Here is a 57,671-nt window from a genome sequence, read left to right on the forward strand (position 1 = left end):
AAAGATCATTAAGAGATTATGAAGAACAACTTGTGTGGATTTTTACTGATTGATCGATCGAAAATATTTCATTGATTGATGGTAGAAATTACTCGAAGTTTATTTGAGCGAATTTTTAGTCAGAAAATTGATGAGCCAGAATTGTGACCTTAAGTCACTAAATGATTTTAACTGAAGAGTTTGATCATGGCTCAGATTGAACGCTGGCGGCAGGCTTAACACATGCAAGTCGAGCGGGGGGAGGTAGCTTGCTACCTAACCTAGCGGCGGACGGGTGAGTAATGCTTAGGAATCTGCCTATTAGTGGGGGACAACATTTCGAAAGGGATGCTAATACCGCATACGCCCTAAGGGGGAAAGCAGGGGATCTTCGGACCTTGCGCTAATAGATGAGCCTAAGTCGGATTAGCTAGTTGGTGGGGTAAAGGCCTACCAAGGCGACGATCTGTAGCGGGTCTGAGAGGATGATCCGCCACACTGGGACTGAGACACGGCCCAGACTCCTACGGGAGGCAGCAGTGGGGAATATTGGACAATGGGGGGAACCCTGATCCAGCCATGCCGCGTGTGTGAAGAAGGCCTTTTGGTTGTAAAGCACTTTAAGCGAGGAGGAGGCTACCGAGATTAATACTCTTGGATAGTGGACGTTACTCGCAGAATAAGCACCGGCTAACTCTGTGCCAGCAGCCGCGGTAATACAGAGGGTGCGAGCGTTAATCGGATTTACTGGGCGTAAAGCGTGCGTAGGCGGCTTTTTAAGTCGGATGTGAAATCCCCGAGCTTAACTTGGGAATTGCATTCGATACTGGGAAGCTAGAGTATGGGAGAGGATGGTAGAATTCCAGGTGTAGCGGTGAAATGCGTAGAGATCTGGAGGAATACCGATGGCGAAGGCAGCCATCTGGCCTAATACTGACGCTGAGGTACGAAAGCATGGGGAGCAAACAGGATTAGATACCCTGGTAGTCCATGCCGTAAACGATGTCTACTAGCCGTTGGGGCCTTTGAGGCTTTAGTGGCGCAGCTAACGCGATAAGTAGACCGCCTGGGGAGTACGGTCGCAAGACTAAAACTCAAATGAATTGACGGGGGCCCGCACAAGCGGTGGAGCATGTGGTTTAATTCGATGCAACGCGAAGAACCTTACCTGGTCTTGACATAGTAAGAACTTTCCAGAGATGGATTGGTGCCTTCGGGAACTTACATACAGGTGCTGCATGGCTGTCGTCAGCTCGTGTCGTGAGATGTTGGGTTAAGTCCCGCAACGAGCGCAACCCTTTTCCTTATTTGCCAGCACTTCGGGTGGGAACTTTAAGGATACTGCCAGTGACAAACTGGAGGAAGGCGGGGACGACGTCAAGTCATCATGGCCCTTACGACCAGGGCTACACACGTGCTACAATGGTCGGTACAAAGGGTTGCTACCTAGCGATAGGATGCTAATCTCAAAAAGCCGATCGTAGTCCGGATTGGAGTCTGCAACTCGACTCCATGAAGTCGGAATCGCTAGTAATCGCGGATCAGAATGCCGCGGTGAATACGTTCCCGGGCCTTGTACACACCGCCCGTCACACCATGGGAGTTTGTTGCACCAGAAGTAGGTAGTCTAACCGCAAGGAGGACGCTTACCACGGTGTGGCCGATGACTGGGGTGAAGTCGTAACAAGGTAGCCGTAGGGGAACCTGCGGCTGGATCACCTCCTTAACGAAAGATTGACGATTGGTAAGAATCCACAACAAGTTGTTCTTCATGACGATGTATCTGAGGGTCTGTAGCTCAGTTGGTTAGAGCACACGCTTGATAAGCGTGGGGTCACAAGTTCAAGTCTTGTCAGACCCACCAAATCTGACTAACAAGCATTGTTAAATGCTGAATACAGAAAAACAGAGACATTGACTTATTGATAAGCTGGGGACTTAGCTTAGTTGGTAGAGCGCCTGCTTTGCACGCAGGAGGTCAGGAGTTCGACTCTCCTAGTCTCCACCATAGATTATAGAAATTAGTAAGTTAAAGCTTATTAACTTCTGTGATTTATCGCAGTTTCCTGACCTGACGAAGGCTGGAAAAATCATTAACAGAATATATTTGAGTTGAAATAATTTGTTCATACTCGTTTTTAAGATCGACATTAACAGTGATTTATTACTGGATGGTGAAGATTGAAGAAATGAGTTACTAGCGAAATTAACTGAATCAAGCGTTTTGGTATGTGAATTGAATTGAAGCTGTACGTAGTTAAATCTACAAGGCTCCAACTGTAGCGATTAAGTTCGCGACGCAATATCCTACTTGTAGGGATTAGCGACTGTTTGGGGTTGTATAGTCAAGTAATTAAGTGCATGTGGTGGATGCCTTGGCAGTCAGAGGCGAAGAAAGACGTAATAGCCTGCGATAAGCTCCGGGGAGGCGGCAAATATCCTGTGATCCGGAGATTTCTGAATGGGGAAACCCACCTGTCATAAGGCAGGTATCGTATGATGAATACATAGTCATACGAGGCGAACGAGGGGAAGTGAAACATCTCAGTACCCTTAGGAAAAGAAATCAATTGAGATTCCCTCAGTAGCGGCGAGCGAACGGGGAAAAGCCCATTAAGTCATATAAGTTTTAGTGGAATGCTCTGGGAAGTGCAACCATAGTGGGTGATAGTCCTGTACACGAAAGGGCTTATATGATGATGTCGAGTAGGGCGGGGCACGTGAAACCTTGTCTGAATATGGGGGGACCATCCTCCAAGGCTAAATACTCCTGACTGACCGATAGTGAACCAGTACCGTGAGGGAAAGGCGAAAAGAACCCCTGTGAGGGGAGTGAAATAGATCCTGAAACCGCATGCATACAAGCAGTGGGAGCCGACATGTTCGGTGACTGCGTACCTTTTGTATAATGGGTCAGCGACTTACATTCAGTAGCGAGGTTAACCGCATAGGGGAGCCGTAGAGAAATCGAGTCTTAATAGGGCGTTTAGTTGCTGGGTGTAGACCCGAAACCGGGTGATCTATCCATGAGCAGGTTGAAGGTTGGGTAACACTAACTGGAGGACCGAACCCACTGTCGTTGAAAAGCCAGGGGATGACTTGTGGATAGGGGTGAAAGGCTAATCAAACTCGGTGATAGCTGGTTCTCCCCGAAAGCTATTTAGGTAGCGCCTCGGACGAATACCATTGGGGGTAGAGCACTGTTTCGGCTAGGGGGTCATCCCGACTTACCAAACCGATGCAAACTCCGAATACCAATGAGTACTATCCGGGAGACAGACTGCGGGTGCTAACGTCCGTAGTCAAGAGGAAAACAATCCAGACCGCCAGCTAAGGCCCCAAAATTATAGTTAAGTGGGAAACGATGTGGGAAGGCATAGACAGCTAGGAGGTTGGCTTAGAAGCAGCCACCCTTTAAAGAAAGCGTAATAGCTCACTAGTCGAGTCGGCCTGCGCGGAAGATGTAACGGGGCTAAAACTATATGCCGAAGCTGCGGATTTGCAATTTATTGCAAGTGGTAGGGGAGCGTTCTGTAAGCCGATGAAGGTGTATTGAGAAGTATGCTGGAGGTATCAGAAGTGCGAATGCTGACGTGAGTAACGACAAAACGGGTGAAAAACCCGTTCGCTGAAAGACCAAGGGTTCCAGTCCAACGTTAATCGGGGCTGGGTGAGTCGACCCCTAAGGCGAGGCCGAGAGGCGTAGTCGATGGGAAATTGGTTAATATTCCAATACTTCTATGTAATGCGATGAGAGGACGGAGAAGGTTAAGTCAGCCTGGCGTTGGTTGTCCAGGTGGAAGGTTGTAGGCATGTATCTTAGGCAAATCCGGGGTACTCTATGCTGAGAACTGATAGCAAGCTGTACTTGTACAGTGAAGTGGCTGATACCATGCTTCCAGGAAAAGTCTCTAAGCTTCAGTTACATAGGAATCGTACCCGAAACCGACACAGGTGGTCAGGTCGAGTAGACCAAAGCGCTTGAGAGAACTCTGCTGAAGGAACTAGGCAAAATGGTACCGTAACTTCGGGAGAAGGTACGCTGCCGACGGTGATAGGATTTACTCCTTGAGCTATTGGCAGCCACAGAAACCAGGCCCCTGCAACTGTTTATTAAAAACATAGCACTCTGCAAACACGAAAGTGGACGTATAGGGTGTGATGCCTGCCCGGTGCTGGAAGGTTAATTGATGGGGTTAGCGTAAGCGAAGCTCTTGATCGAAGCCCCAGTAAACGGCGGCCGTAACTATAACGGTCCTAAGGTAGCGAAATTCCTTGTCGGGTAAGTTCCGACCTGCACGAATGGCATAATGATGGGGGCGCTGTCTCCAGCAGAGGCTCAGTGAAATCGAATTCGCCGTGAAGATGCGGTGTACCCGCGGCTAGACGGAAAGACCCCGTGAACCTTTACTGCAGCTTGACATTGAACTTTGATCTTACTTGTGTAGGATAGGTGGGAGGCTTTGAAACCGAGACGCTAGTTTCGGTGGAGCCAATCTTGAAATACCACCCTGGTAATATTGAGGTTCTAACTCTGTCCCGTAATCCGGGACGAGGACCATGTCTGGTGGGTAGTTTGACTGGGGCGGTCTCCTCCTAAAGAGTAACGGAGGAGTACGAAGGTGCGCTCAGCGTGGTCGGAAATCACGCGTAGAGTATAAAGGCAAAAGCGCGCTTAACTGCGAGACCCACAAGTCGAGCAGGTACGAAAGTAGGTCTTAGTGATCCGGTGGTTCTGTATGGAAGGGCCATCGCTCAACGGATAAAAGGTACTCTGGGGATAACAGGCTGATACCGCCCAAGAGTTCATATCGACGGCGGTGTTTGGCACCTCGATGTCGGCTCATCTCATCCTGGGGCTGAAGCAGGTCCCAAGGGTATGGCTGTTCGCCATTTAAAGAGGTACGCGAGCTGGGTTTAGAACGTCGTGAGACAGTTCGGTCCCTATCTACCGTGGGCGTTGGAAATTTGAGAGGATCTGCTCCTAGTACGAGAGGACCAGAGTGGACGAACCTCTGGTGTACCGGTTGTGACGCCAGTCGCATCGCCGGGTAGCTATGTTCGGAAGGGATAACCGCTGAAAGCATCTAAGCGGGAAGCCTACCTCAAGATAAGATTTCCCTAGGACTTTATGTCCTCTAAAGAGCCGTTGAAGACTACGACGTTGATAGGTTGGATGTGGAAGCATAGTGATATGTGAAGCTGACCAATACTAATTGCTCGTGAGGCTTGACTATACAACACCCAAACAGTTGGTGTTGTGGTTCAAATCACTGCAAATACCTTGATTTAGTTATAAAGCTAAGTACAATGTGCAAATTAAATTAACTCAGATGTTCTGTTAATAACTCATTTGATGAAAGTTAGGCATACACAATGTGTAAATAAGACCAAACGAATAGTCATAAACAGTTGTGCTGGCGACAATAGCAAGAGTGAACCACCTGATCCCTTCCCGAACTCAGAAGTGAAACCTCTTAGCGCTGATGGTAGTGTGGCGTTTGCCATGTGAGAGTAAGTCATCGCCAGCTCATTATTCAAAAGCCCCCTAACTTAATTGTTAGGGGGCTTTTTTTATTATGCGGTTAGCGAAATATAGAGGAAAGAAGAGAATGAGAGCGGAGAATATGCGCTAAATTATACAAAAATACATTTATATAAATTAAAATTATGTGAAATATCTACCATTTATCAAAGAATTTGAAAAAGTGCAAATCGTTTTACCGCATTTTTATACAACTTTAGTCTAGTTTTTCCAAAAAGTGCAGTTTTGATTGCTTTATTTATAGACAAAAAATGAATAATGATTCATTTTATATAAAAGTGAACAATGATTCACTTTTTATAATAAAGCTCACAATTGGAGGTGAGGAAAAAATGACAGCGACAACAATGAATGTAAATGCTGTAATCGATCAGGCGAAGTTTAAACCCTTTCATCTAACGGTTGTTTTATGGTGTTTATTTGTCGTCTTATTTGACGGTTATGATTTAGCCATTAATGGCGTTGCTTTACCGCTCTTAATGAAAGAGTGGGGAATGACGGCAGTACAGGCTGGTATGCTGGCCAGTACTGCTTTAGCAGGTATGATGTTTGGCGCAATGCTATTTGGGATGTTGGCGGATAAAATTGGCCGAAAAAAAGTTATTATTATCTGTGTCACCTTGTTTAGCGGTTTCACGTTTGCAGGTGGTTTTGCATCAACACCTACTGAGTTTGGTATTTTACGTTTTATTGCTGGTCTTGGGATTGGCGGGGTTTTACCTAATTTGGTTGCGCTGACTTCGGAATATGCTCCACAAAAATTTCGCAGCACTTTGGTGACAGCCATGTTTAGTGGTTATGCCATGGGTGGCATTATGGCGGCATTGTTAGGTGCAGCATTCACCCCGACGTTTGGCTGGAAAATTATGTTCTTCATTGCAGGTATTCCATTACTTTTTATCCCAATTTTATGGAAATTCTTACCTGAATCAGTCACTTTTTTGGTGAAAGCTCAACAAACTGAAAAAGCACGTAATATTATTCAACGTTTGGTTCCTGACGAGACGGTGTCGCCAAATACTGTTTTAATCTTGAATGAAGCAAAAGTGCCAGATGCGTCTGTCGCTGCCTTGTTTAAGAATGGCCGTGCTAGAGGCACTATCTTATTTTGGTGCTGCTTTTTCATGTGCTTATTGATGGTGTATGCCTTAGGCAGTTGGTTACCAAAACTAATGATGGCTGCGGGTTATTCGATGGGGAGTAGTTTGATGTTTTTACTTTCTTTGAATATTGGTGCGGTGATTGGAACAGCAGGAGGGGGTATTCTTGCAGACCGTTTCCACTTGAAACCTGTCATTATCAGTATGTTGATTGTTGGCGCAGTCGCGCTTGTTGGTTTAGGTTTTAATTCACCCCAGCCTGTGATTTATCTATTGGTTGCTCTTGCAGGAGCTGCGTCGATAGGCTGTAGTATTTTATTATACAGTTATGTAGCGCAGTATTATCCGCTGGCTGTTCGTTCAACAGGTTTAGGTTGGGCATCTGGCATTGGGCGTGTTGGTGCGATTGTCGGACCAATTGTCATTGGGGTGCTGCTGGGAATGGAGCTACCGCATAAAATGAACTTTATTGCAGTTGCTATTCCAGCAATTATTGCTGCAATTGCCGTCTCTTTCATTCGTCTGAATAACGCTGAAGAAACTGTAACGTCTCAAGTGAAAGTTTCAAGCTCAGTCAAGGCACCGTCTTGATGATATGAATGAAATAAAAGGCTCTCAAACAGAGGGCCTTTTATTTTTGAACAACAACGTAATGCGAGTGATGTGCTCAATTTGCATGGCCAATGTTATGCTCATAGATGCTTAAAATAAGCAGGATAAGAAGAATGACTAAAGTGCATCAGCAACTCGACCCTCAACAAGCCAATAATCTATTCAAAATTTTGAAACAACGCTTTCAGACACATATGGAACGTCATGAGCATATCCGCTGGGCAGATATCCATGAACAACTTTTAGGGCAGCCAGATAAGTTATGGTCATTACATCACATGGAGCTTAGTGGTGGTGAGCCAGATGTGGCTGTATTGCCGAATACTCAAGCATTGTATTTCTTTGACTGTGCACTTGAATCGCCAAAAGGGCGGCGGAGTATGTGCTATGACCAGGAGGCTTTACTCACGCGTAAAGATCATCCTCCTGAAAATACGGTGATGGATTGGGTTAAAGAACATGCTGTGATGCTTATGACTGAATCTCAGTATTATGCTTTACAGCAATTGTTCAGTTTTGATTTGAAAACATCCAGTTGGGTCGAAACACCAAATGAACTACGCCAACAGGGTGGAGCGATTTTCTGTGATCGACGTTATGGGCGGACATTTAGCTATCACAATGGTGCTGCCTCATACTATGCAAGCCGAGGCTTTCGAACCTATATTAAACTTTAATAGATCTCTTGCGAAAGTAAGAAGTGGTTTATACTGAACAGATGAGATATGAAAATTTAACACGATTTAATGATAAGGAATTCAAACGATTAGTTGGAGTTCCACGTCCTTTATTTGTCCAAATGGTTACTATTCTGCAAGAAGCAGAAAGAGCAAAGAAAAAATCTGGTCGTCCACACACATTAACGATTGAAGACCAATTATTATTAACTTTTAATCACTTACGCTCATATAGCACTCAAATTGAGTTAGCAGCAGCTTATGATATTGCAGAAAGTAATGTAAACCGAACGATTCATAAAGTCGAAACGGCACTCATGCGATCACGTCAATTTTCACTACCTAAAAGAGATCCCAAAATAAAAGAGCTTGATTTCGTGATTGTAGATGTGACTGAATCACAGATAGAGCGTCCTAAAAAAACAAGTAAATTACTATAGCGGTAAAAAGAAAAAACATACGCTTAAAACACAAGTTATTTTTAGTCCAAACCTGAATCAAATCATCAGTATTCAAGTTGCTACTGGACGCAGACATGATTTAACGATAGCAAGAAAATATGCTAAAGAGTTTGTAAATTTTAAGTGTATTATGGCTGATTTAGCCTATAAGGGCTTTAAAGAAATAAAGAGTAAGCTGCTAATAGCCATAAAGAAACCTAAAAATATGGAGTTATCGAAAGAAGCGAAAAGCATCAATAGAGAGATCAATCGTCGTAGAATAACAATTGAGCATATCAATTCAAAACTTAAAGTTTTCCGTATTCTTAGTGAACGTTATCGAAATCGAAGGAAACGATTTGGTTTAAGGATGAATTTAATTGCTGGACTGATCAACTGGATGATTCAAAATTAACTTTCGCAAGAGACATAATATATATAGGTAAATAAAAAGAAACCCCGACATCCTGTCGAGGTTTCTTTGTATTTCAGTGCTTAGATACAACTCCTGTCATATCTCACATCCTGATGCTCAAACTGATTATTGTTGTTTTTCGTTTGGGAAACGTCCTGTCTCCTGATGTTTTAAATATACGTGATGAGCGATGTGTGTCATAGCGGGTTTAACGACGATGCATGTAAGCCTAAACTGACAAAAATGATTTTTTCATAAAATAGGAATATTCTTCATGTAAATAAATAGGCTTTTGGAGCGATTTAACTTGGGATCATAGAAGATCTACTGATGTTGGAGAGCTTCTATTTTAAGCAATTTTAATTTTATTCAGAATGAAATGGACTGCTCAATATCTGTTCGATACTAAAGAAATGAGGATATGGATAATGTAGGTGAGATAAGGGGAGGACAATGGTTTATAGTTTTAACACATAGGTCACATGATCATGGGTTTATCTTCTTCTCTGATAATATTTGAATAAAAACGTGAAAAATATATTTTTCAAATATGGCGTAATAGAGATAATTAGAATATATGAGATGTGCTCATTGCTACTTTGGCTTTTGTGATTCCTCTAAATAGTTTAGCTAATAAATAACGGAAACAAATCATTCTAAAAAGTTTGTTAATTCATAACCAAAACAGTACAATAAATAAGCTGATAAATTGAACGGTTGAATCAGTACATATTATAAAAATGGAATATTTGAAGCAGAAATTACAGAATATTTTTATAAAAGTGAGTATTGTTGAACCATATAAAAGGGAAGTTTAATCGACACACTTTAACCAAGGTCTTGTGAAAACTTCTCTGTTTGTCATTTAGAACCGGGTACCCAAAAGGTCGAAGCTAAATCAAACACTCAAGATTAATATTGTATGGCACTTTTTACTTGCGAGATAAGCAAATAAAAAGCAGTTAAAAAGTGTCTAGGTTTAGGTGTTTTATGTCAGGAACTCGTGAAAACTGGACATCACGATCTGGTTTTATTATTGCAGCTGTAGGTTCGGCTGTAGGCTTAGGTAATATTTGGCGTTTCCCTTATGTTGCTTATGAAAATGGCGGTGGTGCCTTTCTTATCCCCTATTTATTGGCGTTGATTACGGCAGGTTTACCCCTGTTATTTTTAGACTATGCAACAGGGCATCGCAGTACAGGTTCTCCCCCTAAAGCCTATCGGGCTTTGTTTAAAGGCGGTGAAACATTAGGTTGGTGGCAAGTCTGTGTGTGTATCATCATTGGTTTGTACTATGCCAGCGTACTGACGTGGGCGGGAAGCTATGTTTACTTCTCGATTGGTCAGGCTTGGGGCAGCGACCCTGAAAGTTTCTTCTTTAATACCTACTTACAAACGTCGAAAGCAACGGGTTTCGATTTACAGTTTGTGAGTCATTTATTTTGGCCAATCGTGGGAATTTGGGCACTGACCTTAATTATTTTGTTTGGTGGGGTGAAAAAAGGTGTGGAATTATCGAATAAGATTTTCATGCCTCTGTTATTTGTTTTATTCACCATTTTAGTGGTGCAATCGCTTCGTTTACCAGGTGCAGCAGAAGGCTTAAATGCATTCTTTACACCGAACTGGTCGGCGATGATGGACTATAAAGTGTGGTTGGCGGCTTATGGTCATACTTTCTTCTCGCTTTCCGTTGGCTTCGGGATCATGGTGACATATTCCTCTTACTTAAAGCCGAAAACTAACTTAACGGGTTCGGGTCTGATCGTTGGTTTTGCCAATGCTTCAACTGAAATCTTGGCGGGTATTGGTATTTTTGCAGCATTGGGCTTTATGGCACATGCGGCGGGTAAAGAAGTACAAGATGTCGTCAGTGGTGGTATTGGTCTGGCATTTATTGCGTTTCCAAAAATCATTTCAAGCTTGGGTGCAGGTGCTGATTTATTCGGTCTGTTGTTCTTCTCGTCATTGTTTGTCGCAGGTATTTCTTCCATGGTAAGTATCTTGGAAGTACCAATTGCTGCGATGCAGGACAAGCTAAAATGGAGCCGTAAAAAAGCAGTGACCATTATTGGTGGTGGTAGTGCACTGGTATCGGTGATCTTATTCTCAAGTGTGAATGCGATTAAATTGGTAGATATCGTGGATCACTTTATCAATAATATTGGGATTATCGGTGGTGCATTGTTGTCGATTATCAGTGTGGCTTGGTTTAAGCGCTCTGCTTTACGTGAGCTTCGTGATCACGTAAACCGTATTTCGACCATTCAATTGGGTAAAGGCTGGGATTTCACTTTAACAGTTATTACTTCGCTGATCTTATTAATCACGTTGAGCATGACTGTATTTAACTTGGTGAAAAATGGTTACGATACTTATAGCATGAGTCTACAAGGCGTCTTTGGGTGGGGCAGTGTGATTTTCTGTGCTGTCGTTGCAGTCATACTCAGTAAAATGAAAGATCGCTAGGAGAGCATATATGAATACTTCAGCAATCGTGATGATGATTATTTCAATGGTATTTTTATGGGGTGGACTGATTTTGTCTATTCTACATTTAATGAAAAATCCAGAAGAGCTCGATGATGTTCTTGAAGATGTCAAGGATCAACATACGTTGTAAGCTTATTCGCTAGAAGGCTTAGTTTCGAATTAGATTGAGTCTTGTTCCACATCAACGCCCAATGAATTTCATTGGGCGTTGTTTTTTGCGCAAGGCAGAGGATGAGAATCAGGGTTTGCTTTTATGTGCCTTCTGCTTTGGAGGTTGTAAGCGGCTGAAGGGGGGATGTTGAGTTGGATATATCGGTCATTTATATCTGTAGTTCGACCAGCTTTGAATGATGGATAAATTATGAAATGGCGCTGTACAAAATTTATCTCATAAATGTGTAAACACAATAACAACTATGATACAAAATAGTATAGAATTGTGACATAGTTTGTACTTTTGCTGGCTAATTCATATGAAAATTAACAAAAAGAAATTTTCTGCTCTGACGTTTATATTTTTTTTTTCATTAGAAGCACACGCATTTCCGCAGCCTGGAAGCTATATTTCTAACGTTGCGTCTGGGGACTATACTGATGAGATGGGGAATGTCTTATTGGTTAATTCCAATCCTGTGGCATTGGAAGTGCAAAAAACCTATGCACTAACTTTAGTACAAAATCAAAACCAATATGGTGTGATTGGTGGCGTGGTAAACCTTCCACATGTGTTAACCAATACGGGTAACACGACTGATCAATATTCACTTAGCTTGGTGCAAAGTAATAGCGACAATTTTGATTTAAGTAATGTTAAGGTCTATGCAGACCGCGATCAAAATGGTTTACCAGACAATACCGAAGACTTATTGACAGGTTCAATTGAGCTCAATGCGGGTCAATCTTTAGCTATCGTGATAGTGGGCAGTATTCCGACCAGTGTGTCGTTTAATCAGCTCAGTAGTTTAGATCTTAAAGCGGTGAGCCAGCAAAATACGACGCTTTCTGCACAAGTCACAGATACGATTCGCGTAGTCGATGATGCTGTGATTTCATTGATGAAGGCCCAGAGTGCAAGCGAAGGAAATATAGGGGATCAGATTACCTATACCTTGACCTATCGAAATACAGGGACAGCAACACGTCGTGTGGTATTACAAGATGTATTGGATGATTCTTTAGAGTATGTCGCAGGCTCAGCAATCTGGAACCAAAATACCACGGCATTAACCGATGCTAATGATACAGAAGCATCGGCCAATACAGGGATTGCTTATCAGCTCAAAGCGGATGGAAAGAGTCTCGAAGCGAATATTGTAGCGGTTGCACCACTCACATCAGGCACACTCAGTTTTAAAGCCAAAGTCAAACAAGGTGCTGCCAATAAAATTCCAAACACAGCAGGTTTTGTGCAATATGACACGGATAACACCACTGTAAAACTAAGCAGTTTTTCCAATACCGTGATTTATAACTTGGCGGCTGTCTATGGTGTGGTTTTAAATAATAAATCCAGTTCAGCAACGAACTCAGGCAACCCGAATAGCAGTCCAGATAACTTGGTGATCCAAGCGAGTTTAAAACCCGGCCAAGAAGTTTTCTTTAACAACTATGTTTGGAACGTTGGGAATACGACAGATACTTATAATTTAAGCTATAGCTCAAGTAATTTGCCTAGCTGTGCCAAAGTTAATTTTTACACACAGGATGGAAAAACCTTACTCACAGATACCAATGGCGACGGTAAAGTGGATACGGGTTCAATTTCCAATGCAGCAGTGAAACAAATTCAGCTTGGGGTGTCTGCTTCTACGGGTTGTACCAGCAGTGTCAGTGATATCAATATTGATGTGGTTGCGACATCCATTGCTTCGAGTTCCGCCTCTGACCCAATTCGAAACCAAATTACAAGCTTAACAGCAGCATCCAGCAGTAGTGACTTATACAACGCCGATCAGTCGGGATTAGGTGTGGGTGTTGTGGATAATGCAGGCCAACCTTTGCGGACCGTTAAAGTGGTTTCCGGGAAAGCCGTTTTTCCTTTGGTGGCAAAGAATAATTCAACTCAAGCCAATAACTATAATGTGTATGCTTCATTTAGCGTGATTGATGTAGCCAATATCATGCCGACCAGCAAAACGGGTTTTAGCGTCAAATTTTATGAGGGAGATGCCAGCTGTCAAACGGTGGGTAAGCAGATTACCAATACAGGTACTTTAGCTGCGGGTGCGAGCAAGAGCTATTGTGCGGTGGTTGATGTTGATGCAAGCCAACAGAATTTTACAGCACCAATTTGGTTTGCGATTCAATCGCCTGTCAATCAACAAGCGGACTCCATTAAGAACCAAATTGAAAGTAATGTGGCACGCTTACTCACGTTAACCAATGATCAGCAAGGTCAGGTAAGTGTGGGCGGCACAATTGTCTATGCGCATACTTTAAAGAATTTGGGCAATATGGCAGAAGGTGCAAACGCAGGTTCTCAAGTGAATTTGAAAGTGGTTCCACTGAAAAATGATGGCTTTGTTTATACCCTTTATTATGATGCGAATAAAAATGGGCAGATTGATAGTGCAGACCAAATTATAAGCGCAACAACCAGTTTAAATCAGCTTTTGGGCAGTGCGGGTTTAGTGGCTCAGGCTGATATTCAGTTATTACTCAAAGTTCAAGCAGCGCCTTCTGCAACGGAAGGGGTCGTGAGTCAGGCTGATATTTTAGTCGAGATTTCTGACTTTAATGGCATTCATTTAGAGAACTTAAAAAATACTGACGTAACCACGGTTGCAACAGGGCATCTGCAACTACTGAAAACACAAGCTGTGAATAGTAGCTGTACAACCAGTAATTTAGCATCTTTGAGTTATTCCACTCAGTTGGTTTCGGTTAAGCCGAATCAGTGTGTAGTGTATAAGCTAACGCTGAAAAATGATGGTAGTTCCGTGGTGAAAAATGTGCAATTTAATGATGTTGTCCCAGCCTATACCAGCCTAGTAGGCACGCCAGTCATTGTTCCGACTGGAACAAATTTATCTTCAGGTGACAAAGTTTCCGCTTTGGTGAGTAGTTTAGATCCAAATCAAGAAGCCAATTTCTACTTTGTTATTCGTGTTAACCCTTAAGCGTAGGTTCGGAAAATGTTTGCAGAAAAGAAAATGATTCGAAATTTGCGTATGGCGATGTTGGGCTTATTGGGGGCAACTGCGTCGACGTGGGTTTTAGCTGATGCTTTGGTCATCAGTAACATGGCGGTGGGTGAATACAAAGAAGAAGGCTCTACCGTAGTTCAAGTGGCACGTTCCAACTTGGTTCAAACGACGGTGATTCCAGTTTATAACCTCAGTTTAAAGGATAACCGCACGGAATATGTACGTCCGGGTCAGGCGGTTTATTATCACCATATTTTAACCAATACAGGCAATGAACGCGATCTTTATAATTTGTTGGGAAGTCAAGTTACAGGTGGCAGTTTTACCCATAACAATATTGAAATTTATTTGGATGCAGATCGCAATGGTGTCCCAGATAATACGACACCAATTACCCAATATAGCTTAAATGCTGGCGAAGCGGTTGCCCTGATTATTAAAGCAATCATCCCTTCAACAGCAGCCGTAAATAGCACCAGTCAGATTCAACTCGTAGCGACGTCTACACAACAGCCGAGCTTGACTCAAAATAATATTGATACATCTCGTATCACCGATCAGGCGGTTTTAAGCTTAACCAAGAGTTTTGATAAAACAAGTGTTGTAAATGGTGATATTGCAACGGTTCGTTTAACCTATTTTAATAACGGCAATAACAGTGGTGTAGTCAATATCAGCGACCTGTTGGATACGACGCAATTGACCTATGTCACGGGTAATGAAAACTGGAATGGACAAGCACTGAATTCTGCGACAGGGACAAATGATCCGACAGGCATCAATTATTATCTTGATACGGATGGTAAAACGATTCGCGCACAGATCACCAATGTACCTGCCAATGCGCAAGGTTATATTGAGTTCCGTGTTCGCGTGGCGCGTACAGCGCCGGGTGAAATTCCAAACTTGGCCAATATGGACTATGACCATGACGGTCTTTCCACAACAGCAAATTTAAACACACAGTCGAACACCGCCGTATTAACCATTAAGCCTACTTATGGGGTGGTGATCAATGCTGATGCAAATAGTGTTAGTGGCGCAGATACACTAACTAAATCAGCGGTGAGTAGTGGTGGAACAGTTGTCTTTGAAAACTATGTCTGGAATACAGGAACGGTGGCCGATCGGTTCAATTTAAGTTTTAACAGCCATAATTTACCTGCAGGCAGTGTGTTGGAACTCTATCGTGCAGATGGGGTTACGCCACTATTTGATAGTAACAATGACGGCATTGTTGATACGGGGTCACTCGATGCGGGCGCGAAGCTTCCGATTATTGTAAAACTTACATTCCCCGCGGATTTTGTGGATACAGCCAACACGACCTATAGCATTGTACCTAAAGCACAATCAATTGCGGACAGTAGTAAAACAGATACAGTACAAGATCAGACATCGTTGATTCAAAGTACAGCTTCTCGTCTGGTGGACTTGATGAATAGTCCAGAAACCAGCGCAAATGGTACAGGAAATGGCAATGTGTCGAATGGAGGTTCGCCGTGGAAAACCTTAGCTGCGGTAAACAATCAAACGGTGGTGTTTCCACTCACGGTACGTCATACAGGTCAAGCGACCACATATAACTTTAGCGCTGATGCAGACAATAATTTTGCAACTGTGGCACTGCCAAGCGATGTCAGCTCGGTACGCTATTTTGCTACATCGACTACAGACTGTTCGGTACTTGGGGCAGAAATTGCTTCAACGCGTTTGCTCAATAACGGCGAGTCACAGTTGTATTGTGCCGTGGTTGAAATTCGGGCAGATGCCAAAACGACAACACAACCGATTCCCATTTATTTTAAAGTGGCCTCTTCTAGTTTGCCGACCTCAGCGCCAAGTAATGGTTATGACGTGATTCAAAACGCCATTACGATTAACTCAAATGCGAGTCAAGGGGGTGTGAGTTTAGAACCTGATTTGCGAGGGCAAATTGCACCGGGGGGCAGTATTGTTTATACCCACACCTTAAAACCGTGGGGAACGTCTGTGCTATCTACAACAGATACTTTAAGCATAGTGAATGATCGAACTGGTTTTACAACAACACTTTATTATGATGCCAATAATGATGGGCAGTTAGACGCGTCTGACCCGATTATTCAAAACTTATCTATTGTGAATGCTTCTATTCTTAGCAGCAAAGCACAGATTCGTATTTTTAATAAAGTTGAGAATACCGCATATAACACGGTCGGAGTGGTAAATACCTCTGTGATTAGCCTAAAAAATAGTGCAGGTACGTTATTAGACACAGCAACAGATATTACCACCATCACCAGTGCGCCTGTGCGTCTAACTAAATTACAAGCCAAGGATAATAATTGTGATGGTGTAGCGGATACGGCGTATACCTCAAATGTGTTACCGATCACGCGTAATTCAGATGGTTCTGGGCAATGTGTTTTGTACCAATTGACAGTGAAAAACTTGGGGGCTTCGGCCATTGGGCGATTTAATTTTTATGATTACACCCCTGAAGCGATGGTGATGAGTAAAGCACCAACTTGTACAAGTTGTGAGTCTGGTTCGCTCAGCGCGCCTACACTTGGACAGTCGGGTGCAATTAAGGGTTCAGTTGCGGCAATAAAAAGCAATGAAAGTCATAGCTTAGAGTTTGGGGTGAAATATGTGGGGAACTAAGTCAATGAAGCGCATTATTGCATTCTCAGCGAGCCTAGGTCTTGGTTTGATGTTAAATTCGGCAGTAATTGCTGCAGTACCTACGTTAGAAATTGTTGGGGCTAGTGGAAATACTACTGCAACAGGACCAAGTACGGCTTCGCAAACCAATACTTATTTATTCAATCCAGATAACCCGACTGCGAATACTTTTAGTCAAAGTTATTTTCCGAAGACTACTGTTACATATACATTAGAAAATCAACAATATACAAACGGATTGGTATTTGGAGGATCTGGTTCATCGACAATTTTTATTCCATTAAATGGTCAGGGTAGTCCTGCCAGTTCCGATTTCACCTCGAGCCGCCTAAATCCAAGTATGGGAACAGGTATTGATGCCAGTTTAAATTATGGTACACGAGTATTGCTTCAATCCCAATTACTGGGAAATTCCTCTTGGAATACAACCAGTCAATATGGGGGGTTAGGATATTATTTTGGTGATGTTGTCGTAACTTTTAATCGTCCTGTAAAGAATCCTGTGATTAATTTATCTGGTATGGGAGGAACCTTTGGTGGGATTGGTATTTCTGCCAATTTCAAATTGGTTTCGCCACCTACAGGAACTAGTATACGTGTACTATCAGGGCGTAATTTACAAGTCTCTGGCTTTGATATTAAAAATAGTGCAACTAGATATGGAGCAACAACAGGGGGGAATAATAACTCGAGTCATGACCAATCTGGTGCAAATGGTGGTGCCAGTGGTAGTGTGCAAGTTGAGAATGCAAATACAATTACAGCCTTAAGATTTAGTATTTATATTGCATCGGATAGTACATCTTCTTCTAGTGGTTGGGGAAGTAGTGCTGGAGACGCTTTCGTATTTAGTGCTTCAAGTGTTGACTCTATGGTTGGAGATTTGGTCGTTTCAAAAACCAATAACACCACTCAAGTCTATTCAGGCGACTCAACGATCTATACCGTTCGTGTGACCAACACTGGGCCTGATACGTATACAGGAACCTTGCTGAAAGATGTAGTCGGGACAGGCTTAACCGCCACAGCTGTGGCCTGTAGTACAGTTGCCAATAATAAATGTACCACTGCCCCAGCTCTCAGTGGTTTGGGCTCGATTGATACTGGAGCTTTAGCTGCTGGTGAATTCTATGAAATTTTAGTTACTGCACGTGTGGATGCGGCCGCAGGCAGTACAGTTACTAATACAGCGACAGTTGAACTGCCAACACTTGGTTCATCCACTGGTGTTAGTTGTACGACCTTAAATGCAAACGGTATTACCCGTTCATTTAACTCCACCACAGGTGCATGTACAACAGCAGACCAAGATACCGTCCTTGCCTCTGCCGACCTAGAAGTTTCAAAAACATCAGACAAAACTACTTACAATACGGGCGATGTTGTTAAATATACGATTAAAGCTTGGAATAATGGTGCATTGGCAGTTACCGATGCGATATTAACAGATACTGTTCCTGCAAATATTGCGGGTTTAAGTTGGACATGTACCAAGTATGGCACGGCTGTTTGCCCAACAACTGCAAATATGGTCACTTCAGAAAGTAGCAATAGTTTAACTGCGACTGGGTTGAACCTGCCCGCAAATGGGAAAGATGTCAATTATTTAGAGTTCACCATAACAGGATTGGCTTATAAAGCTGGGGCTGTAGCCAATACGGCATCTATTTCAACCACTGTTTTTGACCGAAACTCTGCTAACAACAGTGCAACTGCGAACATGACCATTACGCAGAATACACCCATTACAACTGGAAACTCGCAAAATCAGTGTCTATCTAGTCAGGCTGTCAATCTTGTCTCGAATACCGCATTTACCAGCTATGATGCTGATAACACGTTGACCGCTAAGAGTTATGATCTGAAAACGGCGGGGACTAATCCAAGCATACTGCCAAATACGGTGATGTATGGCACAGGAGCAAATGGTGCTTTACAAGTAAAAGGTCGACTCAGTTGGTCTTATGGTAGCCCGCGTAGTAATACGACAGGTGTAACTATGCGAGTGCTGGTTGATGGCGTTATTTATGCAGTGTTGGTTACCCCAGGTAAAAGTTCAAACACTACGGCAACTTTTAATGCCTTAAATGGAGCACAAGTTGCACAAGCAGAATATGCTTTGACGTCTTACCAAACAGATCCTGGATCAATTAATTTTACCATTACATTGCCGACGACAGTGACAAGTGTAAAAGTCGTGAGCACAGAGTTTCAGAGCTATGCCAGTTCTGGTGTTGCAGGGGATGATATTGGTATTGGTTTAAATGAAGTCAATGCCTGTTTAAAGCCAACGTTTGCGATAAACAAAGTATCTGAAAATGGCACAGATAGCTTCAACTTTGGCTCTTTTACAAATTTGACCAATAGCAATGCTGAAACTATTACCAGTGGTGAGGTGGTGACAACAGTGGTTGGAACGGCACAATCGGTACGCTTAAAGAAAAGTACATCTCCTGTCGAGCAAGGTTCTTTATTGGCTTATGCGACACCGAATACCGCAATTAGTTTTGCTGAATCTGCCTCAACGCTATATTCGCTCAAGACCGTAGAGTGTACGGATACGAATACAGCTGTTTCGGGCAATAGTACAGGTAATTTGGGTAGTTTAAGTGGGTTGACTCAAACGATTCCAGCAGCTAATGTGAAATTTGCGTCCAAGTTTGTTTGTCGTGTGACCAACAGCAAAAATGCTGGCTATGTATTCTCTGGACGAGTGTTTAATGACAATAGCGGAACGACCTCAGATACATCTAAGGCTTATAACGCTGTTGTAGATACAGGTGAAGTGGGCATAGCGGGTAGTGTGGTTGAGTTGCAAGACTGCAGTACCAAAACGGTTCTAGCCTCGACTACAACGAATGCAAATGGCGATTTTAAAATCCAAACATTACAAGATGTCTTTTCTGGACGTAGTAATGTTTGTCTTGTACAACGTAATGTGACAGGTTTTGACTCGGTAAGTTCTGCAAAAGCAAGCACGGTCACAGCGACCGCTGATAGCAGCAATGATCAGTTCACTATTCCTAAAGCGAACAATGTCACCAGTTATGACGGCTTCTTATTTGGGGATGCCGAGTTGCAGTTAGTTCTCACCCAAAATGGACAAAAAACCATTGTGGCGGGAGATGTGGTGGATTATCCACACGAGTTAACTGCTAAGAGTGTGATGAATGTTCAAACGCTAACGGAAACTAAAGAACAACAGCCCGCTAATAATCAGCCTTGGCAGAGTTTGGTTTATGTGGATAGCAACTGTAATGGGCAGTTAGATCAAGGCGAGAGTTTGCTTGCGAGCCGAACGATGAAAGCCAATGAAAAAGTCTGTTTGATTCAGCGTGTGATTTCTCCGACAACTGCTCAAGGAGGAGATCGTTTCATTGCTAGCTTTAAAGTGAACGCAAAAGCCTCTTATGCTGCAGCAACGCTGAAGGAAACGAATAGTGTTAATGATATTACGACGATTGGAACGGCTGGCTTAAACATCAGTAAACTGGTTCGTAAAACGACAGCATGCCCAGCACCGAGTAATGAGACAACGCCATTTACAGTATCGAACCAAGCAGCAAAAGGGGATTATTTAGAATACCAAATCACCTATACCAATAATTCAAATAAAAATTTAGTTGATATTGTTTTAAAGGATAGTGTCCCAATTGGTACAGTCTATGGAACGATGTCTTGTACGGCATCTGGGTGTCAAACTCAGGAAAGTTCAGGGCAGTTAAAATGGACGATTCCAGGTGTGTTAGCACCGAAGCAAAAAGGACAAGTTGGTTTCTGTGTCAGGATTCCAAATTAGTTCATCTGAGCAGTGAAAAGCCCTTTTTCTGAGTAAGATAAAGGGGCTTTTTTTATCCATCCGTCTTGATATTTTTTCAGTGGTATTTGTGCGTATTTGTTTGAAAAATATATTAAATGGAAGATTTGATGTGAGTGATTTTAAGACAGGTATTGCTCCTATTTTATGCAATAGAGTGGCACATAAAAAGCACAAATTCAGGCTAGAGTTACACATTTTGTATTTTTTTTATATATGTAAGTTTTTGTATCGCACAGCAATGTTGCCTTATGTAAACTCACTAAAAAAATAAATATTAATAAATAACAATAAGATAAATATTATTGTGTGACTGTATGTATCCCTTTGTATTTTATTAAAGAGAACCAGTTAACATTTTTTTTCAATAATGTATGGTTGTTTGTGTGTTTTTTGTTTAATATTGCATTGAGATTTGTTGCATTAATTTAAAAGAAAGTGATTAGTGTCACAAAAAATTCGCATTGGTTTGCAATGGATAAAATCATGTTAAACAAAAATTCTATGCTGAAAAAAATGACAATTGCTCTGATGTTTGTTGGAGTTGCAGCCAATGCGATGGCTGTAGCTGCAGCAACCAATAATGAGCCAGTCTCTATTCAGCTTAAAGCTTTCAAAAAAGTTGTCGATAACAAAGGGAATGCACAGTTTAAAGCTGCAGACTCGATTAAGCCGCAGGATGTCATTGAATATCGTGCGACTTATACCAACAACACCACAGGGAATATCAAAAGCTTAAAAGCAACATTACCTATCCCTGCGGATACTCAATATTTGGGTTCAAGTTTACCTTCAGGTGCACTAGCAAGCACAGATGGGGTCAACTTTGCCGCAATGCCATTAAAGAAAAAAGTAGACGGCAAATTAGTCAATGTCCCATTGAAAGAATACCGCGCTCTACAGTGGCAAATTGCTGAACTACCTGCAAAGAAAGCCGTAACGGTCAGCGCGCAAGCCAAAGTAAATACTTCAAACGATTAATTTCTAAATTTCACACACATCATTCCGATGGAGTCGGGGGACTTTCATGTCTATGAATTTGAAAACAAAAAAGCGAAATAACCTTTATTTGTCTATTGCGACAGTTCTAGGTGGCTTTGCTTTCTTCGCTACAGGTGCCACGCATGCAGCTGCACCTGCTGCGGGAACGAATATTAGTAACATTGCTACGGCATCGTATGTGGATGGCACATCGACTACACGTACAGTGACGTCGAATGAAGTAAAAACGACTGTATTACAAGTGGGTAGCTTCACACTTGAGCAGAACCGTACCGCAACTGCTAACCCGAATGGTGTAGTGACTTTATCGCACGTATTGACCAATACGGGTAACGGAACGGATGAATTCACGCTAAGTTTAGCGAATGTGACAGGGGATAATTTTGACTTCTCGAACATTGCTATTTATTTAGATGCGAATAAGGATGGTGTGCCAGACAATGGTACGAATTTGGCTGGGCAAAAAGTGACTTTAAATGCTGGTGAGTCTGTAGGCTTGGTGGTGGTTGGTACAACAGCCGCAACAGCTACAGCTGGCAATACGGGTCAATTAGAACTGTCTGCAGCAAGCACGTACATTACTGTCGTAGCAGACAAAACCAAAAAGAATACGGACACCGTAACGATTGTTTCAGGTGCGGTCATTCAAGTGACGAAGTCTGCCAATGTAACGGCAGTGGCACGTGGCGATACTGTAACGTATGAATTAACCTATAAAAACACAGGTAATGCAGACGCAACCAATTTAACTATTGAAGACGTTTTACCTACAGGTGTGACTTATGTTGCAGGTTCAGCACGTTGGAGCGGTCAGACTGCGGCATTGACCGATGCGACTGGTGATGAAGCGGCGGCAGCAGCGAAATACGAATTTACGAGTAATAAAGTACAGTTGGTACTTGCTTCTGTGGCGCGCAACAGTACGGGCAAATTAACCTTCCAAGTGACGGTAGATAGTACCGCTCCTGCAGGAAAAATTACCAACATTGCGACATTTGATCCAGATGGTCCAGGCACTGAGACTTCTCAACCAACTAACCCGTATGATGTCACTGTACAGTCTACTTATACAGGTACGATCAACGATAACGCGACCGATACTTATTCGGATGCACAAAAAGTATCTGGTAATACCGCTAAAGATGACTTGATCACTACAACAGCAGTACAAGGTTCTCCTGTTTTATTTGGTGCCTCAAGCTCTACAGAAGATATCTGGATTCACAATCTGGGTAACGTATCTGAAACCTATAACATTACAGTTAATAAATCTGCATTACCTGCGGGTTCTATTGTTGAGCTATTAAAATCAGATGGTAATACCCCATTAACTGATACTAATGGTGATGCAAGTGTGGATAGTGGTCCATTGGCATCTGGTGGTCATCTTGAAATCTCTGCACGTATTACTTTGCCAAATGGTTATACAGGCCCGATTACAGCACCTGGTCTAGATACAATCTTAACCATTACACCTGTACATGCCCCTGCATCTTCAGATACGGTGACTTTAAGAATTACCAATATCACAGCGTCAAAAGTCGATTTAAGTAACGGTAAAGGTAATAAAAACTATACTGAAGACGATACAGGCTTAACGGGTGAGGGTGCTTACGTTTCTGGTAATGTTGTAACTACCGTAACAACTAAACCTGGTGTGGCGGCTACCTTCCCTATTGCTGTAACAAATCATGGTTCAACATCAGATAACTATAATTTTGGTACTGAGCAAGCATTGCCATCTGGTTGGACAGTTGAATACTTTGTTGCGGACTCAAGTGGTGTATGTACATCAACTAAAGTAACCAACACAGGCGCAATTCAGCCAAATGCAACGGCTTATTTCTGTGCCAAAGTAACACCTTCAGCGGATGCGACGCCTACTAATAGCCAAGATATCGTCTTTACGATTAACTCTCCTGCGACAGGCTTAACCGACAAGATGAAAGATCACTTGACGGTAGAAGCAGTACGTGGACTGTCGTTCTTGGCCGACCAACAAGGTCAGGTAGCACCAGGTGGTACCATTGTTTATAAACACACTTTAACCAACAACGGTAACGTTGTGGAGGGTGTTTCTGGTGGTAGCACACTTCCGTTTACAGTTACGCATGATCCATCAAACACAGGCTTTGTAACTTCTGTTTATGTTGATAAAAACAATGACGGTATTGCAGATGCGAGTGAGTTGGTTACAGGTGCTGACCTTAATGCATGGTTAACGGCAACCAACGGTACAGATGGTCTTTCTCCAAAAGAAAGTATCAACATCTTGGTCAAAGTTGAAGCGCCAAGTAATGCAACTGCGGGTCAGGCCGACTTGTCGATCATTACGGTAATACCAACAGGTGATCTCAATGGTACGGTAGCTCCAGCAGCGGTTACTGTAACAGATAAGACCACAGTCAACATTGGTCAGGTACGTTTGGAAAAACTACAAGCACTTGATGCTGCTTGTGATGGTACGCCAGATGGTAGCTTTGGTACTTCGACTCTTCAGGCAAAACCAGGTGCTTGTATCATTTACCAAATTAAAGCGGTGAATGACGGTAACCAAGCAGTAACTGATGTTGAAATTACCGATGCAGTGCCAAGTTACACCACTTTGGGCTCAACGCCAGTTGCGGCTTTAGAACCTGTGTCAAAAGGGACAGTGACGAATACTACAAATAATTTGAAGTCTTCGAAATTTGCCTTGGCACCTTCTGAAACCGTGACGATGAAGTTCAGCGTCAAGGTCGATGGACAATAATTAAGCCATAACATTAATAACAACTTTTGTGGATAGGCATTTTTTCGTGCCTATCCCATTCACTTGCTTTTGCTCGGTATTGGGGTATTTTCGTGATTAAACGAGTTCAGCCGTTACAGAATCATAAGATCAAGCTTATTTTCTCAAGCTTAGCGACCGCTATGGCTTTGGTAAATCACGCTTATGCTGTGATGCCTGCTGCTGGGCAAAATATTACCAATACTGCGTATGCAAGTTTTGTACAAAGGGACGGTTTGATTGGTCAGGCCGTTTCAAATACTGTTCAAGTCACGATTACACCACAGTACGTGATTAGTCTGACTTCACCTGCGCGACAAGAAATCAATGCGGGTGATAAAGTCATTTGGTTAAATACGTTAACCAACCATAGTAATGCGCAAGCCGAGATTTCAATTGATCCTACTTTGGTTGCAGAATTATCCAATATAAAAATATATGTCGACAGTAACCAAAATGGTGAGTTTGATCGTTCAGACTTATTGGTAACGGGGCATCTCACTTTAGAAAGTGGTCAAAAAGTTGACTTATGGGTCGTTGCAGACTCATCAACTAGTTTAAAAGACAGTCAAAACGTTGATCTGCCACTTCGTGCTTATGTTATTCAAGAGCCTACAGTAGTTGCTGATGCAGTGAATGGATTGGTGAGTTTCTTGCCACAGCTCATCGCAACCAAATCTGTAAATAAAAGCAGTTTTGAACCACAAGCTGGGCAGTCTTACGATTTAACTTATACCTTAAATATTAAAAATACCTCTGCACGTAATTCGGGTACAAAACCGATTGAGGTCGATGGACAGACCATCAATGCAGTGGTGTTATTAGATGATTTACCTGCCAACACCACGTTTAAATCGGCAAAAGCAAATAATTCCAATGCCTTGATTTTATATCCATTAGGGCAAGATAAATTTACCCAGCAGATTCCGAACGATAAATCACTCATCAATACCTTGGTGGTGGCTTATCCGCAGGCTTTAGCAGCCAATGCGACTGAAAGTGTCGAATTGGTTGTGACCATGAACTCGAATATTAGTCGTACCTCGATTTCCAATATCTTTAGTGTCGAGCATGGCTTAGTTTCAAATATTAAAAAAACGCTGTCGAATGAAGTCGTGACGACTGTGGGGGGAAGTTCTTCCATCAGTAATAACAGCAAAGATTATTCCAGTATTTTAGCAACAGGTAGTTTAAGCAAGCCGTTGTATATCGCAGCAAATAGTGCCATGTGTAATGCAACACGTAGCAGTGCCGATAAAGTTAAAATTAAAGTTCAGTCGACGAAAACGGGTGATATTGAATACGTACAAGGTATTGAAACAGGTATCAATACAGGCATATTTCGGTTCTCTTTAGCAACGCAGGAATCTGCAACTGCAATACAAAATGACCAAATTTTACAGACGGTTAAGCGCGATCAAGTGCTGGTGAGTTTAACTGATTGTTTAGATGAAAATGGTAATTCTACGGCCAGCATCAGTGATGTCGATACCAATGTGTTGATTGATCCATATGGTGTGGTTTTTGACGCGAAAACCAATCAACCTGTTGCGGGTGCAACCGTGACATTATTGGATGCCAATGGTAAGCCTGCTGACAATGTCGCTTATAAACTAGATGAAACGACAGGGGACAAAGTTGCTATTCCTGCAAAGCAAGTCACCAATAGCGATGGTGAGTTTGTTTATCCTTATGTCGAGAATGGTACTTATAGTTTATATATCGACACCTCAACGATTGCGGGTGGAACCAGCTATAAATTTACCAGCGATAAAACGGTATATAACAATTTTAACAATCGCGTAGTTGATGCGTCATGGTCTTATGGCGGAAACTTTACCTTAAAAACGGGTGATGCGGCACTTAATATTGATATCCCAATTGACCCTGTTGATATTGTGACGCCAATTAATGACAAATTGGTCATCAAGAAAGAAGTGGTGGGCGATAAAACGGCTGAAATTGGTGACTTTAAAGATTATATGGTAACGGTTGCCAATATGGGTGACTCAACGCTATATGATGTCGATATGAAAGACACTCTGCCACGTGGCTTTGTGTATGTATCAGGCACTACGCGTGTCAATGGTCAAAAGAGTAATGACCCACAGGGTGGCAAAGGTCCTTATTTAACTTTAGGTTTAGGGACACTGACACCGAAACAAGAAGCGAAGATTCAATACCGTGTATACATTGGCCCAAATGCTTTAAGTGGCGATGGGATTAACCGTGTTTATGCGCAGGACAATAAAAATACGACTTCAAATGAAGCACGTGCGGCGGTTAAGGTTACGCCTGGAGTATTTAGTCCAGATGGTTTTGTGGTGGGTAAAGTCTTTACCGACTGTAACCGCAACGGTGTGCAAGATGCAGGTGAGCTAGGTGTACCGGGCGTTCGTATTTACATGGAAGATGGGAACTTTGTGGTCACTGATCGTGAAGGGAAATATAACTTCTATGGCATTAAGCCCATTACGCATGTGCTGAAAGTCGACAATACCACTTTACCGAATAATGCTGAATTGGTACTGATTAGTAACCGTCAAGCCGGTGATCCTGCCAGCCGTTTTGTCGATTTAAAACGTGGCGAATTACACCGTGCCGATTTTGCGATTGCGGATACTGCGGGTGAATGTAGCCAAGCTTTGGCTACACAAATTGAGGCACGCCGTAGCAAAATTGATGCGCAACTGGATGCACTTGAACAAACTTTACGTCAGGACTTAACGGTAGATCCGCTCAGTAGTTATGTGACCGATGTTCAAGGTCAACCTGCCAGTGGTTGTATTAGTGCTTCTGGAGCTTCGGCAAACTGTAATATTGAATATAAAAAAGAACAGATTAAAGATGTGAAAACGGTTCAGCTTGAACCAGTTAAAGCGCCCGTAATTTTAGATTTAGAACAGGAATTACAACGTTCTGAATCGAACCAACTTGCCATTTTGAATCTAAAAGAACAACAAGTCTTGCCAGCCCAACAAGCCACCATTCAGGTGAAAGGGGCTTTAGGTACGGATATCCGTTTGTTTGTCAATGACGAGCAAATTTCGGAAAAACGCATTGGTAAAAAAGCCACCTATCAAGAGCATGGCGTTGCGGGTTTAGATTTTATTGGTGTGCCACTTACGGCAGGAAAAAATACGGTTTCTGTGCGTCAGTACGACAGCTTTGGCAATTTACGTGACCAACAGCAATTGACTGTGATTGCACCCGATGCAATGAGCCAATTGGCCACACAGTCTGTAGAGCAAGTGGTCTATGCCAATGGTAAGGACGTTTATCAAGTTGTAGTGAAGATTCTGGATCGTAATGGCACGCCTGTTGCAACGCGTACCCCTATCACTATAGAAACATCGGTAGGCACGATTCAGCTCAAAGATTTAGACCCTGATAAACCGGGTATTCAAGTTTTTGCAGAAGGCGGTTCTATTGTTGTTCCAGTACTCGCGCCATTGGAAGCGGGTTCAGGTGTGCTACGTATTCGTAGTGGTATTTATGAACAGACTGTACCTGTACATTTCTTGGCGGAACTGCGTCCAATGTTAGTTGCCGGGATTATCGAAGGTTCATTTGCACTGAATAAGTTCGACCCAAAAAATCTGTCGAAAAGCTCGACTCAAGATGGCTTTGAAGAAGAACTGAATGATTTATCCAGTTCAGGCGATGGTGAAACGGCCATTCGTGGTCGCGCCGCATTGTTCCTGAAAGGAAAAGTGCGTGGGGATTATTTACTGACTTTGGCTTATGACTCAAGCAAAGAAAATAATCAGCGCTTATTTCGTGATATTCGTCCAGATGAATATTATCCCGTGTATGGTGATGCATCTGCCAAAGGTTTTGATGCGCAATCTACCAGTAAACTTTATGTCCGTGTAGATAAAGGCCGCTCTTATGCGATGTATGGTGACTATGTTACACGTACAGAAAACGATGAAGGGCTTTCATTGGGTCAGTATAGCCGTTCATTGACAGGTCTGAAGTCTACTGCTGAAGGGGAGCGTTACCAAGTTTCTGGTTTTGCAGCTCGTACCAATGCAACGCAAATCGTGAATGAATTGCGCGCAATGGGGGTTTCTGGTCCGTACTCTTTGGGTATAGATAGTGATGATATTTTAGAAAATAGTGAAAAAGTGGAAGTGATAGTCCGTGATCGTAACAATCCTGGCTTGATTATTTCACAGCGCACATTAACCCGTTTTAGTGACTATGAAGTTGATACCTATACCAACAGTATTTACCTGACTTCACCTTTAAGCAGCATTGATGAGAACCTGAACCCTGTTTATTTACGTATCACGGTTGAGTCTGACCAAGGTGGTAAAGAATATACAGTTGCAGGTGTGAATGGTCGTTATAAGCTGAATGATAAAGTGACGGTGGGTGGTTCTTATGTGCAAAATGATGATCCAATGGATCAAGAGAAAATTGCCAGTGCCAATACCGTGATTCGTTGGAATGATAAAACTAAACTCATTGCGGAATATGCCTACTCTGATCACGATGCGTTAAACCTTGATCAATTAACCGATGTGAATGCATCAAATAGTACAGACAAATCTGGCGATGGCACCGCAGCTCGCGTTGAACTTGATTACAAAAATGACAAGGTTGATTTACGGGCTTACCATCAACAGGCGGATGAAAACTTCCGTAACGCCGCATCTTCGATTAGTTCAGGACGCAAAGAAAGCGCAGTGAAACTGAATGCACGTTTAGATCAATTTGGGATTTTACGTGTTGAAGCAGTACGGACTGAAGATATTGCCAACGAAGGTATTCGTTATGGCGTCAGTGCGTCAATTGAAAAAGCAATTAACCGCATAGTGAGCTTGGAACTGGGTACACGGTATTATAACGAATCGGCGAGTGCAGCGAGTGCTTCAACGCAAAGTGTTGAAACGCCGTATGACGGCACCACGGTTCGCGCTAAATTGAAAACAGCGCTCCCTTTTGATGGCTCAAGTGCTTTCTTAGAATATGAGCAAGATATCGCTGATAGTGACCGCCGTGTATTTGCTGTTGGTGGTGATGCTCAAGTCTATAAAAATATTCATGCCTATGCGCGCCATGAGTTCATTTCAAGTATTGGTGGATTATACGAACTCAATGACACGCAAAAACGTAATACGACTGTTTTTGGTTTAGACAGCGAATACATGCGTGATGGCTCAGTATTCAGTGAATACCGTGTACGTGATGGTATGAGTGCACGTGAAGCTGAAGCCGCGATGGGGGTGCGTAACCGTTGGCAGCTCAAAGAAGGCCTATTCTTTAATACCAGCTTTGAAAAAGTGAAAGTGTTTGAGGGTGAAAATAAAAATTCTTTAGAGTCAACTGCGGCAACCTTCGGCTTTGAACATCTGTCTAATCCACGCTGGAAAAATGTGGCACGCATAGAAGGGCGTTGGTCGAATCAAAGTGATAGTTATTTAAATACTTTAGGTACCGCGTACAAGTATTCAGACGAAGTGACTTTATTGGCTAAGAATGTACTGAACATTACCGACAATAAGTCTGCGGACTCTGGCGATCGCATCATTGATCGTGTTCAGGTTGGTGCTGCATATCGTGATTTGGCGACCAATCGTTTTGACTCATTGAGCAAAATTGAATATCGCTATGAAAAGAATGAAACAACGCTTGATGATCCGTATGAACGTAATGTTTATATCATGTCTCATCATATGAATTATCACCCAACACGTTCTATTCATTTATCAGGGCAATATGCTGTTAAATACCTCGATGAAACCTATGATCTTCTACAAACCAGTGGTATGACGCAAATGCTCAACAGCCGGTTTATGTATGACATTAATGAGCGTTGGGATGCAGGTGTCAATGCTGGAGTAATGTGGAATAGTGTTTCGGATGGAACCAAATATATGGCTGGAGTGGAAGTCGGTTATCTACTGGCAGCGAATCTTTGGGTTTCTGGGGGGTATAACTTTGTTGGCTATCAAGATAAAGATTTAATTGATAGTGATACAACGATGGATGGCGCATATTTCCGCTTCCGCTTCAAGTTTGACGAAAACTTATTTAATAAAAATAAAACCTCAGTCAATAAAGCTTTGGAGCCAAAATAATGTTGAGAGTCGCGACTAAGCATCTGTTATGGCTGACAGCAGTGGGTGTTGTGCTGACACATGCTAGCGAAGCCCCAGATCCTTCAACCTATCAGGCTTCGCAGCAGCAGGTGCATGTAGAATTACAAAGTGCATTTGGGCAAGCAACGGATATAAAAGAAAAATATCAGTTAGAAAAAGCGCGAGCGTGGCTGAGCTATGCTGACCATGCCTATAGTGCAAAAGCGAAGCGTCAAAATATTGAATTGATTTACCAACAGGTCTTAGACATCTTATATGCAGATCCGCGTGCAAATTTAAGTGTAGAAACAGCAATACTGCCGTTTTCCCAAGTCATGCGTCATGATTTATGGACGCGCGCTGAACGCATCAAAGTACAAACGGGGTTTCAGTGTGCCTATAAAGAACTGGCACAAGCGGAAGTGAATTTGGTTTGGGCCGCTGCTGAATACCGTCAATTGGGTTGGCGTCATTCGCGTGAGATTTTTGCCTCAGCAGAGCGTCTGATGGATCAAGCGATCTATTTGTCTGAGAACTGCGGTACGCTTTAAGTTTAGTCGGTATTATAACAAGACAAAACGCGAAGATTACGGTGCATATTGGCATGGGGATTTGTATTTCATCACAATAAAAAAGGAGCCATTTTGGCCACTGCTGTCCCATAGTTTGCTTTAAATAAAAAAACCTGAGTCCTAACAGTTAAAATATGAGTGTAAACAAACACTTTAACGACCAGGATTCAGGTTTTGTCACATCAGAATACCGTATTTTATGAGCTAATTAAACCTGTTGTGCGACAGGATTTTGAACAACTTGCTAAAGTACACCATGTTGGACAGAAATTTAGAGCGACTTCCCGTTGGGATCAGTTTATTGCCATATTGATGTCTCAATTCTCTTGTAGGCAAAGTCTGAGAGATATTCAATCCAATTTGGAGTGCCAACAGGAAAAGCTAAGTCATCTCGGAGCAAAATCTATTCCCCGAAGCACGCTGGCACGAATCAATGAGCAGCAGCCTGCTGCCTTGTATCAACAGCTATTTTACAAGTTGCTTAAATACTATGAACACTCAAAAGTAGCTCATAAATTTCGCTTTAAAAATCCCTTGTATTCCTTGGATGCCAGTCATATTGACCTGTCGCTTTCCTTATGTGAATGGGCCAAAGTTCATGACTCAAAAGCCAGCATGAAACTCAGCATAGGATTGAATCACAGCAATGATATTCCTGAGTTTGTTGCAGTTGAAAATGGCAAAGAAAATGACATGGTACAAGGTCGCAAATTCCAGTTTCCTGCTGGCAGCATTGTAGTTTTTGATAAAGGCTATGTCGATTACCAATGGTATGCAAATCTGACTGCTCAAAACATTGGATTTGTCACACGTTTTAGGCCTAAATCTGTGTATCAGGTGATCCAGCAACATCCAGTGCTTGAATCCAAAGGTATTCTAAAAGATGAAACCATTCAGCTGAATAGCGCACATGCCCTAAAAAGAAAAGCCCCAGTGTTAAGAAGAATTGAATATAGAGATCAGCAAAGTGGCAAGCACTTTAGCTTTCTCAGCAATAACTTTCATTTAGCCGCCTCCACCATTGCGGCGATTTATAAAGATCGTTGGAAAGTTGAGCTGTTCTTTAAGGCGATTAAGCAGAATCTCAAATTAAAAGCGTTTCTAGGCCGCAGCAGGAACGCAATTCAGACACAAATCTGGATTGCGATGATCGCCTATTTATTGGTGAGTTTCGCTCAACATTTAGGGAAAACAGGTTGGACAGTTCAACGTTTACTCAGAATAATTCAAGTGAATTTGTTTGAAAGAAGAACTTTAAAAGCTTTATTTTCACCCGATAAAATACCCATAAAACAAGAGGAAGCTCAAATGAGCTTCCTCTTGTGAAAAATTGTGGGACAGCAATGCCATTTTGGCTCCTTTTTTATTTAAATCTTTTCAATACGGCAATAATAAAAACCATCACCATGGTCAGGTGTCGGGAAAAGCTGACGACCGTGAATCTGCTCAATACCCCAATCTGCGTGAATTTTCACTTCTGTGGCATCTGCATGTTGTGCGAAGAAATGTTGCATCTGCTGTTCATTTTCAGCTTTTAAAATTGAACAGGTGATATACAACAAGGTGCCACCAACTTTCAGCTGTTTCCACATCTGTTCCAAGATCTGCTGTTGTAGTTCAACCGTTTGCTGGATGTCGGTAGATTGGCGCAGTAAACGAATATCAGGATGGCGACGCATCACTCCAATGGCTGAACATGGGGCATCTAAAACGATGCAATCTACAGGTTCAGATGTTTCCCAAGTCGTTGCGTCGGCCGCGAGAATTTCAACCTCGGTGAATTGGTTGAGCTCAAGCCGTTCTAGGTTTTCAGCCACACGGACTAACCGTTTAGCATCCTGATCAAGTGCGATGAGTTTCTTCGGTGTATATTTTTCCAGTAAGTGTGCTGTTTTGCCACCAGGTGCCGCACAAGCATCAACGACGAATTTGTCATCTAAGTTGGGCAAAAGCGTTACACAGAGCTGCGCATGTTCGTCTTGAACGGAAAAGCCACCATGCTCAAATCCTGGGAGTGCAGGAATCTGTACAGCTTGTTCTAAAACAATCCCTACTTCAGACAGCTGACAGGCATGAGCATCAATATCTTCTTCAGTCAAAATTTCGAGGTATTCTTCACGGCTGACCACGCGCTCATTGGTGCGTAAGGTTAGAGGTGCAACACCTTTTAAGTCACGGCAAAGCTGTTCAAGTGTGTCGACGCCCCAATCTTTTTTCAGGCGCTTAAATAGCCAGCTAGGTAAGCCATGTGCTTGTTCTAAGCTGTGTTGAAATTCAGATGTTTCACGTGAAACACGGCGAAGAATTGCATTGACAACACCACTTAAGGCTTGATAGCCGAGCTGTTTGACTGCAGTCACCGTTTCTGAAATTGCTGCATGGTCTGCAACACGGGTGCATAAAATCTGATACAGGCCTACATAGAGGCAGGTTTCAACTGTTTCATTGTTCAGCGGTTTGACCAAGAGTGGCAAAGTAATACTTTTTAAGCCGTACCATTGGCGCAATGTTCCGAGAACTAACTCATGAAAAAGTGCGCGATCACGATCGGCGACTTTAAGCAAATGCTGAGGAAGCACGCTTGCTAAAGACTGACCTTGTTGTACAGCTAAAAGTGTGCGAATCACTTGCGCACGTAGGTTTAGGTGAGACGTGCCGGGTTCAATTTTACTCATGCGAAAACTTGTCCTACCTGTAATTTTTGAGTTTGCTGGATTTGTACAGGGTTAAGCGTTTTACCCCCTGGCCATTGTAGTGCGGTTAAACACACCGCTCGTCCATCTCCACACACGACATGCACGCCTTGTTTGTCGATGGCTAAAATACTGCCAGCGGTTTGGTTTTGGGGGTTTTCTGTAGACAGTACTGAACCCCAAACGCGTAAATTATTATTTTCATCCAGTGCAATAAATGCCACAGGCCATGGGTTAAAGGCACGAATATTACGGTCGACTTGCGCTGCAGTTAATGACCAATCAATATGCGCTTCTGCTTTTGACAACTTATGCGCATAAACTGTTAACGCTTCGTCTTGTACTTCACGTTGCTCTAAATGGTGCTGTAATGTGCTTTCAGAGGCCAACACTTTAACGATAGCTTCTGCCCCTTGAATCGCCAATTTGTCATGCAAGCTTGCAGATGTATCTGTGGCTTCAATTGAGCAGTAGGTTTTATACATCATATCGCCAGTATCCAATCCTGCCGCCATTTTCATAATGGTGACCCCAGTTTCTGCATCTCCAGTAGAAATTGCGCGTTGAATCGGGGCAGCACCGCGCCAGCGCGGCAGGAGCGAACCGTGAATATTGAGACAACCATATTTAGGCGTATCTAAAACCACTTGTGGCAAAATAAGACCATAGGCAGCTACGACCATCACATCGGCATTTAAGGCTTTGAGTTCAGCCTGAGCCGCCAAACCCTCTTCCGTTGAAGACTTAAAGTGCAGTGGTTGATAGACAGGAATTTGATGCGCTAAAGCCAGCTGCTTCACGGCTGAGGCAGTCAGTTTTTGCCCACGACCTGCTTTACGGTCAGGTTGTGTATAGACCGCGACAATCTCATGTTCTGTTTTTAGCAACGCGTCTAAGGCTACAGCCGCAAATTCGGGCGTGCCTGCGAAGATGATTTTCAATAAAGACTCGAAAAAAATGACAAGATTAGATCAATTATAACAAAACTGGAGCAGTTACTGATTTTACCATTATAAAAAGCTGACTAAGACCGTCTAAATGAATGATGTATTAATATTTTTATGAAGAAAAAAGTTGCGGGTATTCGGCATAGATCAAGGGGGGATTTGCATTTTATATAAATAAAACTCATGCAAAATTTAAAAATTATTCATAGAAGTTTTGTATTGAAAGGTCAGTGAACGGGTTATAGTAGCTTCAATATGCAATTGAATGTCAACTCATTGGTTAAAATGTAGTGTCTAGCCTAGATGCCTGATCTGTTTTCGGTCGAGATGCCTAGAAACGATATTGGGAAAGAATACGGAGATGCTATGTTTAACTGTTTGACACTCATCGAACTCAGATTTTAGCCAGAGTGAATGTGCACATTCATCTCAAGCACACTTTGTTGGAAAATATAATGCCTGACTATCGTTCAAAAACATCGACACACGGAAGAAATATGGCGGGTGCGCGTGGCTTATGGCGCGCAACGGGGATGAAAGACGAAGACTTTGGTAAGCCGATTATTGCAGTGGTTAACTCATTCACTCAATTTGTACCAGGTCACGTTCATCTTAAAGACTTAGGTCAACTGGTGGCTCGTCAAATTGAAGCGTCAGGTGGTGTAGCCAAAGAATTTAATACCATTGCGGTCGATGATGGGATTGCGATGGGACACGACGGCATGTTGTATTCATTGCCTTCACGTGACTTAATCGCAGACTCGGTGGAATACATGGTGAATGCACACTGTGCCGATGCCATGGTGTGTATTTCAAACTGTGACAAAATCACCCCAGGCATGTTGATGGCGTCTATGCGTCTAAATATTCCTGTGGTTTTCGTCTCTGGCGGACCAATGGAAGCGGGTAAAGTGAAAATTCGTGGCAATGAACACGCGATTGACCTTGTCGATGCCATGATTGTCGCAGCAGATGACAGCTTTACTGATGAAGAAGTGGCTGAGTATGAACGTTCAGCATGTCCGACCTGTGGTTCATGTTCAGGCATGTTCACTGCAAACTCAATGAACTGTTTAACCGAAGCTTTGGGTCTATCACTTCCAGGCAATGGTTCAACTTTAGCAACCCATGCAAATCGTAAAAAATTATTTGAAAAAGCGGGTCAGTTGATTGTTGAAATCACCAAACGTCATTACGAACAAAATGATTACAGCTTATTGCCACGCTCAATTGCGACTAAAACTGCCTTTGAAAATGCCATGACCCTTGATATTTCAATGGGTGGTTCAACCAATACCGTTCTTCACTTATTGGCCGCTGCGAATGAAGCAGAAGTTGATTTTACCATGACAGATATTGACCGTCTGTCACGTAAAGTGCCTGTACTGTGTAAAGTTGCCCCTGCAAAACAAGATGTACACATGGAAGATGTACACCGTGCAGGTGGCATCATGTCGATTTTGGGCGAATTAGATCGTGCAGGATTGTTGGATACATCTGTACCGACCGTTCATGAAAAAACGCTAAAAGATGCTTTGGATAAGTGGGACATCATCCGTACGGAAGATGAAGAAGTGTATCAATTCTTCCGTTCAGCACCGGGCGGTGTACCGACGCAAACGGCATTTTCACAAGATCGTTACTACTCTCGTTTAGATGGTGACCGTGACAATGGCGTCATTCGTAATGTGGAACATGCTTTTTCTCAAGATGGTGGTTTGGCTGTCCTGTATGGAAATATTGCACTTGAAGGCTGTATTGTCAAAACAGCAGGTGTGGATGATTCCATTTTGAAATTCAATGGCACCGCACGTGTTTTTGAAAGCCAAGATGCTGCGGTAGAAGCGATTCTCGGTGGAAAAATCACTGCTGGCGATGTGGTAGTGATTCGTTACGAAGGTCCACGCGGTGGTCCGGGCATGCAGGAAATGCTGTATCCAACCAGTTACTTAAAGTCGAAAGGGCTTGGTAAGGATTGTGCTTTACTTACCGATGGTCGTTTCTCAGGTGGGTCATCGGGTCTATCTATTGGTCACGTGTCTCCTGAAGCAGCTGAAGGCGGTGCGATTGGCTTGGTTGAAGATGGCGACCGTATCGAAATTGATATTCCAAACCGTACCATTCACTTAGCTGTGGATGAGGCAACCATGGCTACGCGCCGTGAAGTGCAAGAAGCTAAAGGCTGGCAACCTGCTGAACAGCGTCCACGTAAAGTCTCTAAAGCCTTAAAAGCTTATGCGATGCATACCACCAGTGCGTCTAAAGGTGCGGTTCGTGAAATTTAATCGCTAGTCTTTGACTGATTAAAAAGAGCACTCCATTTGGGGTGCTTTTTTATTGATTGATGAAAATAGTACAGTCGCATTTTACATTACGATTTGCACTTTTATTGCGTAGACGAGGTTTTACTTTTGACGGCACAAAAGTAACAAAATGCCTTTGTTTCCCTGATATGGCATCCCTGCCATACAGTGAAACAGCGACATCCATGTCGCTTCATCATGTGACTTGATTTGGGTAAAACAACAATAAATGGGTTTATGTAATACCTAGCGAGTCGCTTTCATGTGTAGCCTGCTTTCTATACAATAAAAACAGAAAAAATTGCCAAGACTGTAGAGCAATACGCAGCCATCGCTAAGGACAAATACAATGAGTAAAGACAATATCCGCGAACATTCAGCTCCTGTTTATGAGGGCATTGAAAATGCGCCTGCACGTTCCATGATGCGTGCAACAGGCTTTAAAGATTCCGACTTTACCCGTCCCTTTGTCGGTATTGCGTCTACGTGGGCCAATGTCACGCCGTGTAATATGCATATTAATGAACTGGCGCGTGAGGCTGAGAAAGGGGTCAATCAAGCTGGCGGCAAAGGCATTATTTTTAATACCATCACCATTTCAGATGGTATTTCTAACGGCACTGAGGGCATGAAGTATTCATTGCTGAGCCGTGAAATTATTGCTGATTCGATAGAAGCCGTGGTGGGGTGTCAAGCCTATGATGGGGTGATTGCCATTGGTGGTTGTGACAAAAATATGCCGGGTTGTATTATGGGCTTAGCCCGTTTAAACCGTCCAGGTTTGTTTGTTTATGGTGGGACAATCAAGCCGGGCGCAGGGCATACTGACATGATTTCAGTCTTTGAAGCTGTGGGTCAGCACGCCAAAGGTGAAATCAGCGCCATTCAAGTCAAACAGATTGAAGAAGTGGCGCTGCCGGGGCCAGGATCATGTGGCGGTATGTACACTGCAAACTCGATGGCTTCTGCGATTGAAGCCTTGGGCATGAGTTTGCCGGGCTCCTCTGCACAAGAAGCGGTTTCAGATGACAAGCGGATTGACTGTCAAAAAGCAGGTGAAGCGGTGATGAATTTGCTGCGCTTAGATTTGAAGCCACGCGATATCATGACCAAAGCTGCATTTGAAAACTCGATTAAAGTGCTGATTGCCTTGGGGGGGTCGACCAATGGCGTGCTGCACTTACTGGCAATGGCACATACTGCTGGGGTTGAACTGAGTTTGGATGATTTTGTCCGTATCGGGCAAGATATTCCCGTAGTGGCAGATGTGCGTCCATCGGGTAAATATTTGATGTCTGAGCTGATTGCGATTGGGGGCATTCAACCGTTGATGAAACGCATGCTGGATGCTGGCATGCTCGATGGTTCATGTTTAACGGTAACGGGCAAGACCTTGGCGGAAAATTTGGCTGAGGTTGAAGATTACCCTGAAGGTCAGCAGATTATTTTACCCTTCGACGCGCCTATTAAAAAAGACTCTCACTTGGTGGTGCTTAAAGGTAACCTATCTCCAACAGGTGCTGTGGCTAAAATCACGGGTAAAGAAGGCCTGTACTTTGAAGGGCCAGCGCGTGTCTTTGAGGGTGAAATCGGTGCGATGCGCGGCATTTTAGACGGCGAAGTTCAAGCGGGTGAAGTGGTGGTGATTCGTGGAGAAGGGCCTAAAGGCGGGCCGGGCATGCCAGAAATGCTGAAACCGACCTCAGCGATTATTGGTAAAGGTCTCGGTAAATCTGTGGCCCTGATCACCGATGGTCGTTTCTCTGGTGGCAGTCATGGTTTTGTCATTGGTCATGTAACCCCAGAAGCCTATGAAGGTGGGCCAATTGGTTTGGTGCAAAATGGCGATAAAATCTCGATTAATGCAGAAACCCGCGAAATGACGTGGCATGTTTCGGCAGATGAGATCGCTGCGCGTCAAGCGGCTTGGGTGAAACCGCAGCCGAATTATCGTTATGGGGCCTTGGCCAAGTTTGCAAAACTGACCACTGGCGCAGAAAAAGGCGCGGTAACTGATCTAAATTTAGATGTCTAATTGATCATTTTGCTGTGAATTGATATAAACCCTTGTAGTACTTTCAAGGGTTTAATGTAGAGGCTTTGCTCATGTCACTGTTGCGTCGATGGTTCGATCCGATTCGATCGCGTTGGTTTTACCAAAAACCGATTCGTCAAACGGTCGTATCTACAGAACAAGGCTTGAGTATTCATTTACGCCTCGACGATGTATACAGCTATTTAGCCGTTCAGCAGTTACCCCAAATTGAAGAAATTTTAGCGGATGAACTAAAACCATTGACGGTGGTCATTTCTCGTCAGGCTGCTGAACCGCCAAATCAGATGTCAGCATTGGAATGGCAGACCTATTGTTTAAATGATGCCAAAATTCTGTCGCGTCAGCACCGTTTTAGTTTTCATGAAACCCCGGAGCAACCCAGTATAGAGGCATTAAGCCAAGCAGAAACTATTTTGCGACTTACGCCGCTACGTGGGCAGGACTTTTTGTATTTGCTCGAAGACGTGTTTCATATGTTATGGCAAAAGCAAGAGGGGAAACTGCGGACTTTATATGCGATGGCCAGTCGTCATCATCAGGAGCAAAACTTTCCAGAACGTATTTTTAATGATGATGTGGTGCTGGCGAGCTACTTTCAACTCGGTGACCGCCAATATCATGCTGTTGATGATCTACTACGTTTAACCCGCCGTTTAAAACAACAAAAACTATTTACCGATAATCCGATTTTCTTAATCAATCATATAGATTGGCGTGAGCATTTGATTAGTGATGCGGAAGAGTTAAATGAAATTCAGGCACTTGATCCTGAGTTGGATTTATACGTTGCACTTGAAGATCCGATTTCATGGTTATTGTTGGCTTATATCAAAGAAGAGCTGGCAGATTATTATAATATTCAGCTTAATGTTTACCCACTGAGTTATCATGGTCGAGACTGGTTTGACTGGAGTTTGGCAACGCGTTTGTCTAAGCGAACAGAAGTACAGTTCACGCCGTTTTGCCGCCCGACTCAAGCGGCAACTTTGGCGATGGCACAGTTATTTTATAGTGTGCCCGAAGAGCAACGTATTGATGCCATGTATCGGATATTGAAAGCGGTTTGGACTCAAGGTAAGGATTTATCTTATAAAGCACATTTTGATCAGTTGATGCAGGAGCTCGATATTACAGCGTTGAGTGTTGACAATGTAGAGACCAAGCTCAAAGAAAACGATATCTTGTGTGAAATGAAGTCTCAACCCGATTTTCCCGTGCTTGAACTGCGTGTTGATGGTCAGAGCTATGTCTTTAATAGTCTGTATCGGGTTTGGATGATTGAAAGTATTTTCAGTAACGTACTGGAAGACCAGTACAAAGCAGATAGTGCTGATGAACAGCAAGGTTAAACGGTTTATTGTGTTTAAGTTGGGTTCAAAGTGCGCTTGAACCTGCATGATAAAATTTATCTTAAAAATAAATACTTAGTTTGCTAATGCTGAAAACGTTTTCAGTTGTCTTGAGGGCATGCTTGTTTAATCTGTGTGAAGGCAAGGCCCCTACGATATAAGCAACATGCTTAATCTGGATCATTATTTTTCAGGCACTTGAATTCTTATTTATAAATTTAATGAGTGTTAACAGTTTAAATCATTGTTAAATTCTATTAATTAATATGTTTACAAATGAAAATGATTATAATTGAGATTCTTTCTGTTTGTTGATTGATGCTATGCGTTTTCATATTTCTTATCTGAGTTTGTCCATTCTTGCTGTAATGACCACGCCGACCTTTGCTCAGAGCGAGGTAGAGGAAACGACATCATCGAAGGTTTTGCCCACTTTACAATTTGAAGCTCAAAAACAAGATGCGAAAGACGCGTATGCGGCAAAAACTGCATCAGCTGTTTTGCGTTCAGATGCCCCACTTTTTGAAACGGCACAATCAATCAGCGTGATTAGTGCAAAACAACTCGAACAAAAACAAGCGAAAACACTGTCTGAAGCCTTGCAGGGTGTAGCAGGGGTCACTGCAGGACAGTATGGGCGTCGTGGCTGGGATGACTTTATTATTCGTGGACAAGTTTCCAGCGCGCAGACTTATGTCGATGGCTTGCGTATTCAAACTTCGGATAATGCCCTACGTTCAGAAGACATCACTGGCTTGCAGTCGATTGAAGTGGTGAAAGGGCCAACATCGACAGGTTTTGGCTTTGCCTTACCAGGTGGTTTAGTCAATTTAACCACTAAGCGTCCTGAGGCAAAGACTTCTTATCGTGGCAGTGTAAGCTATGGTAGTAATGCTTTGATTGATGGAACATTTGACATTAACTATGCACCAAATGACAGCGAAAAGGGTGCGTTTCGTGTAGTGGGTCATGCCTCTGATCAGGATGATCCAACAGATTATGTTTATTATAAAAATTATTATATTGCGCCCTCTTATAATTTTGATTTAGGCGAAAAAGATGAGTTGTCTGTGATAGCGAGCTATCAACATCGTGATTTTATTCGTCAGCAAGGGATTCCTTATAGTAATGGTGCTTATAAAAATTACTCACAGAGTTTGTTTTTTGGCGCGCCGAATTTAAGCAATACGGTTGATGTTTTGCGCTTAGGTTCGAACTATGCACATTATTTTGATAATGGCTGGACCTTTAAGCAAAATTTTGCAGTCACTAAAACCGATGCAGATAATAATCCTGTATTGGCGGGGAGTAATAACACATTACCGACCATCAAACGGACGGTGGAAAGACAGATTAAAGATGATGTAAATTTTGCATTAGATAATAATGTGTCACGTCATTTCGACTGGGGCAAAACCCAATATGATTTAATGATTGGTTTAGATATGATGCATGAGCGTAGTGACTATGAACGCCGTCGCAATAGTTTGTCATCTTTTAATGCCAATAATCCTGTTTACACTGCAATTCCAAAAGCAACAACAACAATTGCTCACCAAATTACCGACACCCAATATATGGGTGTATATCTACGTAATAATTTTAAAATTGATGATCATTGGATCTTGGGCTTATCAGGTCGTCATGACTGGACTCAAGTAGAGGTCGATGATCTTTTCAATGATACGAAATTAAAAAATTCAGATAATGCCTTTACGGGTAATGCATCTTTGATGTATCAGATTAATGATATGTTTGCCCCTTACGTGAGTTATGCAACCTCTTTCTTTCCTGTGAGTGATGCTGGTGCAGATGGTACGCTGCTGGACCCAGAAGAAGGGGAACAATATGAAGTTGGTGTGAAGTTCCAAGGGCTGAATCAAAGACTGCAAGGTTATGTAGCTTATTATGATTTAACCCGTCAAAACGTAACCGAGACGGATACAACAGGTGATTATTCTGTACAAATTGGCGAGCAAAAGACCAAGGGTTATGAAACAGAGTTATCAGCAGCTTTAACTGATCAATGGAACCTGACCGCAACCTATAGTTATATTCCTACAGCCAAAATTACTGAAAGTGAAACCAGCAGTGATATTGGCAAGCGAATTAACCATGTGCCTAAAAATGCGGCCTCTTTATCAACTCAATATTTCTTTGGTGGTGATCAACTGGGCTGGAATGTTGGTGCAGCTGCAACTTATCAGGGTGAGCGTACAGCGCAACGCGGGACTTATTATGTACCGTTATCGAGTTATACACATCTACGATGTCAGTGCAGGTTATGAAGCGAAAAATTGGGGCGCAAAATTCAGCGTAAAAAACCTGTTTGATAAAGAGTATTTAGTCGGAACCACGCCAAATGCACAATTGGTGAATTGGGGTGATCCACGTACTTTCCGCTTCAGCCTAAATTTCAAATACTAAGCAGAATCACAGCGCATCACATCTGGATTCAATAACAGTTGAGTCCAGAGCATGCTTTCCAGTAAGCCTCAATCTTTGATTGAGGCTTACTTCTAAAAACAGTGATATGACCCCGCATTCAAATTTTATAGCATGGCACTAAGTGTTTAGAGAGAATCGTCATGCTTGCTTTTGTTATTTTTGTTTTTGCTGTCGCAGGTATGATTAAAGGCACCATTGGATTGGGCTTGCCCGCCGTGTCGATGGGACTTTTATCTTTGGTGATTAGCCCATTTCAAGCGGCAACTTTGCTCATAATCCCTTCCATGGTCACGAACGTTTGGCAATTGTTCGCAGAAGGGCGTGTACTGCGACTGCTACAGCGCTTTTGGCCCTTGTTGGTGGGCATGATCATCGGTTCAGTTTGGAGTGTTTTTCCTACGCTCGGACATGGCGAATTTCAAAGTGAAGCGTTGTTGGGCGGAATGCTGGCCATTTATGGTCTATATGGTTTGTTTGCCAAAAACATGCCCAACTTAGCCCCCTATGAAAAATATCTATCGCCGATCATGGGCTATTTGGGTGGTGCTTTGACAGTCGCGACAGGGGTGGTGGTGATTCCTGTGGTGCCGTATTTGCAGTCTTTGCATTTAAAGCGGGATGATTTGGTACAATCGCTTGGCCTTGCCTTTACCGTTTCAACTTTGTGTCTAGCTGCATATTTACATCTGAATCCTGTTGAAGATACCCCAATTGACTATCAATTGTCGTTGATCGCACTACTGCCTGCATTGCTCGGAATGTGGTTGGGCACTAAAATTCGCTACCGCATCCCTGAGCAAGCCTTTCGTAAGGTGTTTTTTGTGGGCTTAGTGCTATTTGGCAGTTATATGGTTTTACATCAATTGGGCTGGCTTTAATGCGCAATGAGTTGATCATGTTGGCTCAAGAGGAATTGACTAAAGCGTTGGTAATCTGCGGGGAGCTGATCAAAATACCGTGTCGCTAGCAGCAACTTGCGGTTGGCCCATTTGCCTAGTAGTTCAATCTGCTGAAAGTCATACTGCACGTTTAAACGCTGTGCTGCCCGTTTGGGAATAATGGCAATGCCGACGCCATTGGCAACGACTTGTGCGATTGCGGCAAAGTTCGGGACCCGTAGCCGATAGTGAATCTCATAGCCTAAGCGTTTGGCTTGAGCCTCGATTGACTGTTGTAGGGAATGGTATGGCATGAGGCCTACAAAAGGATGTTGCACTAATTCACCCAGTTCCAGTTGAACCACAGTGGCAAGTGCATGCTGATTTGGACAGATCAGCACCAACGGATCGTCAGCAAATTCTTGGGTTTCAAGTTGTCCTGCATCGAAAAAACTGGAAATCAGTCCCAACTTCGCCGTGCCTATGCTGAGGGCCTGAATAATGTCATTGGTTTCAGCTTCCTTTAATTCGATATGAAGTTTTGGATTTTCCATCAAATACTGTGGCAATAAATGGGGTAAGTACTCACTTTGCGCTGATGAGTTGCACCACAGAATAATGTTACTCGTTGCACTGTGGGCAAAGGGCAACATAGCCTGTTGTAATTGTTGCTGCTGTTGTAGCAAATGTTGTGCATGTTCAGCAAAAGTTTGTCCAGCAAGGGTCGCTTTTACCCCTGTTGCATGGCGGGTAAATAGACTGACTTCAAAATGGTGTTCTAATTTTTTAATCCGTTCACTGGCGGCCTGTAAAGAAATGGCGGAACGTTCCGCACCTTTGGTGAGACTGCCTGTACTCAGGATATTGATAAACAATTGCAGATCAAAAAAATCAAGGCGCATGGCAGGGTCAAAGCGGAAAATGTTGCTTTATCTTAGTCCTTTTTGCGTTTTGAGACATCCCTTTAGCAGAGTGGCATATGAAATTGAAGGTAGCGCATCCGACCAAAAAAAAGCAGCCCGAAGGCTGCGATCAAAAACGAATACTCAAAAATAAGGCCGATTAATCTTTTTGCCCTAAGCTGAAGAACCAGTTGAGGAACAAAGCTGCAAAGGTTGCAGTACCAATACCACCCAAGTTAATACTGCCAACTTGTAAGGCAAAATCACCCGTACCTAAAATGATGGTTACCGCAGCCACCATCAGGTTTTTGTTCTGTGAGAAATCAACTTTGTTTTCAATCCAGATTTTTGCACCCGCGATGGTAATCAAGCCAAAGACCACAATCGACGCACCGGTTAAAATTGCAGTCGGAATGGTATGGATAATCGCACCAAACTTTGGGGACAGACCCAAGAAAATGGCAAATACACCTGCGATGGCAAAAATGATGGTCGAATAAACTCGTGTGACTGCCATGACCCCGATGTTTTCACCATAGGTGGTCATGCCAGGAGCACCTACACCACCTGCTAAAGTCGTTGCAATACCATCAGCAACAAATGCTTTACCAATCTGTGGATCAAGATTTTCACCTGTCATCGCACTTACAGCTTTAATGTGACCTAAGTTTTCCGCCACCAATATCAAAGCAATCGGTGCAATGATCATCATGGCATTGGCATTAAATTCAGGTGCATGGAAAGTCGGTAAACCAAACCAAGCGGCTTGTTGAATCGGGGCAAAATTAATCGCTGTGCCATAGCCCATGACATTGGTCACAATAAAGTAGACTAAATAAGACATTAACAGACCAATTAATAACAATAGGCGTTGCAATAAGCCACGAGTAAAGACTGCAATTGAGCCCATACATAACACGGTAACCAGTGCCATCCACATATTAAAGGTATTGCCAGCAACGCCTTTGACTGTAACAGGGGCAAGGTTTAGACCGATGATCATGACTACAGCACCTGTCACTACAGGTGGCATCAGTTTTTCAATCCACTTGGTACCTGTTGCCATAACCATAAAGCCAAACAATGTATAAAGTAGACCACAAGCGATGATCCCGCCACCCGCCATGGCTAAATTTGGATTGAGTGCGCCTGTGCCCGATGCAGTATAGCCCGTTGCAGCGATCACCACGCCAATAAAGGCAAAACTTGAACCCAAATAACTTGGAACACGACCACCCGTCATAATAAAGAACAAGATGGTACAAATCCCTGACATTAAGATGGCAAGATTAGGATCGAAACCCATTAAGAATGGTGCAAGAACTGTTGCACCAAACATAGCAAAGGCATGCTGAACACCTAAAATTGCACTTTGTGAAGCTGGAAGATATTCACTTGTGCCAACAGGGCGTGCATCTATGTTGCCTTCGTACGGGCGCCATTTGGGGAACCAATTGGACATTTTTTGAGCACTCTAAAGATAAATTGTGCACATCATACTCTTGTTTTTTAGAAGATTTAATCAGTGATACAAAAAATTGTTCAAACTAATCTTATGACTTTTCAGAACTTTTTACCGCATGGTAAAAGTTTTAATTTTTAAAAATAACGATAAATCAAGGCTTAATTGGTAATTTTTGCCAATTATTTATTCATAAATAATTATGATTAGATTGATAAATTTTTTTAACAGGTTTGACCATGCGGTCAATAAAAAAGCACACCATAGTGATGTGCTGTAAATTAAACAGGCTTAAAATTTTAACCAGTATTTCGTAATCCAGCCGCAATGCCTGCAATACTGACCATCAGAGCATGGTCTACAGGTGTATTGGTTTCTTGGCTACTTTCTAAGTAACGGCGACGACGTTTCATTAACTCTGCCTGAAGCAAATGTAGCGGCAATAAATACGGCTTACGTACACGCATGGACTGGTCTAAAACTTCGTTACTGCTCAGTAGTTTCGATTCACCTTTAAGTGCTAACAGGGTTTGCACTGCATATTTTAAACGTTGACGCAGATGTTCCCCAAGCACTTTCAAATCTTCATCATTGGTCAGGTGTGATTCATAATACAGCGCCACATGACCATCCGATTTTGAGAGCACCATTTCCAACATATCAATCAGGGTTTGGAAATACGGCCATGTCGCCAGCATTTCATCCAAGGTCGCTTTATGCCCTTGATCAATCACTTGGTTAATTGCAGCGCCTGTACCGAGCCAAGCTGGTAGCATCAAACGAATCTGTGTCCACGCAAATACCCACGGAATGGCACGTAAAGACTCAATGCCACCACTGACTTTACGTTTTGCCGGACGTGAGCCAAGCGGCAACATTTGTAGCTCTAGCTCTGGGGTGACTGTGCGTAAATACTTGACGAAGTGCGGGTTTTCTCGCACGGTTTGGCGATACACCTGCACCGACAAATCGGTCATGCTGTGCATCAACTCGCGCCACTCAGGTTTAGGAACAGGTGGTGGAAGTAAAGTGGCTTCTAAAGTAGCAGCGGTATAAATCTCTAAGTTTTGTAGTGCAATACCTTCTAGGCCAAACTTGAAGCGAATCATTTCGCCTTGTTCAGTGACTCGGATGGCACCTGAAATTGAGCCGGGTGGCTGTGAAAACAGGGCTTGTTGTGTTGGTGCACCGCCACGACTGATGGAACCGCCACGACCGTGGAAGAGGGTCAGTTGGACGTCATGCTTTTTCGCAACCGCAGTTAATTCTTCTTGCGCACGGTACTGTGCCCAATTGGCTGACATAAAGCCTGCATCTTTTGCCGAGTCCGAATAGCCAATCATCACTTCATGCTTGCCCTGAATATGCTGTTTATACCAATGCATATTGAATAGGGTATTCATCGTGCTTGCGGCGCCATCTAAGTCTTTTAATGTTTCAAACAAAGGCACCACACGCAGCGGATGTTGGATCCCTGCTTCTTTTTGCAAAAGTAGTACCGCCAGTACATCACTTGGGTACTCCGCCATCGAAATAATGTAGGCACCTAAACTTTCTTGAGGCTGCGCTGCCAAAGTGCGCATGGTGGCAAACACTTCTTGTACTTCGGGTTGTTCAATTAAGCTTTGTGTAGGCTCATTTAAATGTTTCGGCAACAGCGGACGTTTGCTTTGTAGTTCCTGCAATAAAAAATTTTGGCGCGCTTGTTCAGTCCACGTTTCAAAATTACCCAGACCCAGATATTCAGTAATCGCGGAAATCGCTTGGCGATGCCGTCCTGACTCTTGGCGAATGTCCAATTTCAGCAGTTCAATCCCGAAACAGTTCACCCGATGGATAAAATCGAGCAGTTTCCCATTGGCAATTTCAGGTAGATTGCTGGCAATTAAAGAGCGATAACACAGTAGTAAAGGCTGTAACAGTTCATCTTTAGCTTTAATGACACGGCTGTCATCGGCATCGGCACCGCGCAGTTTTTCTGCCAACCAATGGCGCGTAGCTTTTAGCCGTTCGCGAGTATCGCGTAAATATTCACGGTACGGTTCAGGATGGTCTTGACCCAAGGCTTGACGCAGTTCATCGCTACAGCTTTGAATCGAGAGTTCCCAACGTAAATCTTCAATGTCACGTAAGTACAGATCAGCTGCTTTCCAACGGGATAGCCACAGGACTTCTTGAGTAATATTGTGGGTTACATTTGGGTTGCCGTCACGGTCACCGCCCATCCATGAAGCGAAACGAACAGGTGCGACATGGAGAGGCAGACGTTGCCCACAGTGCTCAATCACCATGTCGTCCAGTTCACGCATGAACTTCGGTACGGCATTCCATAAGGTTTGCTCAATGGTGGTGAAGCCCCATTTTGCCTCATCCACAGGGGTTGGGCGATGTTGACGGATTTCATCGGTCTGCCATGCCGAACAGATCAATTGTTTTAAATCTTCAAGGACTGTTTGGCGCTCACGTGGGGTGAGTTTCTGCTGATCCATTTTAAAGAGAGCGTTATTGATACCATCATATTTTTGGATCAGGGTTCGGCGACTGACTTCTGTTGGATGAGCAGTCAGCACCAGTTCAATATTCAAATCACAGATTTGCTGAAATAGCGTATCAGTGGGAATGTCATTATTCTTGAATTTTTCAAAGAGGTGGTCGAGCGGATTGGGAGACGGGGTGTTTACATCAAATTCGCTTTGACGACGGCTACGTACAACGTGATATTGTTCAGCAATGTTGGCAAAATTCAAAAAGTGAGTAAAAGCACGAGTCAGTGGGAGAATTTCATCATCTTCAAGACTTAAAAAAAGTTGTTCGAGCTGTTTTTCAGCTTCAACTTGTCCGTCGCGAGCACCTTTGGATAAGGCACGAATTTGCTCGACCTGATTAAACAAATCTTGTCCAGCATGCTCCTTGAGGGTTTCACCCAACAAGTTGCCGAGTAATCGGACATCTTCACGTAGTGGAGCATCAATTTGTTGAATCATGATTATTATTCCCTCGTTGTTCTTAATTTGACTATACCCCGATTCGGTGACAATCCAAGTAGGGGCAGACAAAAGTAGGGGATTAATTGCTGAATTTAGAAACAAATGAAAGACTTATATCGCTGCTTTCTATTGATTCAATCACATGAATAAGTGACAAATCACTGAATTTGTTATTAAAAAATTCAAAGTCACTCTATTTGCTTTTCGTGTTTTTGTATCGGGTATCTGAATAAAAAAATGCTGATCGCTTCTTGAATGATTTGTTCACATTGTTCTGCACTAGGAACTTCGTTCATCCCCAATAGCATTTCTTGATGACGATAACCAAAGAGCAAAGACATTAATAAGGTGATGGCATCATTGACTTGTTCAAACTGAAGTACGCCTAGTGTTTGGGCCTGATGAAAAAATTGCTCCCAAATAGTCTGCATTTTAAGATGAGATGCTTTATAAAAGTTATGTAAAAGAGGATTTTGCTCTGCCGCTAGTTGTAATAACAAATGTTCCAGTTTAATTGCTTCGGGCAGGTTAATAATATACATCGACAGCGTACAGATTTGTTTGAGCATAGGTTGGAAGTCTTCTGCACATTGCAATTGAAATGAACGACCCAGCATCAGCTTTTCACAGGTTTCTTCTATGGCACAACTAAACAGGTTGGCTTTATCCTGAAAATGATTATATACCGTCAGTTTAGTGACATGGGCTTCTTTGGCAATCTGATCCATACTGGAGCCATGATAACCATGTTGTAAAAACAACTGACGTGCAACATTCAAAATCCGTTGCCGTTTTTCTAAATCCTTTGGACGTCCTGCTGAAGCTTGCACAAGTGATCCTAAAAAAAAGTTCAAAAAGTCATTTACATCTTAGTCTATCTTTAATTAGTGTACTATGCAGTATATTAATTAAAAAATAACCATGTTGCATCTGGATATTGTGCCTGATGAGCAGGTGATTTTGGAAGAAGAGCAGACTTCAATGAGCAGAATTCAGACCCTTGTGGCAAGTATGATGGTGGTGTGTAGTATCACCTTGTGGGGATGCAGCAAAGACACGGCTGAATCAGAACCCATCCCTCTAGTTATGGTGAGCCAACCGAATACCACACATTTAGAACAAAAAAGTTATGCGGGTGAAGTACAAGCCCGCCAACAAACTGCACTGTCGTTTCGTGTTGGGGGGCAAGTTACAGAGCGATTGGTCGATGTGGGGGATCAAGTCAAAGTTGGACAAGTCTTAGCACGCTTAGATGTGCAAGATGCTCAGTTACAGTTAAATTCTGCCAAAGCCCAACTCGAGAATGCACAAGCGGCTGAGAAAAATGCACAGGATGAACTTAACCGTTTTAAGCAATTATTACCCAGTAATGCGGTCAGTCGTTCACAGTACGACAGCGTTGAAAATCAATATAAAGCAGCACTGTCGAGCTTAAAACAAGCCCAAGCCAATTTTAATGTTACACAAAACCAAACCAGCTATAACCAACTGATTGCCAATAAAAATGGCGTGATTACCGAGCGAAATATTGAAATTGGGCAAGTGATTTCAGCAGGACAGCCCGCTTTTCAACTGGCGATTTCTGGTGATCGCGAAGTCGTGATCGGTGTCCCTGAACAAGCTATTCCTAAAATTACAGTGGGACAGGATGCCGTCGTTACGCTATGGTCTCAGCCCGATCAGCGTTTTGCAGCCTATGTACGTGAAATTTCCCCTGCCGCCGATCAGTCCCGAACCTTTAGTGTCAAAGTGGCGCTGCGTGAAGGGCAAAATGCGATTCAGTTGGGGCAAAGTGCACGTGTATTCTTTAGCTCCACCGAGAGTAATGTGCTGAGTGTGCCGTTAGCCAGTGTTTCAGCGAGTGGGAAAAATGCCTATGTCTGGGTGGTAAACAGCGATAACAGTATTCGTAAGGTGCCTGTGGTTGTTGGCGAGTATGGTCGCGATACGGTCACTATTCGCTCAGGGTTACAGCCAAAAGACTATGTGGTGGTGGGCGGAGTCCATTTACTACGTGAAAAACAGAAAATTAAACCGATTAGCCGTGATAACAAAGCGGTCCAGATTGCGGCAGGGAGTTAAGCATGAACTACAACCTGTCCGAATGGGCACTTAAAAATAAAGGTTTGATCCTCTATTTTATGTTGTTACTCGGGATCATTGGGGTGGTGTCTTATTCCAAACTTGCTCAAAGTGAAGACCCGCCTTTTACCTTTAAAGTCATGGTAGTGCAGACATACTGGCCTGGTGCAACTGCGCGTGAGGTATCGGAACAAGTCACAGATCGTATTGAAAAAGAACTGATGACCACGGGTAAATACGAACGTATTATGGCGTATTCACGACCTGGCGAGTCCATGGTCACTTTTGTAGCACGTGATGCCATGCGCTCGAGTGAAATACCTGATGTTTGGTATGATGTTCGTAAAAAAGTCAATGATATTAAGCATGAACTCCCAGATGGTGTTCAGGGTCCTTTCTTTAACGATGAGTTTGGTGACACTTTCGGTAATATCTATGTATTGACTGGTAAAGACTTTGACTATGCGGTGATGAAAGAATATGCCGATCGTTTGCAGTTACAACTACAACGTGTCAAAGATGTGGCTAAGGTGAACCTTGTTGGTTTACAAGACCAAAAAATTTGGATTGAAATTTCCAACACCAAAGCTGCGCAGTTAGGTATTCCCGTCACAGCTATTCAACAAGCGTTGCAACAGCAAAATACCATGGCCAGTGCAGGTTTCTTTGAAACGAAGTCTGACCGCATTCAACTGAGAGTCACAGGGCAGATTAAAAGCGTTGCAGAACTGCAACGTATGCCACTCTTGGTCAATGGAAAAACCATCCAGCTTAGTGACGTTGCTGATGTCTATCGAGGCTTTAGTGAGCCAGCTCAACCCCGTATGCGTTTTATGGGCGAAAATGGTATCGGGATTGCGGTCTCGATGCGCAAAGGTGGCGACATCTTGGCTTTGGGTAAAAACCTAGAGACTGAGTTTTCTAATCTGCAAAAAACCTTACCCCTTGGTATGGAACTGAAAAAAGTTTCAGATCAGCCCGTTGCGGTGAAGCGCAGTGTCAACGAATTTATGAAAGTGCTTGCAGAAGCGGTCATTATTGTCCTGCTAGTGAGTTTCTTTTCACTGGGTTTCCGTACTGGGCTGGTGGTGGCATTCTCCATTCCACTGGTCTTAGCGATGACCTTTGCAGGCATGAATATTTTTGATGTTGGCTTGCATAAAATTTCGTTGGGGGCTTTGATTTTAGCACTGGGACTGTTGGTTGATGATGCCATTATTGCAGTCGAAATGATGGCCATTAAAATGGAGCAGGGCTATAGTCGGCTACAAGCCGCGGGGCATGCGTGGCGAACCACGGCCTTCCCAATGCTGACGGGAACATTGATTACCGCTGCGGGCTTTTTGCCAATTGCAACAGCAGCTTCAAGTACAGGTGAATACACGCGTTCTATTTTCCAAGTGGTGACCATTGCTTTAATTGTGTCGTGGTTTGCGGCTGTATTGTTTGTACCTTATTTGGGCGACAAATTATTGCCTGATTTCAATAAGGATCTCATCCAAAAAGCACCGTGGTATAGCCGGTTGTGGGCACGATTGCGCCAGCAGCCTGAGCCACAGTCAACGGTGCATCATCCTGGTGAGCAGCATGATCCCTATCAAACCAAGTTCTATCAAGGTTTTCGTCGTTGGGTCAATCTGTGTGTGACTTATCGAAAAACGGTCATTGCGACAACGGTTGGGATCTTTGTGCTCTCGGTGCTCATGTTTAAATTGGTACCACAACAATTCTTCCCGCCTTCGAATCGCGCAGAAATTTTGGTCGATTTAAAACTCGAGGAAGGTGCGTCTTTAACCGCAACTGAAAATGCAGTGAAAAAGGTCGAACAGTTCCTATCGAAGCAAAAGGGGATTGATAACTATGTGGCTTATGTGGGCACAGGTTCACCGCGCTTTTATTTACCGCTCGATCAGCAACTGCCACAGGCAAGTTTCGCACAGTTTGTGGTTTTGGCCTCTTCATTGGATGATCGAAATGAAATTCGCAAGTCTTTAGATACACAAATCCGTCAGTTACTGCCAGATGTTCGTACTCGCGTTTCTCTGCTTGAAAATGGGCCACCTGTTGGTTATCCAATCCAGTATCGAGTATCAGGTGAAGATTTGACACAGGTTCGTGCATGGGCGGACAAAGTAGCTGCGCTCATTGGCACAAACCCGAACACAACGAATGTACACCTTGACTGGGGTGAGCCAAGTAAGGTGATTAGCTTAGAGATTGATCAAGACCGTGCCCGCCAAATGGGGGTGTCTAGTTTAGATTTAGCCAATTTCTTGAACAGTTCTATTTCGGGTGCCACGATTAACCAATACCGTGAAAAGCGAGAACTGATTGAGATCCGCTTACGCGGAGACCAAGCGGAACGGGCTGAAGTAGAGTCCCTTTCCAGTCTGGCTATTCCAACCTCAAGTGGTGGCACAGTGCCACTCGCGCAAATTGCGAAAATTAATTATGGTTTTGAAGATGGATTGATCTGGCACCGTAACCGCTTACCGACCATTACGGTGCGTGCAGATATTCGAACCAAATTACAGCCTGCCACTGTAGTGGATGAAATGGCTGAACAGATGGATCAGTTACGTGCCGAATTGCCAAATGGTTATTTGGTTGAAGTGGGTGGTACCGTGGAAGAGTCTGCACGTGGTGGTAAATCGGTTGTAGCGGGCATGCCTTTGTTCTTGGCCGTGGTCATGACCTTGCTGATGATTCAACTGCGCAGTATGTCGCGTGCGACAATTGTACTGCTTACCGCACCTTTAGGCTTAATTGGTGTGGTGCTATTCTTGCTGCTGTTCAATAAACCCTTTGGTTTTGTTGCAATGTTAGGCACTATTGCCCTGTCGGGGATGATTATGCGTAACTCGTTGATCTTGATTGATCAGATTGAGCAAGACATTCAAGCAGGGCATGAAACATGGGATGCGATCATTGATGCAACCGTGCGACGCTGTCGTCCGATTGTGCTGACGGCATTGGCGGCTGTCCTTGCCATGATTCCACTGTCCAGAAGTATTTTCTTTGGTCCCATGGCTGTTGCGATTATGGGTGGATTGATTGTAGCGACGCTATTAACCCTGTTCTTTTTACCTGCCTTGTATGCGCAGTGGTTTAAAGTAAAAAAAATTAGCCATAAGCTGTAAATTTATGCCAATATCAGGTGCGAAACATTGAAAATTTCAATATAGTAGCACCTGAAATTTATGGCATTTTTATAAAGCAGTTTTTGCTACACATTACAAAACGAACGATGTAGCAAATGGGGTTAAACGCATGATGCAAGACAATATTACCAAGTATCGCCGCTCTATAGCGATTTCTTATGTCTTCATGTTTTTAGCTTTGTTTACTGTGATTAGTGGCGCATTTTCATATTGGTATGCACGGAAAGTCACGCAGATTGATCACGCTGAGGTCTGGTTACAAGCCCAAGCCCTTTGGGTGATGCGTAATATTGTGATTTATAGCATCTTGGCTTTGTTTGCAGCATTGTGGTTTATTCCGCTCATGTTTTTCACTTGGGACAGCGCATTGTGGGTCACCGCATGTACTGTTGCAGGTGTCGTTTTTAGCTGTATTGCATTTCTTTTTCTTTTAAATGCATGGTTTAAAGGCTTCTCTAAATTTTTGAAAAATAAGGCTGTTTTCTAAACATACTGATTTTTTTTCAAACATCCCCTTGTAAAACTTGGTTTGACCCCCAATTTCAGACCACAGCCCAGTATTAAATAAATTCCGTGAGGAGCATCGCCAGACATGGCTAAACGTGATTATTATGAGGTTTTAGGTGTTGCTAAAACCGCTAGTGATGATGAAATTAAAAAAGCCTACCGTAAGTTGGCGATGAAATATCATCCAGATCGTAACCCTGATAATGCCGAAGCTGAAGAGAAGTTCAAAGAAGCTGCTGAAGCTTATGAAATTTTGTCGGATAGCGAAAAGCGCAGCATGTATGACCGTATGGGGCATCAAGCCTTTGAAGGTGGTATGGGCGGCGGCGGTGGCTTCGGTGGTGGTTTCAGCGCAGAAGATATCTTTAGTCAATTTGGTGACATTTTCGGTGGCGCATTTGGTGGTGGCGGTGGTCGTGGTCAACAGCGTGCGCGCCGTGGTTCTGACTTACGTTATGTAATGGAACTGACCTTGGAAGAAGCAGTAAAAGGAGTGAAGAAAACCATTACTTTTACTGCACCAGCACCGTGTGAAACGTGTGATGGCAAAGGTTCTAAAAACCCGAATGATGTTGAAACCTGTAAAACCTGTCATGGTGCAGGTCAGGTTCGCATGCAACAAGGTTTCTTCTCTGTACAGCAGACTTGTAGCACTTGTCGTGGTCAGGGCAAGATCATTAAAAACCCATGTAATACTTGTCATGGTTCAGGTGTTAAAGACCGTCAACAAACCCTTGAAGTGACGATTCCTGCGGGCGTCGACAATGGTGACCGCGTTCGTTTAACGGGTAAAGGTGAAGCGATTCGTGACGGTCAGTCAGGTGACTTGTACGTAGAAGTGGTCGTGCGTGAACACGAAATCTTCCAACGTGATGGTGCAGACCTGTATATGGATGTGCCTGTAAGCATTGCCGATGCTGCTTTGGGTAAAGAAATTGAAATCCCGACACTCGAAGGTCGCGTGAGTTTGAAAATTCCTGAAGGTACACAAACGGGTAAAATGTTCCGTTTACGTGGCAAAGGGGTTAAACCTGTACGTACCAGTATGCAAGGTGACTTACTCTGCCGTATCGTGATCGAAACGCCAGTCAACTTAACAGCACGTCAACGTGAGTTGTTAAAAGAGTTGCAAGAAACTCTGGATGGAGATGATCACAAATCATCACCGAAGAAAAAGTCTTTCTTTGACCGTCTGTTTGACTGATAAAATGTCATATCGGTTAAATAAGATTGAAAAGAGCGGGAAAATTTTCCCGCTTTTTTTATGTTACTGCACTTCTGTTGGAAGTTCAGGTTGATCAATCTGATCTACAGAGACGGTCTCTTCAACAGGTGCAACAGATGGTGCTTGTTGTTCAGTATTGACCTTTGGGTGTGTACTGGTGCTAATTTTGACTTGTGACAAACTTTCCAAAGTGTCGCCTGCTTGAACAGCAGGTTCAGCCTGAACATTTGCCAGACAGCCCCCAAACGCGATCGCTAGAAAAAGTACCTTTGCTTTCATTCTATTTTCCTCATTTTAAAGTTGTTTTTTAACGCGAACCTAGTCTGCGTAATATTGATTGCAAATTTGTGAAAATGACGAGAAATGATGTTTGAAAATAAAGCGATTTTTTCGATGAAAATGGCTAACAAAACTTAGTCTGGGCAATGAGTTTTGCTATAGTAAGAACAATTTTGAAGCTACATTAGGAATATATTATGTCAGCAGCTCCACGCATTGGTGTCTTGGGTGCAGGCGGTCGTATGGGTCGCATCCTTATTCAAGCGGTAAACGAAGCAGGCTATCAATTGGCTGCAGCCGTTGAACGTCCTGAAAGTTCATTGATTGGTGCAGATGCAGGTGAGCTTGCAGGAATTGGTAGCCTTGGGGTGAAGGTGGTGGGTAGCCTAGAAGCGGTAGTGAAAGAGTGTGATGTGGTGATTGATTTCACTGCACCAGTAGCGACTGTTCAGCATTTAAAAATTTGTCGTGAAGCGGGTGTAGCCATTGTGATTGGTACTACTGGCATGAATGACGAACAAAAAGCCTATTTGGATGACTCTGCGACTCAAACACCTGTGGTGTATGCAGCCAATTATTCTGTGGGTGTCAACGTTTCGATTAAACTGTTGGAATTGGCTTCTAAAGTCTTTGGTGACACCGTGGATATTGAAGTGATTGAAGCACATCACCGTCATAAAGTCGATGCGCCATCAGGCACAGCGCTGATGATGGGTGAAGCGATTGCTGGAGCTTTAGGGCGTGACTTGAAAACGGATGCAGTATACTGCCGTGAAGGTCATACAGGGCCTCGTGAACGTCAAAGCATTGGCTTCCAAACTATTCGTGGTGGCGATATTGTCGGTGAACATACCGCGATGTTTATTGCCGATGGCGAGCGTGTTGAAATTACCCATAAAGCGACCAACCGAATGAACTTTGCTTCAGGTGCCGTACGCGCTGCGGCTTGGGTCATCGGGCGTGAAGCAGGTAAATATGATATGAAAGATGTGTTAGGTTTTAACGATATCCAAGTATAAAACCAGTTTCATTCGTAATAAAAACAAGATAAAAACGAAAATAAGACGA

Annotated in this window: 29 protein-coding genes, 2 tRNA genes, 3 rRNA genes and 1 pseudogene; 28 read left to right on the top strand and 7 right to left on the bottom strand. The window is 43.2% G+C overall.

Features of this window, described 5'->3' with window-relative positions; all coding sequences use genetic code 11:
* Positions 1 to 168: 168 nt before the first annotated feature.
* The 18 genes from ACZ8ZH_RS00005 to ACZ8ZH_RS00090 all read left to right on the top strand — a co-directional run bounded on the left by ACZ8ZH_RS00005 (position 169) and on the right by ACZ8ZH_RS00090 (position 32,650).
* Positions 169 to 1,705 (top strand): 16S ribosomal RNA (locus ACZ8ZH_RS00005).
* Positions 1,706 to 1,766: 61 nt separating this feature from the next.
* Positions 1,767 to 1,843: transfer RNA gene (locus ACZ8ZH_RS00010), tRNA-Ile, on the top strand.
* Positions 1,844 to 1,911: 68 nt separating this feature from the next.
* Positions 1,912 to 1,987 (top strand) — tRNA-Ala (locus tag ACZ8ZH_RS00015).
* A gap of 335 nt (positions 1,988 to 2,322) precedes the next feature.
* Positions 2,323 to 5,216, top strand: a 23S ribosomal RNA gene (locus ACZ8ZH_RS00020).
* A gap of 179 nt (positions 5,217 to 5,395) precedes the next feature.
* Positions 5,396 to 5,510 (top strand): 5S ribosomal RNA (rrf, locus tag ACZ8ZH_RS00025).
* Together the 16S, 23S and 5S rRNA genes with 2 tRNA genes alongside form the textbook arrangement of a ribosomal RNA operon.
* A 346-nt stretch (positions 5,511 to 5,856) precedes the next feature.
* A complete protein-coding gene (locus ACZ8ZH_RS00030) occupies positions 5,857 to 7,215 on the top strand; it encodes an MFS transporter (RefSeq protein ID WP_086210382.1) in 1,359 nt (452 codons plus the stop codon).
* Positions 7,216 to 7,349: 134 nt separating this feature from the next.
* Positions 7,350 to 7,913: a DUF4256 domain-containing protein gene (locus ACZ8ZH_RS00035; protein ID WP_086210381.1), complete on the top strand. Its 564-nt coding sequence runs from the start codon at positions 7,350 to 7,352 to the stop codon at positions 7,911 to 7,913.
* A 41-nt stretch (positions 7,914 to 7,954) separates the two neighbouring features.
* Positions 7,955 to 8,768 (top strand): IS5 family transposase gene (locus ACZ8ZH_RS00040; protein ID WP_119065103.1). Its coding sequence is split into 2 segments (ribosomal slippage): positions 7,955 to 8,344 and positions 8,346 to 8,768, totalling 813 coding nucleotides; the frame shifts between segments, so codons are not numbered across the junction.
* Between the two features lie 990 nt (positions 8,769 to 9,758).
* Positions 9,759 to 11,237: a sodium-dependent transporter gene (locus ACZ8ZH_RS00045; RefSeq protein WP_086210380.1), complete on the top strand. Its 1,479-nt coding sequence runs from the start codon at positions 9,759 to 9,761 to the stop codon at positions 11,235 to 11,237.
* Between the two features lie 10 nt (positions 11,238 to 11,247).
* A complete protein-coding gene (locus tag ACZ8ZH_RS00050) occupies positions 11,248 to 11,391 on the top strand; it encodes a methionine/alanine import family NSS transporter small subunit (RefSeq protein WP_086210379.1) in 144 nt (47 codons plus the stop codon).
* A 469-nt stretch (positions 11,392 to 11,860) separates the two neighbouring features.
* Positions 11,861 to 14,380, top strand: a complete 2,520-nt coding sequence (locus tag ACZ8ZH_RS00055; RefSeq protein ID WP_470247797.1) for an isopeptide-forming domain-containing fimbrial protein — start codon at positions 11,861 to 11,863, stop codon at positions 14,378 to 14,380.
* Between the two features lie 15 nt (positions 14,381 to 14,395).
* Entirely contained in the window at positions 14,396 to 17,053 is a 2,658-nt protein-coding gene (locus ACZ8ZH_RS00060; RefSeq protein WP_119063357.1) for a DUF11 domain-containing protein, read from the top strand.
* Entirely contained in the window at positions 17,040 to 20,873 is a 3,834-nt protein-coding gene (locus ACZ8ZH_RS00065; protein ID WP_119063356.1) for a DUF11 domain-containing protein, read from the top strand. Before ACZ8ZH_RS00060 ends, ACZ8ZH_RS00065 begins: the two co-directional genes overlap by 14 nt.
* Positions 20,874 to 21,377: 504 nt before the next feature.
* Positions 21,378 to 21,872, top strand: a complete 495-nt coding sequence (locus ACZ8ZH_RS00070; protein ID WP_086210375.1) for a hypothetical protein — start codon at positions 21,378 to 21,380, stop codon at positions 21,870 to 21,872.
* Between the two features lie 46 nt (positions 21,873 to 21,918).
* On the top strand, positions 21,919 to 24,645 hold the full coding sequence (locus tag ACZ8ZH_RS00075) for a DUF7507 domain-containing protein (RefSeq protein WP_119063354.1): 2,727 nt from the start codon (positions 21,919 to 21,921) through the stop codon (positions 24,643 to 24,645).
* A gap of 92 nt (positions 24,646 to 24,737) precedes the next feature.
* The gene (locus ACZ8ZH_RS00080; RefSeq protein WP_228199409.1) at positions 24,738 to 30,752 is read left to right on the top strand and encodes an SdrD B-like domain-containing protein; all 6,015 of its coding nucleotides are present in this window, start codon (positions 24,738 to 24,740) and stop codon (positions 30,750 to 30,752) included.
* On the top strand, positions 30,752 to 31,303 hold the full coding sequence (locus ACZ8ZH_RS00085; protein ID WP_086210373.1) for a hypothetical protein: 552 nt from the start codon (positions 30,752 to 30,754) through the stop codon (positions 31,301 to 31,303). The genes ACZ8ZH_RS00080 and ACZ8ZH_RS00085 overlap by 1 nt, the downstream gene beginning before the upstream one ends.
* 195 nt (positions 31,304 to 31,498) lie before the next feature.
* Positions 31,499 to 32,650, top strand: coding sequence for an IS4-like element ISAbe18 family transposase (locus tag ACZ8ZH_RS00090; RefSeq protein ID WP_058971770.1), 1,152 nt, complete (start codon positions 31,499 to 31,501; stop codon positions 32,648 to 32,650).
* 41 nt (positions 32,651 to 32,691) lie between these two features.
* Here ACZ8ZH_RS00090 and rsmB read toward each other — a convergent pair whose 3' ends face one another.
* Together rsmB and fmt are read right to left on the bottom strand one after the other, a co-directional pair.
* Positions 32,692 to 33,999 (bottom strand): 16S rRNA (cytosine(967)-C(5))-methyltransferase RsmB, encoded by a 1,308-nt coding sequence (gene rsmB, locus ACZ8ZH_RS00095; RefSeq protein WP_119063353.1) that lies wholly within the window; start codon positions 33,997 to 33,999, stop codon positions 32,692 to 32,694.
* A complete protein-coding gene (gene fmt / locus ACZ8ZH_RS00100; protein WP_086210371.1) occupies positions 33,996 to 34,958 on the bottom strand; it encodes a methionyl-tRNA formyltransferase in 963 nt (320 codons plus the stop codon). The genes rsmB and fmt overlap by 4 nt, the downstream gene beginning before the upstream one ends.
* 461 nt (positions 34,959 to 35,419) lie before the next feature.
* On the opposite strand from fmt, the gene ilvD (ACZ8ZH_RS00105) reads away from it, so the two are divergent.
* From ilvD (ACZ8ZH_RS00105) to ACZ8ZH_RS00125, 5 genes and pseudogenes are all read left to right on the top strand, one after another.
* Entirely contained in the window at positions 35,420 to 37,249 is a 1,830-nt protein-coding gene (ilvD, locus tag ACZ8ZH_RS00105; RefSeq protein WP_119063352.1) for a dihydroxy-acid dehydratase, read from the top strand.
* A gap of 367 nt (positions 37,250 to 37,616) precedes the next feature.
* On the top strand, positions 37,617 to 39,302 hold the full coding sequence (gene ilvD, locus ACZ8ZH_RS00110; protein WP_110974720.1) for a dihydroxy-acid dehydratase: 1,686 nt from the start codon (positions 37,617 to 37,619) through the stop codon (positions 39,300 to 39,302).
* A 71-nt stretch (positions 39,303 to 39,373) separates the two neighbouring features.
* Positions 39,374 to 40,672: a hypothetical protein gene (locus ACZ8ZH_RS00115; RefSeq protein ID WP_119063351.1), complete on the top strand. Its 1,299-nt coding sequence runs from the start codon at positions 39,374 to 39,376 to the stop codon at positions 40,670 to 40,672.
* 323 nt (positions 40,673 to 40,995) lie between these two features.
* Positions 40,996 to 43,099: pseudogene (locus tag ACZ8ZH_RS00120) on the top strand (TonB-dependent siderophore receptor).
* A gap of 161 nt (positions 43,100 to 43,260) precedes the next feature.
* Positions 43,261 to 43,998 (top strand): sulfite exporter TauE/SafE family protein, encoded by a 738-nt coding sequence (locus ACZ8ZH_RS00125; protein ID WP_086210366.1) that lies wholly within the window; start codon positions 43,261 to 43,263, stop codon positions 43,996 to 43,998.
* On the opposite strand, the gene ACZ8ZH_RS00130 is transcribed toward ACZ8ZH_RS00125, so the two are convergent.
* The 4 genes from ACZ8ZH_RS00130 to ACZ8ZH_RS00145 all read right to left on the bottom strand — a co-directional run bounded on the left by ACZ8ZH_RS00130 (position 43,995) and on the right by ACZ8ZH_RS00145 (position 50,179).
* Positions 43,995 to 44,900: a LysR family transcriptional regulator gene (locus tag ACZ8ZH_RS00130; RefSeq protein WP_086210365.1), complete on the bottom strand. Its 906-nt coding sequence runs from the start codon at positions 44,898 to 44,900 to the stop codon at positions 43,995 to 43,997. The two genes, ACZ8ZH_RS00125 and ACZ8ZH_RS00130, sit on opposite strands and share 4 nt — an antisense overlap.
* Positions 44,901 to 45,060: 160 nt before the next feature.
* Positions 45,061 to 46,362: a solute carrier family 23 protein gene (locus ACZ8ZH_RS00135; protein WP_086210364.1), complete on the bottom strand. Its 1,302-nt coding sequence runs from the start codon at positions 46,360 to 46,362 to the stop codon at positions 45,061 to 45,063.
* 299 nt (positions 46,363 to 46,661) lie between these two features.
* On the bottom strand, positions 46,662 to 49,346 hold the full coding sequence (ppc, locus tag ACZ8ZH_RS00140; protein WP_086210363.1) for a phosphoenolpyruvate carboxylase: 2,685 nt from the start codon (positions 49,344 to 49,346) through the stop codon (positions 46,662 to 46,664).
* A gap of 191 nt (positions 49,347 to 49,537) precedes the next feature.
* Positions 49,538 to 50,179, bottom strand: coding sequence for a TetR/AcrR family transcriptional regulator (locus tag ACZ8ZH_RS00145; RefSeq protein WP_086210362.1), 642 nt, complete (start codon positions 50,177 to 50,179; stop codon positions 49,538 to 49,540).
* A gap of 151 nt (positions 50,180 to 50,330) precedes the next feature.
* Between ACZ8ZH_RS00145 and ACZ8ZH_RS00150 the strand changes: the two genes are divergently transcribed.
* The 4 genes from ACZ8ZH_RS00150 (at position 50,331) to dnaJ (ending at position 56,303) form a co-directional block, all read left to right on the top strand.
* A complete protein-coding gene (locus tag ACZ8ZH_RS00150) occupies positions 50,331 to 51,431 on the top strand; it encodes an efflux RND transporter periplasmic adaptor subunit (RefSeq protein ID WP_119063363.1) in 1,101 nt (366 codons plus the stop codon).
* A 2-nt stretch (positions 51,432 to 51,433) separates the two neighbouring features.
* Entirely contained in the window at positions 51,434 to 54,571 is a 3,138-nt protein-coding gene (locus ACZ8ZH_RS00155; RefSeq protein ID WP_119063350.1) for an efflux RND transporter permease subunit, read from the top strand.
* 130 nt (positions 54,572 to 54,701) lie between these two features.
* Positions 54,702 to 55,079 (top strand): hypothetical protein, encoded by a 378-nt coding sequence (locus ACZ8ZH_RS00160; RefSeq protein ID WP_086210360.1) that lies wholly within the window; start codon positions 54,702 to 54,704, stop codon positions 55,077 to 55,079.
* A 105-nt stretch (positions 55,080 to 55,184) separates the two neighbouring features.
* A complete protein-coding gene (gene dnaJ, locus ACZ8ZH_RS00165) occupies positions 55,185 to 56,303 on the top strand; it encodes a molecular chaperone DnaJ (protein WP_086210359.1) in 1,119 nt (372 codons plus the stop codon).
* A 63-nt stretch (positions 56,304 to 56,366) separates the two neighbouring features.
* Here the strand turns inward: dnaJ and ACZ8ZH_RS00170 are convergent, their stop codons facing one another.
* Entirely contained in the window at positions 56,367 to 56,603 is a 237-nt protein-coding gene (locus ACZ8ZH_RS00170; RefSeq protein WP_110974713.1) for a hypothetical protein, read from the bottom strand.
* A 197-nt stretch (positions 56,604 to 56,800) separates the two neighbouring features.
* Here ACZ8ZH_RS00170 and dapB point away from each other — a divergent pair, with 197 nt between their 5' ends.
* Positions 56,801 to 57,622: a 4-hydroxy-tetrahydrodipicolinate reductase gene (gene dapB / locus ACZ8ZH_RS00175; RefSeq protein ID WP_086210357.1), complete on the top strand. Its 822-nt coding sequence runs from the start codon at positions 56,801 to 56,803 to the stop codon at positions 57,620 to 57,622.
* Positions 57,623 to 57,671: the final 49 nt, after the last annotated feature.

This window comes from Acinetobacter sp. SW-226, from assembly GCF_055632855.1.

Coding starts and splice junctions, on each gene's coding strand:
- ACZ8ZH_RS00135 (WP_086210364.1), bottom strand. CDS start 46,362: ATGTCCAATTGGTTCCCCAAATGGCGCCCGTACGAAGGCAACATAGAT.
- rsmB (WP_119063353.1), bottom strand. CDS start 33,999: ATGAGTAAAATTGAACCCGGCACGTCTCACCTAAACCTACGTGCGCAA.
- dapB (WP_086210357.1), top strand. CDS start 56,801: ATGTCAGCAGCTCCACGCATTGGTGTCTTGGGTGCAGGCGGTCGTATG.
- ACZ8ZH_RS00125 (WP_086210366.1), top strand. CDS start 43,261: ATGCTTGCTTTTGTTATTTTTGTTTTTGCTGTCGCAGGTATGATTAAA.
- ACZ8ZH_RS00170 (WP_110974713.1), bottom strand. CDS start 56,603: ATGAAAGCAAAGGTACTTTTTCTAGCGATCGCGTTTGGGGGCTGTCTG.
- ACZ8ZH_RS00070 (WP_086210375.1), top strand. CDS start 21,378: ATGTTAAACAAAAATTCTATGCTGAAAAAAATGACAATTGCTCTGATG.
- ACZ8ZH_RS00155 (WP_119063350.1), top strand. CDS start 51,434: ATGAACTACAACCTGTCCGAATGGGCACTTAAAAATAAAGGTTTGATC.
- ACZ8ZH_RS00085 (WP_086210373.1), top strand. CDS start 30,752: ATGTTGAGAGTCGCGACTAAGCATCTGTTATGGCTGACAGCAGTGGGT.
- ACZ8ZH_RS00130 (WP_086210365.1), bottom strand. CDS start 44,900: ATGCGCCTTGATTTTTTTGATCTGCAATTGTTTATCAATATCCTGAGT.
- ACZ8ZH_RS00150 (WP_119063363.1), top strand. CDS start 50,331: ATGAGCAGAATTCAGACCCTTGTGGCAAGTATGATGGTGGTGTGTAGT.
- dnaJ (WP_086210359.1), top strand. CDS start 55,185: ATGGCTAAACGTGATTATTATGAGGTTTTAGGTGTTGCTAAAACCGCT.
- ACZ8ZH_RS00030 (WP_086210382.1), top strand. CDS start 5,857: ATGACAGCGACAACAATGAATGTAAATGCTGTAATCGATCAGGCGAAG.
- ACZ8ZH_RS00045 (WP_086210380.1), top strand. CDS start 9,759: ATGTCAGGAACTCGTGAAAACTGGACATCACGATCTGGTTTTATTATT.
- ACZ8ZH_RS00160 (WP_086210360.1), top strand. CDS start 54,702: ATGATGCAAGACAATATTACCAAGTATCGCCGCTCTATAGCGATTTCT.
- ACZ8ZH_RS00075 (WP_119063354.1), top strand. CDS start 21,919: ATGTCTATGAATTTGAAAACAAAAAAGCGAAATAACCTTTATTTGTCT.
- ACZ8ZH_RS00055 (WP_470247797.1), top strand. CDS start 11,861: ATGGGGAATGTCTTATTGGTTAATTCCAATCCTGTGGCATTGGAAGTG.
- ilvD (WP_119063352.1), top strand. CDS start 35,420: ATGCCTGACTATCGTTCAAAAACATCGACACACGGAAGAAATATGGCG.
- ACZ8ZH_RS00050 (WP_086210379.1), top strand. CDS start 11,248: ATGAATACTTCAGCAATCGTGATGATGATTATTTCAATGGTATTTTTA.
- ppc (WP_086210363.1), bottom strand. CDS start 49,346: ATGATTCAACAAATTGATGCTCCACTACGTGAAGATGTCCGATTACTC.
- ACZ8ZH_RS00065 (WP_119063356.1), top strand. CDS start 17,040: ATGTGGGGAACTAAGTCAATGAAGCGCATTATTGCATTCTCAGCGAGC.
- ACZ8ZH_RS00060 (WP_119063357.1), top strand. CDS start 14,396: ATGTTTGCAGAAAAGAAAATGATTCGAAATTTGCGTATGGCGATGTTG.
- ACZ8ZH_RS00115 (WP_119063351.1), top strand. CDS start 39,374: ATGTCACTGTTGCGTCGATGGTTCGATCCGATTCGATCGCGTTGGTTT.
- ACZ8ZH_RS00035 (WP_086210381.1), top strand. CDS start 7,350: ATGACTAAAGTGCATCAGCAACTCGACCCTCAACAAGCCAATAATCTA.
- ilvD (WP_110974720.1), top strand. CDS start 37,617: ATGAGTAAAGACAATATCCGCGAACATTCAGCTCCTGTTTATGAGGGC.